The following is a 57671-nucleotide window of genomic DNA, read 5'->3' on the forward strand; positions in this document are numbered from 1 at the left end:
ACGGTCGTCGCATAATCTAGTTTATGGAACCTATGGTTGGCTTCAGGTGTGTTGCTTTTACTATCGGCGACTGCCACGTAGCGGAGATGACGGAGATCCATGTCTTGCCCCTGGGCACCCGGGTTTGGATGCCTTATCGTTTCGTATCGTGGTTACGCTGAGGCCAACCACGTGTGACTAGCATCGTCAGGCTCCAGTTGGATCCGGCTTGGTCAGGTGGCCGCCGTAAAACTCTTGCATGCGGCTGCGATCGCTTTGATGCCGATGGGCCGTAGTTTTGCAAGATTTCATTTGCTTTCTGGAATTTGGGTATCTGGTGGCACCGCGTCCCTCAATTGAATGATGCAAATAAGTTCTATTCATGGGTCGCGAGTGCACGCTTCACGCGAAGCACTGTGGCTGTCACAGTCACGAACACGAGCGGGAGCGACCCAAGCATCAGCAGCGGGCTTAATTCCCACCCGGCATGTTGACATGCCTCGAAAGCCGTTTTGATGAGACCGACGAGGTAGTAGCTGATGGCGATGATTGAGAACCCCTCGACCGCGCGCTGGATCTTCACCTGCGTCGCTGCCCGTTCAGCCACCGACCTGATCTGAATTGCATTGTGGAACTCGACCTCGACCTGGATGCGGGTTTGGAGCAGGTTCAGGAGATGCAAGGTGGCACCGGACAACTGCTCGAGCCTATGGGCTGCGGCCTCGCAGGTGCGAACCGCTGGCTTGAAACGCCTGGTGATGAACACACCAAAGCGCTGGAAGCCCGGCACATGTGTCTCGCGCAGCTCGCTGATGCGTTCCTCGACGATCTTAGCATAGGCCGCAGTCGCGCCGAAGCGGCTGCGAGTTTCCGCCGAAGCGGTGATGATGGCGGCTGAAAGCTCCGAGATCTCGTTGAGCAGGTTCTTGTGCTGATCTGCCGGCGTCGACTGATTGCGGTCTGCCAATTCTCCAAGCCGCGCATCGAACTCGGCAAGCCGCGGCGCGAGCCTTCGTGCGAGTGGCAACCCAAGCAGCGCCATCGAGCGGTAGGTCTCTACCTCGTAGATTCTACGGACCATTCGCCCAAGCCGATAGGCGTTCAAATCCTTGTTGAACAGCAGCGTATGGCTCCACCCGTTAGAACGAACCCGGAAGTCGGAGCAAACTTGGCCAGCCCCTCCTCCGATCATTGACGCGGCGCTGACATCAAACCCGAATTTCGGCAGGAAGTCGCCCAATTCATCCGGCGCAGGCCCCATTACCAGGATACTGACCTGACCGATAATCGATGCCGAAGGCAGACCGAGCATTGCGAGAATGTCGGACGTCACCAGCGTTGGCGCCGGCCATTGTTCCGGTTCGTGATCGAGCATTGTCACGCGTGTGACGGTTACGAACTCTGTGTGATACTCGACACGCGTCTTTATAAGGTCGGTGTCATGCTTGCCCAAAGATATGGAGCCGCCCGTTTGTCTAGCAGGCGACTGAGCCGGCATCAGAGCGAAATGCTCGACGAGTGCCGGCCCGGCGAAATATATGGACGGCCGCGCATGAAGTTCGGCCGTAAAGTCCGCTGCCGTCGGCTGATCCGTCTCTCCTGTTAGCATGCCGCGCCCCCGAACTAAATCCCGATTGCCTCATAGGTGTCGGCGACCTGCCGGATGGAAGCGACATAGGCTGCGGTCCGGTAATCGCCGAGTTCGGGCTGTGTCTCGAGAAGATCGCCGATGCGTGCCCAAGTGCTGCGCATGACGTCTTCGAGGCCGGAGCGGACAAGATCTATTTCGTCGCCGCGTTCGAGGAACTCGTCGCGGATGTCGGCGGGGAACTCCCTGCCGGTCATCCGCTCGAGCGCCGCCGCAATCGTCTGGTTGCGTCGCTCGCGCCGACGACGTTCCATCAGGCCGAAGGGGATATGCGTCAGGTTCTTGACCCACTCGAAGTAACTGACGACAACACCGCCGGCATTGACATAGAGATCGGGGAGAATGGTGACGCCGCGGGAGCGGAGGAGCTTGTCGGCCTCGAAGGTGACAGGACCATTGGCCGCTTCGACGACGAGGTGGGGCTTGATGCGTTCGACGTTCTCGGCGTGGATAGCATTTTCCGTCGCCGCCGGGATGAGAACGTCGCAGCGCTGTTCTATCTCAGTCATGTCGCCAGCAAAGGGCCTGGCGCCTTCAAAGCCGAGAATGTTGCCGGTGCCGATTTGGTGCTGCTTGAGCGCTTCGATGGAAAGGCCTTCGGGGTTGGCGACGTAGCCGTCGCGATCAGCAACAACGTTGACGCGTGCGCCGTCCTCTTCGGATAGGAACTTGGCGGCGTGATAGCCGACATTGCCGAAGCCTTGCACGATAACGGACGCGCCTTTGAGATGGCGCCGGCCATCAAGACCTTGCGTGCGAGTGTCGCGAAGATAGCTCTGGATGGCGAATTGCACGCCACGAGCAGTGGCCTCCGTTCGGCCGGCGATCCCGCCCTTCGACAGCGGCTTGCCGGTGACGCAAGCGCGAGCATTGACGACGTCGGTCGGATTGGCACGGCGGAATTCATCCATCATCTAAGCCATTTCCCGTTCGCCCGTGCCGCCAATATCGGGGGCTGGAACGTTGACACCGGGACCGATCAGGCAGCGTTTGTTCAGTTCCTGGGTAAAGCGGCGGGTGATGCGCTCAAGTTCCTGCGGCGACCACTCGCTCGGATCGATCTTCAGTGCGCCCTTGGAGCCACCGAATGGCACGTCGACGAGCGAGCACTTGAGCGTCACTAATGCGGCAAGAGCCTCGACCTCCTCGGCGTCGGGCATTCGAGGCATAGCGGATGCCGCCTTTGACCGGTTCGCAGTGCTCACTGTGGACCGATCGCCAGCCGATGAAACTGTACATTTGACCACGAAGGCGCACGCCGAAGCGAACCGTGTAGGTCGAGTTGCATTGGATGATCCGTTCAGCCAGTCCCTCCCCCAGATTGAGGAATGACATGGCATGACGGAAGTTCTGGTCGACACTTTCAAGGAAACTGGCGGAATTCATCGGGCAATGCTCGTTGGGGCCTTCTGTTGTTGTAAACGACTGGCGGGTTGCCAACCCCACCCTGCGAGGGGTGAGCCGCAGCCCGCGTTCAGAGCGACACGCCCGACACCATCAACGCCAGGCGCCTGAAGTCATGACAAGGGACTAGACCGCCTTCTTCAGACGCATGGCCTCAGGATCGTAAACCTGGCCAAAGCGATTGTTCAGGAAATCTGCGAGCGCGACTTCCTCCTGCCGAACGAAGCCCTTCTGAGGCAGTTTTCCATCGGCGAGGAGGTCGAGAACCGTCGTGATGCCGGCGGCCGTCGTGATTTGGATCGCGCTCATCGTTTTGCCCGCGACGACACCCGAATAAACCTTGTTGGCGTAGGTTTCCTGCATGTAGCGGCCCTCTTTCCAGCCACACACGGTGACGAAGATCACGACCACGTCCTGCATCGTGGCCGGCAGAGCATTTTCGAACAGGTCCTTGAGCACGTCCCGGCGGTTCTTGAGATTGAAGTCGTTCAGCAGCGCCTTGATTATTGCCTGATGGCCTGGGTAGCGGATCGTGCGGTAGTTCATCGTCCGAACGCGGCCCTCCAGCGTCTTGGCCAGGGTGCCGAGACCACCAGATGTGTTAAATGCCTCGTAGGTAACACCATCCAGCGAGAATTCTTCGCGCTCTTCCATGGCCGGCACTGTAATGAACTTGCCCTCAACAATCGCCTCACATGGCTCGATGTATTCGTTGATCAGACCATCCGTGCTCCAGGTCAGATTGTAGTTCAGAGCGTTCGACGGATATTGCGGCAAGGCTCCAACGCGCATGCGCACGCTATCCAGCGTGTCAAAGCGCTTGGCAAGGTCGTTGGCAACAATCGAGATAAAGCCGGGCGCGAGGCCACACTGGGGAATGAAAGCAACATCTGCACCTTCGGAGAGCTCCTCGACCTTCTTGGTCGTTGCGACATCTTCCGTCAGGTCAAGGTAATGCACCGAGGCTTCCAGTGCAGCCTCGGCGACTTTGCCGGTCAGGTTGAAGGGCGCCGCGGACAGAACGGCGAACTTCCCGCGAAGCATCACTACGAGTGCCCCGATGTCGGTGATATCAACGACTTTTCCGGAAATCGCAGGATGCTTGTCGAGCTTGTTGATCTGCGCCTGATCACGATCGGTTACGACGACATTGTAATTGCCTGTTTCGGCCAGCATCAATGCGATGGCGCCACCGATCTTACCTGCGCCAATGACCATTATATCCTTCATTTCAGTCCCCTTCGCTTCAGGATTTGAATGTTGTCAGTTTGACTAGATCACCCGCCATATCATAGGGTCACATTGCTATTTTTGTTGGCTTGTTTTAAGCACTTCGCCGTATTGGATAGTCTGAATGCAGAGGTTCTGATGAATGTAACGGAAAAAGACCGCGAACTGCTCGATTTGCTTGGCGAGGATGCGCGCGCGCCCGTGGCGAGCCTTGCCAAAAAGCTCGGTTTGTCGAGAACGACCGTTCAGTCCAGACTTGATCGCCTGGAGCGTGAAGGGGTCATTGCCGGATATAACGTGAGACTGTCCGATGAGTATCAATCAGGTCTTGCGAAAGCGCATGTCATGATCACGCTCGCGCCAAAAGTCTTATCACAGGTTTGCGTTTCGCTGCAGGCAATCCATGGTGTGAAATCACTGCATTCGGTGAGCGGCACATTCGATCTAATTGCGGTTCTCGAAGCTCCGTCGATTTCGGAACTTGATCAACTCGTCGACGGGATCGGAATGATCGATGGCGTTGAGCGAACGCTTTCCTCGATCATCATGTCCACCCGGCTAAGCCGCTAGAGCGTATCTGGATTTAGTTGAATCGGCAGGGATTCCGTTTTTGTGTGTTTTGTGATTCAAGATGCTGGCTGGAGTGGAGGCCAGCATCGAATGACGCGACCTCTTTCCAATGATCTTCGTGAGCGTGTTGTTGCTGCAATCGAAGCCGGTGAGAGCTGCCGGTCGGTTGCGGCGCGGTTCGGTATTGCCGTGTCTTCAGCGGTAAAGTGGTCGCAGCGTTATCGTTCGAGCGGATCTGTCGCGCCTGGGAAGATGGGCGGCCACCGCAAGCGGGTTCTGGAACCGCACCGGACGTTTATCGTGGAGCGGATCAACCAGACGCCGCATGTGTCACTGCACAGGTTGAAGGAAGAGCTGGCCGCGCGAGGGGTGAAGGTATCCCACGATACGGTATGGCAGTTCCTGCGGCGTGAGGGATTGCGGTTCAAAAAAACCACTGTTCGCCCTTGAGCAGGCGCGCGCTGACGTCGCGCGACGGCGACAGCGCTGGCGATCCTGGCAGGCTGGCCTCGATCCAAGACGGCTGGTCTTCATCGATAAAACCTGGATCAAGACCAACATGGCGCCGCTTCGAGGGTGGGGGCCGAAGGGCAAACGCCTGCGCAGCTTCGCCCCGCACGGACATTGGCGCACCCTGACTTTCCTCGGCGCGTTGCGCTGCGATCGGCTCACCGCACCCTGTGTCTTCGATGGACCGATCAACGGTGAGTGCTTTCGCGCCTATGTCGAGCAGCAACTCGTACTGGTGCTCAAACCCGGCGACATCGTCGTGATGGATAATCTCGGCTCCCACAAGTCGGTCGCCATCCGTCAGATGATCCGCAACGCTGGTGCTCGGCTCTGGTACTTGCCGCCGTACTCCCCCGACCTCAATCCAATCGAACGGGCTTTCGCCAAAATCAAGCACTGGATGCGCCTGGCTCAGAAGCGAACCATCGATGACACCTGGCGCCACATCGGACACCCCGTCAAAACCATCGAGCCCAGCGAATGCAGCAACTACTTCGCCAATGCCGGATACGCTTCCGTCAAAACCTGAAACGCTCTAAATACATCCAGCTAGATGCGCCTCGCCGCTGATTGCGACGCCAGCATCTATACTTTGAAATTGACAAGGCGTTCTATGACTTGAAGGGGATGCTCAAGACCAACAGCGTCAAGGGTCTTGACCTGCGACCGGCAGGAATATCCAGTGACCATGACAACGTCCCCTTTTTGTCGGCCTGCGATTGGAGACTTCCAACTCATTTCATAGAGCGCTTTCGATAATCTTCTGTTGCGCGTCTCGTGCCCAAACGTGCCCGCCATCCCGCAACACCCCGTCTCGGCAACTGCGAGTTCAATACCCAATTGCGCGAATACCGCCTTCCACTGCCCGATGGCGGCAGGCGCGTTGGTTCTTTCCGTGCAATGGGGCATGAGCGTGTAACGTATACCTTCGATGGATTTGGCTAGAGGTTGCTCTGCTAGAACATTTGCAAGCCACTCTTGCGGCAGGGCTACATCGGCCCCTAGGGGCTTGCCGGGCACCGCGCTATATTCGCTGCGGAAGGCAAGCGTCATTGAAGGATCAATGCCAACTAATGTTACGCCAAGGTCAGTAAGCCCTTTCAGGTAGACGGACGTTCCTCTTGCCGCCCTTTCAAAGCGGCCGAGATAGCCATGCACATGCAGCGCTTTCCCGTTGATGTGCGGGGCGGCAAGCAAAGGCTCATAGCCCAGCTTGCGGGCAAGGCTGATCGCCGCCAGTGCGACATCCGGATCGAAATAGGAGGTGAAGACATCCGGCACGAATACGACTGTCCGGGACAGTTTTGCATTGGAGAACCGTGTCAGGTCCTCGGCATGCGCAATGGCCACTCCCAGCCGCCTGGCTTCCTTGGGTAGCGATACTGCGGGCAAATGTGGAAGTGCCGTCAGCCCAGCCAGACGCGTCAGTGCCTTGCCAGGCACAGTGCCTGCGACGAGGTTATATAGCGGCCGCACACGCGCCATCATCGGCAGCATTGTTTCGATGGATGCAACGAGCGGGTCCTTGAGGGGCCGCAGATAGCGGCCATGGTAGATCTCCAAAAACTTGGCCCGGAAAGAGGGGACACTCACCTTAATAGGACATTGCCCGGCGCAGGCTTTGCAGGCGAGGCAACTGTCCATCGCCGCCTTGACCTCATGCGAGAAATCGCCCGCGTTTACCGGGGAAAATGAATTGACGATACGGCGTGGCAGTTGCCACAGCCTGCCGGCCTTGCGCAAACCCTCTGCTTCTCTCCGTGGATCAATATTTTTCTCGGCCAGCATTCGCAGCCATTCGCGCATGAGTGATGCTCGTCCTTTGGGCGATTGACGCCGATCCCGTGTCGCCTTGTAGGAAGGGCACATAGGACTGGTTTCATCAAAATCGAAACAGGCACCATTGCCATTGCAATAGGCGGCGTTGTCGAACGCGGCGCGGATTTCGTGCCCAATAATCCTGTCGAAACCGCCGCGGAGCGGCACCTCATCGATCTTCAGCAAAGGTCTTCCGTTGATGCTGGTGATCTTGCCTGGATTGAGCCGGTTTTGCGGATCGAAGCCGCGCTTGATGTCCTGCAGGCAAGGGTAAAGGTCTCCGAAGAATTCCGGCACATATTCCGAACGCACGCCCTTGCCATGCTCGCCCCATAACACGCCGCCATATTTGCGGGTGAGCGCCACCACCTCATCACTAATTTGGCGAACCAGGGCTGTGTGATCCGGTCGAACCAGATCAAGAGCCGGGCGGACATGCAGCACTCCAGCATCGACATGGCCGAACATGCCGTAGGACACGCCTGCCCTATCGAGAAGATCGCGAAACTCGCGGATATAGGCGGCCAAATGCTCAGGCGGCACGGCGGTGTCCTCGACGAACGGCACCGGCCGAATCGATCCTTCGACATTGCCGAGCAAGCCCACCGCGCGTTTGCGCATGGTCCAGATCGCCTCGGCATCGGCATGGCCGCGCGCCACCGTGAATCCCAACCGGTTTGCACCGGGCCGCGCCTCGAGCGTGGTAGCGACCTCCGCGATCTTTTGCTCAAGTTCGTCGGGGCCGCCAGCCAAGATTTCGACGATGTTGATGCCGTTTGCCGCCCGCTCCCCGTCGGAGGGAAAGAAACGGCCGATCGCGTTCCACACAATATCGCCCTTGGCAAGATCGAGAACTTTCTCGTCAACCGTTTCGATCGAGGCGACGCCGAGGGAAACCAGGTTGCGGGCATCTTCCAGCGCAGCATTGAAATCGCTATAACGGACGTTGATGAGGGCCACCTCGGCAGGAAGCGGCATGAGATTGAGTTCGGCCTCAGCAATCAGGGCGAGGGTTCCCTCCGACCCGCACAGCACGGCGTTGAGATCAAAAAACCCGTCCTGTCGTCGCACATGCGCCAGATCGTAGCCGGTCATGTACCGGTTGAGATTTGGGAAGACCTCGGCGACCCGCTCCTGCGTTTCCCACGTGATGCGCTCCACGATCCGATGCACTTCACCGATGCGGTCATCGCGCGCACATATCTCCGTAAGCTCCGCGTTTTCGAGCGGGCGTGACCAGAAATCCGAGCCGTCCGTCAGCACGACCCGCAGACCCAGAACATGGTTCGACGTCTTGCCATAGAGGCAGGAGCCCTGCCCGCAGGCATCGGTGGAAATCATACCGCCGATCGTCGCCCGGTTCGAGGTGGAAAGTTCCGGCGCGAAGAATAATCCATGCGGCTTCAGCTCCCTGTTGAGTTGGTCCTTGACGACGCCCGCCTCAACGCAAGCCGTACGTCGCATCGGGTCGATTTCGAGAATACGGTTCATGTGCCGTGAACAATCGACGACTACGCCATCGGTCAGAGCTTGGCCGTTGGTGCCTGTGCCACCACCACGCGGGGCGATGACGATGGTGAGGAAAGCTGGCTCCGAAAGGGTGCGGGCGATGATTTGCATGTCTTCCGCATCGCGGGGAAAGACAATCGCCTGCGGCTCCACCTGATAGATGGAGTTATCCGTAGCATAGACCGTGCGGGAGGCCGCCCGCGTTTCAATATCGCCGCGAAAGCCCGCCTCGATCAGACGCTCGGAGAAGCTGACAGGAGCGTCAGCGATGGAAGCTGGGCGATCGAGGCATGGAATCATGGCGGGAGAATTGATCCTTTCAGAGCCGCACAAGCCCGTTCGATGCGGTTCAGCGCTTCGACCAGTTCCTCCTCCGATGTCGCATAGGAAATGCGGAAGAAGGGGGAAAGACCGAAAGCAGAACCGGGCACCACAGCTACCTGTGCGTCTTCCAGGAGGTAATCAGTAAAGTCAGCATCAGTGGCGATGGTCTTTCCATTCGGGGTGACCTTGTTCAGTATACCGGCGCAGCTCGAAAAGGTATAGAATGCTCCCTCGGGTGTGCGGCATTCCAGACCCGGAATGGCATTGAGTCGACCGACCACCAGATCGCGACGTCGCTTGAAACTTGCCTGGCGGTCCTTCAGGAACTCTTGTGGACCGTTGAGCGCGGCAATAGCAGCTGCCTGACTGATCGAGCACGGGCAGGACGTCGCTTGGCTTTGGATGACCGCCATGGCCTTGATCAGCGCCTTAGGGCCACCGGCATAGCCGATACGCCAGCCGGTCATCGCGTAAGCTTTGGACACACCATTTACCGTGAGCGCTCGCTCTTTGAGCCGCGGTTCGAGTGCCACCGGTGTAACGAACTCAAATCCGTCATAGACGATATGCTCATACATATCGTCCACCATCAGCCAGATATGCGGATGACGTAGTAGTACATCGATCAGGGGCTGGTAATCCGCCGCACTGTAGGCCGCGCCGGACGGATTGGACGGCGAGTTCAACAGCACCCAGCGGGTCCTTGGCGTAATCGCGTTCTCAAGTTGTTCGGCCTGAAGACGAAACCCGGCCGCCGCATCGCACGGCACCAGAACAGATGTACCGCCGCAGACTTCCACAATGTCGGAATAGGAGGTCCAGCAGGGCGTGGGTATGATAACCTCGTCTCCCGGATCTATGGTCGCCATGAAGGCGTTGAATAGGATCTGCTTGGCGCCGGCGCCGGCGGTCACTTCGTCGATGGCGTAGTCGATGCCGTTTTCCCGCTTAAACTTCGCGCAGGCCGCCTGCTTGAGAGCCGGCGAACCATCAAGCGCGGTATATTTGGTCTCACCTGCGTCGATGGCCGCCTTCGCAGCCTGCTTGATATGGTCCGGTGTGTCGAAATTCGGCTCGCCCGCGCCGAGAATGATGACGGGGAAGCCCTCTCCCTTCATCGCTGCGGCTTTGGCGCCAATTTGCAGGATTTTCGAAACGCCGACAGAGGCGATCCGCGCGGCGGGTCGGAAGCCCGCCTCACCAATGTCTACTGAGATCATCATGGCGTAGAGCTCTATTCAATAATGAAGGAGACACCCTGCGCTAGCGGCAAGGCTTTCGAATAGTTGATCGTGTTGGTGGCGCGGCGCATATAGGCCTTCCACGCGTCGGAACCGGACTCACGGCCCCCGCCGGTTTCTTTTTCTCCGCCGAATGCCCCGCCAATTTCAGCGCCGGAGGTGCCGATATTCACATTTGCGATGCCGCAATCTGAACCATCCGCCGCCAGGAAACGCTCGGCTTCGCGCATGTCCAGCGTGAAGATCGACGAGGAGAGACCGGCACCTACTGCATTGTGGTCGGCCAGAACAGTATGGAAGTCGCTGTACTTTAGGACATAAAGAATTGGTGCAAAAGTCTCTTCCAGCACCGGACCTTCATGCGCGGGCATTTCCACCAGGGCCGGCTTCACATAATAGGCGTCCGCGCTACCGGCGTCGAACCGCTCGCCACCATGTACCGCACCACCATGGGTCTTGGCTTTGGCGATTGCTCTTTGCATCGCTTCAAAAGCCAGTTTGTCGATCAACGGACCGACCAAGGCGCTTCCGTCAAGCGGGTTGCCGACGGAAACGCTGGAATAGGCCGTCTTCAAGCGCGGTACGAGCTGGTCATAGACGCTTTCATGAACGAAGAGGCGGCGCAGCGTGGTGCAGCGCTGGCCGGCCGTGCCCATTGCGCCGAAGGCAATGGCACGCAGTGCCATGTCGAGATCCGCGGAGGGACAAACGATACCGCCATTGTTGCCGCCCAGTTCGAGAATGGCCCGGGCGAAACGCTTGGCAAGACGCGGACCGACCTCGCGGCCCATCCGGGTAGAACCAGTTGCCGAGACCAGCGGCACTTTCGGGTGATCGATCAAGACTTCGCCTGCGGTGCGATCGCCGATGAGCACTTGCGCAAGATTAGCTGGTGCATCGCCGAAGCGCTTCAGGGCGCGCTCGAGGATGCCCTGCGCGGCAAGCGCGGTCAGGGGTGTTTTTTCGGAAGGTTTCCAGACGACGCTGTTGCCGCAAACCAGCGCCAGAGCCGCGTTCCAGGCCCAGACGGCAATTGGGAAGTTGAAGGCGGAGATGATCCCTATGACACCGAGCGGATGCCAGGTTTCCATCATCCGGTGACCGGGGCGCTCCGTGGCGATGGTCAGACCATACAACTGACGAGACAGGCCTACCGCGAAATCGCAGATATCGATCATTTCCTGTACTTCGCCCAGGCCTTCGGAGGGGATCTTGCCTGCCTCGATGGACACGAGACGGCCCAGATCGGCCTTGGCAGCGCGCAGTTCCTCACCAAACAGTCGTACCAGTTCCCCACGCTTCGGCGCAGGCACCAGACGCCATGCGCGGAATGCAACATCTGCGCGATCGACAATCTGAACTGCTTCAGTTGCAGACACTGTTTTCAGACTGCCGGTCTGCTCGCCTGTGACGGGAGAGAAGGAGCTAAGGTTCCCGCCAGTGTAGGCGGCTTTATCCACGTCGAGGCGGTTCAGAATGGAAGCAGCTTCCGCCTTGAGGGAGAGATTTACAGGAACATTGTTCATCTATGGAAACTCCGGAAAACGGTTGGTTCGGCCGGTCACTCGGCGGCAGAACGCTTCTGAATCGCATTAAGGCAGGCTTCGATCGACGCCTTTTCGATGCCTTCGTAGTGATCGAATTCGTTCAAAACTTGTGCTCCGAGGCCAGCTGCGAATCGCACCTGGTTCGGGCTCGCTTCGAATTCCTGCTGAGCACCGTCGCCCAGATTTGACTGGAAGATTCCGGCCGCACTGACGGGCAGAAAGTCTTCATAGACGATGGGATCGAAGCGGATAAAGCCTTCGGCGATCAACGTATCGAGATCGACCGACGCCGTACGCCCAACCTTTTCGGTCACTGCATAAGTGAAGTAACCGAGACCCTTGGAGCGGATTGACGCCCAATCATCTGGAAAAGCCTTGAACGTATCGGCAAGTGCGGCCGCATAAGCTGCGGCATTGGAGCCATCGGCGGCCGGACGTACGATCTTGCGAGTGTCGTTCAGCAGCTTGTCGTAAAGGGCGCGGCCATTCGGAGTCAATGCGACGCCGCGCTGCTCGATCTCGCCGAAGCGGGCCGTATGGGTGGCAGCCTGCCAGCCCCCCTTGCCATCCTGGAAAGAAACTGGCTCTTCCAGAGCCTTGAACGACGTCTGGCGCAGAAGGATCGGGCATTTGCGTGTGGGCGGACCTTCGATCACAGCCTTGGGCGCAATGCCATATTCCGGCATAAGCGCTTGCACCTTGTCGATGTCCAGGGTGCGGGGCGTCAGGTGGTTGATGTGCGGCCCCTTGAACGAAACGACATCCGCTAACAATCGGTGGGCGTCGTGAAGGCGATGGTACATGGAAAGCTCTACATTGGCCTTTTCGTGCCAGCGGAAGGTCTCCAGTACTTCCGATACGAAACGGGCAGCATCTTCCTTTCCGAACCCGCTTTCCCTCTCCGCCTTTTCCGTCAGGGAAACAGCACCATGCGTGAAGATCTGGCGCTCGGCAAGAACGGCCTGCGCCTCTCGCCGCAGGTCTTCGTCCGCGATCAGGTCGAGGCGCAGGAGCGAGGTAAATACGCGGAAGGGATTGCGCTTCAGCGCCTCTTCCCCAACCGGCCGGAAAGCCGTCGAGTGAACAGGAACAGCCGCGGTCGACAGATCATAATAGCCGACCGGATACATTCCCATCACCGCGAAGATGCGACCCATCATTGCAAGCTCAGCTGCGGTGCCGAGCCGGATGGCCCCGTGCCGCTCCTCGGAAATGCGCTGCAAGTTGTCAGTCGCTTCGAGACGGGATTTCAGCTCCGGATCGCTGGCCAGCGCCTGTTGGTTCACGCGAGCGACCAACTCCATGAGTGTGCCATATGCCGGAACTTCTTCTCGATACATTGCGGACATCGCACTCGAAAAGGAAGCCCGGATGTCGCTTGCGGAAACCTTCTCCGGCATGGTGGAAATTCCTGTAGTTAGCGCTTATCATTCACTTTCATCACCGTAACCCGGATTTTCGTAGCCGTGTTGTGAGATATTCGGTTAAATTAATGAGCGATTGGAATGTATATGCGAAGAGCCATGATCCCGGACATCATAAATCTGCAGGCATTCGAATGCGCTGCGCGTCACGAGAACTTCTCCAGAGCAGCTGAAGAACTCAATCTCACCCAGGGTGCCATTAGCAGGCAGATAGCTGAACTTGAACAGCAAACTGGACTTCGGCTATTCGAGCGCATCAAACGTCGTGTCGTGCTTTCTGACGCAGGACAGAAACTGTTGCCTGAAGTCAGACAGCTTCTAGTGCAGTCTGAGCGGCTGATGATTGGAGCCGTAGCAGCCGGAACCATGAGTTCGTCCCTGCGAATTGCCACACTGCCGACTTTCGGGGCCAAGTGGCTTGTTCCCAAGCTCGGAAGGTTCATTGCCGATCATTCCGACGTTGCTATATGCGTTGAGTCCCGCTCGAGCCCGTTCAGTTTCGCCGAGGAGAATTTTGATATGGCGATTCATTTCGGGCAGCCCACATGGGCAGGTGCAACCGCCACGTTCTTGTGCAACGAATCCGTTTTGCCTGTTGCAAGCCCGGCTTTTCAAGAGAGGACTCGTGCGGCAACGAACGACCCTTTCTGCAGTGCGCAATTGTTGCACTTGACGACAAGACCAAAGCTGTGGTCTGACTGGTCCGCCCATCACGGCATACGGATTCCGCGCGCGTATCAGGGTCCGCGATTTGATCAATTCTCCATGATCATTTCGGCTGCGGTCGCGGGCCTTGGAGTCGCTCTCCTCCCTACATATTTGGTTGAAGATGAGCTTGCCTCCGGCACGCTGGCCCCGTTTGTCCCTCTATCAATGCAAACGGAGAATGCGTACTATATCGTTCGCCCCGAGCAGAAGCGAACGCTAGGGCTCGCAGTGGAGTTTCAGGAATGGCTTCTTCAAGAAATCAATAGATCAATCTCTATCACCGCTCTGGGGCCAAATATTTCATGAGTCCCGAACAACATGCTGCCGCGAGCAAAGCCGCTATCTCGTTAGGGACTTTCCCTGACTAACGAGAAGTTGCAGCCGAAAAATACAATGACGTAGAGGTTCGTTTGACTTGGCACCTGGCGTCGACACCTCCTACGAGAAGGTGTCGACGAATTTCCAAAACAACCTTGCCTCAATCCGCCAAAGGGGTGCCAGGTACTCTCATTGGGAAAGAATTGACACGCAACGCTCAAGCGCTAGCTCATAGTTAGTGCGTCCGTCAGCTTGTGTCTGACCCCACCATTCATAGTTCTGCGGGATTTCTTTGCCTTTCCGCTCGGGCGCGCCCGGAAGGGCTTCAACCAGATCCTTTGACAGTAGCGCGAATGCGTCGCTATTTATTGGACCGTACGGAATTTCTGTGGAGAATGCCGCCTGGGGCTTCGCTTGGGAAATATAGGCCAGGAATTTAAAAGCATTTTCCTTGTTGGGTGCATCTTTCAGCACCACCCAGTAATCATATTGCAGCAAGGCTTGTTCCCAAGATAGGGCGAGTGGCGCTCCCTGCTTTTTTGCACTTATGATCCTACCATTGTAGGAAGCAGCCATATCGACCTCACCGCTCACAAGGCTTTGAGGCGCGTCCGCGCCAGCGACCCACCAACGGCCAACATTCGGTTTCATTTTTGTGATCTTCGCAAACGCGCGCTCCACGTCGAGAGGATAAAGCGCTTGAGGCGAAACACCGTCACCCAAGAGTGCTGTTTCTAACAGCCCCCCGTTTAACAGACTTTCACATTTCGGAAGGCCTCGTTTACCTGGATATGCATCAACGTTGTAGAAATCTACCCAATTCCTTGGAGCATTCTCTTCAGAGAACATCCTAGTGTTATAGGCTACGTTCAACGAGAATATAACAGCGCCGACCCCATACTTGGACTTTAGATAATCGGGCATACCATTCAGTGTATCCTTCCCGAAGAGGCTGTAGTCAATTTCTTCAGCTGCGGATTTATTGACCCAGGTAGGTAACGAACCTCCATTTATCTCAGTTATGTCTGCGGCCGGTTGACCCAGTTTAATTGAAGCCAACATCTTGCCGTCGTCTTGCGGCACGACGACAACTTTGATCCCCGTGTCACGAGTGAACGGCTCAAAGAAGGCTTTGCGTTGAGCAGCCTCCCAAGCGCCACCTCCAGATGTAACAACGACCTCTCCAGTTCCGTTTAGGTTTTCAGGCACAGTTTGTGCCCAGGCGGATGTTGCCACTACTGACCAGCCCAGCGCGGTACTGATGGCGATGGCAAGTACTGATGTATTCATGCTTTCTTCCTCCTTGACTAAGGCTCCCACTCAAGCAGTGTAAGGGTACGCGCCTGTTTGGCAGAGCGGACGCCTTAAGCGTACGTAGCTTCAGCCTTGAACGGTCATTTCCCTGAGTTCTGGACTGCCCAATAGGAAATCACGTTTCAAGCATTTGGGAAGCAGCCCTGACCACTCTGGTTATTATTCTCACCATCTGTTTGGAGGTCCGAGACTAGTAGGTGGGCGGCGTGATCGCGCTGAGGATTTCGCTCTGTCGGTCATCGACGTTGCGAAAGCGGTGAGGCAGCCGGCTGTCGAAATAGTATCCGTCACCCGGTTGCAGCACTCGTTTCTGATCTCCAACCGTGACCTCCACCTTCCCCGATAGCACCATGCCAGCCTCCTGCGCGGCGTGTGAAAACTCCTCGCCTGTATCAGCGCCGGGCGCATAGCGCTCGTGCAACATCAACAACTGTCGGTTTGGATGATCCAGTCCGATAACCCTATATGAAATTGTATCGACCTTTCCAATCTCGGCCAGGTCAACAGACGCGTAGAACGGAGAGTATGGAAGGGTCGACTGCAAATCGGAGAAGAAGCCAGGCATTGTCGTGCCCAAGGCTTCGAGCACCGCGCTGAGCGTATCAATCGAGGGGCTCATCCGATCTCGTTCAATAAGGGAAATTGTTGAATGAGATATCCCTGAACGGGCGGCCAGTTCTCGAGCACTCAAATTGCGGCGACGGCGCAACTCATGCAGCTTGCTCCCGATCTTGGGCATGTGACAGCTCTCCCCGTATCATTCAACCAGACCCACAACGACACCATCCATGTCGAAGGGAAGACCAGATGCAACATACAGGCTAAATGCTGGTGAATATACTGAACAGGCGGTTGACTGGCGATTGCCGGGCCGCTGAGCTTCCACGATGCTGGCGTGGATTATCCCAATTTCAGGAGATTTTGATGACGCCGCGTCTTGAAGCGTTGAAAGGCAAATTCGTCCAGCTGAAGCAACCGACCAGGGACGCCGTCTCCGATACAGCGCAAGTCGAAACAACCGTAAAGGAGATCATCGCAAATGTCCGCAAGCGAGGTGACGCGGCGGTTCGCGAATACTCCCTCGCCTTCGACAAGGCTGACGTCGCAAACTTCGAGGTCACCGAGGAAGAAAAGCTGAAGGCTGTTGCTGATCTTGATCCGCAGACCCGCGAAGACACCGAGTTCGCGATTGCCAATGTCCGTCGCTTCGCCGAGGCGCAACTTGGCACTATTTTGCCTCTCGAAATCGAGAGCCTTCCCGGTCTTCACCTCGGTCATCGTGTAATCCCGATTGAAACGGTTGGCTGCTATGTACCGGGCGGTCGTTACCCGCTTCTTTCGGCTCCGGTGATGACCATCGTACCGGCAAAGGTCGCTGGCTGCGACCAAGTCATCGCTTGCCTTCCGCCAAATGCTCACCCGGCCATGATCGCTGGCTGCCATCTCGCGGGCGCCGATCGCATCTTCCGCGTCGGCGGCGCGCAAGCAATCGCCGCCATGGCATATGGCACCGAGACGATCCCGGCCGTCGACAAGATCGTCGGGCCCGGCAATGCCTTCGTTAACGAAGCAAAGCGCCAGGTGTTCGGCCAGGTCGGTATCGACCAGCTTGCCGGTCCCAGCGAAATATTCGTCGTTGCTGACGAAACGGCCAATGCAGTAACGATCGCAACGGACCTGCTCGCCCAGGCCGAGCATGATGTCCGCACCCGTGTTGGTGTGGTCACAACCGACCGCAAACTCGCTGAAGACATTCTAAGCGAAGTCCACAATCAGTTGGAAACCCTGCCGACGGCACCGGTGGCAGCGGTCGCGTGGAAGGACTACGGCGAGATCACCGTTGTCGAGGACGAAGAGGCGATGATTGCCTACTCCGATCACATCGCAACGGAGCACTTGCAGGTCCACACCCGTGATCCGCAGGCAACCGCGCAGAAGCTACGCAACTACGGCTCGATTTTCATTGGGGAACTTGCCAGTGTCGTCTATTCCGACAAGTGCTGTGGCACGAACCATACCCTGCCGACGATGGGTGCAGGGCGCTACACGGGCGGGCTCTGGGTCGGCTCCTACGTGAAGATCGCTACCCACCAATGGCTGGACGAACGCGGTGTTGCCGCCGTTGCTCCCGCAGCTGTTCGCCAGAGCGCGACCGAAAAACTCGAGGGCCATCGCCGCGCCGCCGCACTTCGTCTTAGACCGAAGCAACTCGCCGCAGAGTGATGTGGTCCCACCTTGAAGTTTGCATGACCGATGCGATCGATGGGATTGGCTCCTCATGGGAAAGGAGTTGGCTTTGCGGCTCTCATGGAGACACAGGGCGGCGGGAACCCAAAAGGAGCGCTTACTTCAACGCACCCATTGCGAGCAGTTGGGTCATTTCCGACCGATGGGATTTCTGAATTCATTCGCGGCTCTGAAACGCTGAAACTCGGTCTTAGCAGTAGACAAAAGGCCTCCGTTGATGAAGAGGTCTCTGGCGACGGCGGCCATTGCCTTGGCTGCAAGTGCTATGCCCTTGTGTGCGGCCGGTGCCTTGCCTTGCGCAACGAGTTGCCACGAGTGGGGCGGCGTTCCGACGGCATAACACGGCACATGGCATTGGACGGTTGGTACGATCCAACTCAGTGTTCCTACGTCCGTCGACGACGATGGGGTCAACCTTCCGTTCAGCGGCGAATAGATGTCGCTTGAAAGCACCTCATTCTTCTCCGGCAGCCCATACTCCGCGTAGGACGTCCTTATGTCCGTAGGCGACAGGGTCTTTTGAATCTCGGCGGTAAACCTCTTGTCCGCGTCGTCTAATTGTGGCCCACCAAGTACGGCCAGGTTCCGATGCGTAGCCATTTCGAGCGGAGCATTCCCAACAAGATTGGCTGCCCCCGAAAGCTGCTTGAACGCCATTGTATCTCGGTCATTAGCGCAGCGCCTTGCACGATCTTCCAAAGCAGTAAGCGACTATAATCGATGGTATACCTTGGAGCGCGCGCTCCAAGGTGGCAGCTACGCTAGATAATCGGTTAGTATCGTGTCTCCTTATCTAAGGGCCACAATGGTCGTCGGATCTGCTTATAGTCGTAGCGGGTCAGGTCTTGGCTCATCAGGCCAGGGCTATCCGCGAGATAATCACGCTTGATTATGCTGGCGAAGCCGTCCCTCCACTTGTTGGTCGATTTAATTCCCACGATCTTGAAGCGCGATACATCGATCCCATGCATCAAAAATATCTCAGGATCGTACACCTGGTGGCGCTCGGAAACGACGATGACCTCGGTGCCACCTACTTGTAGCCGCACGGTCGGCCCTACATTCATCGACCGTCCTTTTTCTTCAGCGGACATACGGATGAAGCGGCCATCAGTTAGGGCTTTTACATATGCGTTTGCCTCGATGGGCGCACCATGCATTTCATCGGTCTTACCGCCGAGGGTTATCTGGATCGTCTTACCGACACCTGCCTCGTGCGACTGTCTGACAACCGCTGGATCGCAAACGGCAGCGTAGCAAGCCTCTCGCAGATCCGCCTCAAGCATTGCGCGCAAGAGATAAGTCCCATCGCCAGGGCATCCTCCCCCCGGATTATCTGCCCCGTCGAGTACAGCCACAGGCCAGTCGCCCGATGATAAAGCGATTTCGACGGCTGCTTCTGGGGAAAACGATTGTGCTCCAATGGTCTCTCTAGAATCCCAGACCAAACGGGCAATCTGCTTCGCGGCACCACCGGCCTTTTCCGCATTGCCATTGGCCACCACAAGTACCGATGCCCCCAAGTCCGAGTTGTCGACGTACGGGAAGCCATGAAAGAACGTGCACGAGACAATGTCGTCGTCCTTTTCAAATTGTCGACAAAGATCGTTCACTGCGGCGGCAACACCATACATTGTTGTGACGGGCGCTAGTAGGAAGGGGATCTTCTCAATATACAGTTCTGGAATAACGCTGCCATCCAGCAGTCTAGGGATGATATTTACCGCGTCCTGACCCCTTTCGAACATATCCGTATGAGGATGGTAGCGAGTGCCAAATGCCGCGTCGACTAATTCAGATAATCTCGGGTTTAAGTTCCCATGCAGATCCAGCGTTATCACGATTTTCACTTCTGGACCGACGAGTTGCCGAACCTTTTCGCAAATGTCTACTTCAATATTGCTCACGCCATGGGCGACCCCTGCGCCATGTAGAGCCAGAGCTACCGCATCGAGAGGAAGAGCTCTCTTGATGTGTAAAAGCAGATCATCGACCATTTGTGCATAGGCGTCCGCGTCAATGATACCCGAAGGCTCGTCATCCGCATGTAAAGTTGGCACCACTGTTGCACCTAAACTAGCCGCAGCATCCAGCATTCCGCCTAGATAGGATCGCACCCCTTCGTGCTTAAGAATGAGCGCGTCTCCCCGCACCACATCAAAGTCGGAAGACTTCGCGTCTTGGAGCCGAAATGTATTCGTTTCATGCTCGATGCCGCCAACTGCAAGCTTAAAGGTCATTGTAACTGTAGTCCCCGTTGAAGAAGAGGCGCTGAGTAGAAGGATGTCCGTTCAACTAGCTCGGCCATACCTCAACCCCTTCCGATGAAGTGTCGTAGCTAATTGCCCGGACACGTCCGGATCAAAAGCCGACGTTTATCCTCGATTGCGACGCCGCCCGCCTCAGTTAGTTCAGCATGACGCAATGCTCGGGTTTCCAAGACACCGTTACCGAGGTGCCACCGGTATAGTGGGGTTGACCGCGGTTTTGCCGCTTAGCGATGATGGTTTCGTCACCGCACCGAATGTGGTATCTGGTCATCTCACCAAGGAAGAGCACGTTCTCGATGACGCCGGCGACGGAGTTCAGTGCCTCGGAAGACGTTGACACAGGGGTGATGTCGATATGCTCTGGGCGAACAAAGAGCCAACCATCGTCACCCTGGGACTGACCCGTCAGTTGTGCTGAGCAGGTAGAAATCCCTGCCATCGTCACCTTGCCCGCTCCGTTTTCCGCCTCATCGACGCGACAGGGAATCATGTTCGATTCTCCAACGAATGACGCGACGAAGCGGTTTTTGGGCTTACTATAAAGACTTTTGCTGTCATCTACCTGCACGAGCCGACCTTCGTTGATCACGGCTATGCGGTCGGACATTGTTAGCGCCTCGTCCTGGTCGTGAGTTACGAAGACAACCGTCATGTTGAGTTCTTTCTGAATCCGCATGATTTCGATCTTCATGTGCTCTCGCAGATTCCGATCCAATGCCCCGAGCGGCTCGTCCATAAGCAGGATGCTCGGATTGAACACGATCGCTCTGGCCAAGGCGATGCGTTGCTGCTGACCACCTGATAGTTGGTTGGGATAGCGGCTGCTGTACTGATCCATCTTGACGAGTTGCAAGGCCTTTGCGAGCTTTTCCTCGACGTCTTTGCGAGGCGTCTTCCGGACTGTGAGGGGGAAGGCGACGTTTTCTGCGACCGTCATATGCGGAAAGAGCGCATAGTTCTGGAAGACCATGCCAATTCCGCGCTCATAAGCGGGAAGATCGACGATCGACCGAGTGCCCAGGAAGATGTCACCTGATGTCGGTGTTTCGAAGCCGGCGATCATCTTGAGGGCGGTCGTTTTGCCAGAGCCCGATGGTCCCAGGAACGTAACGAACTCCCCGGGTTGGATGTGGAGATCGAAGTCTTTCACCACATGCAGAGGGCCATAGAACTTCTGAATGTTTTTCATTTCAAGGCTAGTGGACATATTTGTCTCCGATCATTCGGCCGTACTGGCCGCAGTGCGCTTTTCGTAACGCACGCGGATCAGTTGGACTGTAATTATCGATGCCGTAACGAGCACGACGATGAGAGTGGATGCTGCGCTAAGAAGCGGATCGATCTGATACTTGATATCGGCCCAGAACTTGATTGGAAGCGTCGGTGTCTGACGTCCCAGAAGGAAGAGGCCGACAAGAAGTTCGTCGAACGATGTGAGGAACGCGAGCAGGCTTGCCGTGAGAAGAGCCGGCTTCAAAATCGGAAGTGTCACAAGGCGAAGCACCTGATGCGGACGAGCGCCATGGACTGCGGCAGCTGGTTCAAGTGAGGCGTCGAAGTTCCTTAATGCGGCGGCCATCACTACTATGACGTAGGGCACGGACAGCAACACATGTCCGATCACCAAGCCCGTGAAGGTTCCAAGGATTTTGAGACGAGCCTCGAATACATAGAGAGACGTTGCGATGATTACAACCGGGACCATAAGAGGAGACAGTGAGACCAGGAAGAGCATCTTCTTAAACAAGAACTTCGTGCGCACGAGCCAGAAGGCGCCCATGGTCCCAATGATCGTAGCGACGAATGCCGCGGCGATCCCGAGTTGGATCGAGAAGAAGAAGGACTGGTGCCAGTCCGCAGCATTCGCCAACTTTTGCCACCATTGCAGCGAGAAACCCGGGGGAGGAAACACCACGAACGGCGAAGAGCTAAATGAGAGAATCACCACGACGATCAAGGGCGCTGTGAGGAACATTAGGATCGCGACCGTGTAAGCCCAAAGCCAACCGCCATTTTTGGTGAGCAGGGCTCTTGTGACCGCATGGGTGCCTCCCTCAATAGCGGCGACGAGTGGAGCAAGCATTCGCTTTGCGCGCTTAAGCAGGCGAGCCGCAGCACGAGGCTCGCTATCCGGCGAGCTCGTCGCCGACGACCAGATCATTTCGAGGGGAATGAACAAGCTCGCGACGAAGAGGATTGCGATCGTGACGAAAAGCAGGACCATAGACGAAGCGTATCCGAGTTCAAAGTTCAGAAGCGTCGTCATTTGATCTACAATGAGTTGCGAAATCATCGTGTCGCTCGGTCCACCGAGGAGAGCTGGCGTGATGTAGAAGCCGATGGCGGTGATGAAAATCAGGATTCCCGCCGAAAATACGCCTGGCAGCGTCATCGGCAGATACACACGAAGGAAGGCTTGAACGGGTTTCGCCCCAAGGATCTGGGCCGCATGCGCGTAATCGTGGTCGATACGTGCCATTGCTGAATACATCGTGAAGATGGCCATCGGCACGAAGACGTGTGTCATACCGACTACAACCGCGAAGGTGGTGTTTAGGAGTTGCAGAGGCGCGCTGATCAGGCCAAGCCAGATCAGCGCGTTATTTATGATCCCTTCACGCCCCAGAATGATCATCCAGGCATAAGTCCGGATCAAAAAGGCTGTGAAGAGAGGGATCAGAATGAAGACGCTCAGAATGGACAGAGAGAGCGAGCGAACCTTGGTCAGGAGATAGGCTACCGGGTAGCCCAGCAGAAGCGAGACCACGGTGACAATAAGACCTACGCGAAGTGTATGAAGGAGAATGTTGAAGTTCACGGCACTGGCAAACACGCGTCCGTAATGTGCGAAATTCAGCTTCGTACCTTCGAAACTTCCCCAGAAGATGTAGGACAGCGGAATGACAAGGAACCCGATCAACAAGACGAGAAGTGGAGTGGCTGCGACAACGCTGCCCATCTTTAATTTGCGGTTGGATCGGTTCATCGGTTTTTGTCTTTCGGCCAGCCCCTCAGACGCCGAAGCGACGGGATTGAAAGCTGCCACGTCCATGATGCCTTTCTCCTTCGCTGCTCGTCAAGGACGAGCGGCGTGTATCGAATTCTTCGTTAGGAGGTGGCGCGTCCCGCGCCACCTCACTGCGACAGGAGAGCTACGCAACGCTCGAGTGCTACGTCCCAGTTCGTGCGTCCATCGGCATTCTTGGTGTTCCACCATCTGTAGTCCTGGTAGACCTGCTTCTTTGCGATGGAGGGAGATCCTGGAAGGATATCGAGCAGTTCTTTCGATACGAGGCTGAAAGCTTTTTCGTTGACCGGGCCGTAGGAGATAGCTTCTGAGAACGCAGCCTGTGGTTCCGGGCGAGAAACGTATGCCAGGAATTTCTCGGCGTTTTCCTTATTCGGGGAACCCTTCATGACGACCCAGAAGTCATACTGAAGCAAGGATTGATCCCAGGAAAATTCCAACGGCGCACCTTCCTTCTTAGCGCCGAAGATACGGCCATTGTAGGCATCGGCCATATCAACCTCGCCACTGATCAAACTCTGAGGGGCATCTGCACCGGCGACCCACCAGCGACCGACATGGGGCTTCAGTACCGCCACTTTCGCGAATGCTCGGTCCATGTCGATGGGATAGACCTTGTCAGCGGGGACGCCGTCGCCCATAAGCGCACCTTCAAGCAAACCGCCGTCGACGAGCTTTTCGCATTTGGGAAGGCTTCGCGCGCCTGGGAATTTCTTTACGTCATAGAAATCGACCCAGTTTTTCGGTTCTTGGCCTTTCGGAAACTTCGTGGTGTTGTAGGCGACACCAACCGAATAGAGTAGCGCACCTACACCGTTCTCGTTCTTCATCTGCTCCGGCATTTCCGCAAGGGTGTCCTTTGCGAATAGGCTGTAGTCGATTTTCTCGACGGCGTCCTTTTCGACGAAGCCGGCGAGAGCACCGCCGGGAACAGATGTGAGGTCGGCTTCAGGCTGGCCAAGCTTCACCGAAGCTAGCAATTTGGCGTGATCTTCCGGTACCAACACCACCTTGATGCCGGTGTCACGTGTGAAAGGATCGAAGAAGGCTTTCTTCTGCGCCGCTTCCCAGGTGCCGCCGCCGGAAGTGATGACGAGTTCGCCTGTACCTTTAAGATTTGCGGGTACTTCGTCAGCCTTGGCGGGTGCCGACAGGGCAGCAAGCAACAAAACCGCGGTGAGTGATTGAGTAATCGTTGTGGTTTTCATCTGTATTCCCCTTTTTTTGAAGTAGCTCTGGTTTAAATCGAACGTTGGTCCCGTGCCATGGCCTGATCGTTGTCTGGCTTTGCTGTGTTCGAATGTCTCCCTTACGCTGGCTCGCTGCTCGTTCTTCCACAGCGATCGCTAGCACCGGCGACCCATTCGGAATGGAGGGGTGCGTTATGCGCCACAGCAAGAATCCTGTTTCGGGCGCGGCAATCTCCGCGACGGTTTCCCCAAACAGATCGCAGATAGTTCCGAGCCGCTGATCTTTATGAATTCGGTCGCCAGGCTCTACCTCCGAGTAAAACTCCCCGTCTGTCGGACAGGCCACCCAGATATAGTCGTCACAAGGAACCCGTGCTCGTTGGAATTCGGTTGACGGCGTGTCGAGTATTCCTAGAGCCCGTGCGACATTAAGGACGCCGTCGACATGAAATTGCACTGAGGCTTCGTCAACTAATCCATTCGCGCCGGCCTCCGACATGATTGCGAGCCTGTTCTTCGAGGCAAATCCTGTCGGCGGGCGGCCTGGCTTCGGTATATGAGCAACGGGGAGGCCGACGACGAGTTCGGCGTCGAAGCACATCGCCATCCGTCTTGCACGTTCGTCCAGGACTGGGTCGTCCGTGTGCTGGAAGATGGTGAACTTGGAAACGTTTTCTCGAAGATCACCTCCGTGCATATCTACGTAGCAATCCGCACCCACGCACCACTCGTTCATTATTGCGTCACAGAGGATCTCAGAAAACGAGCCGTTGGGGTCGCCTGGGAACGAGAAATTGATGTTTTTTCCATCGAGGGGACAGACGTATTCGCTGTATTTGTACAGTGCGGGCTGGTTCACAAGCGGGATAATCGAAACCGATCCCTGAATTTTTCGGGGATCGAACAGTTTCTGAAGGCGAACAGCAGCCTCGATAGCGGCGACCTCATTCACATGAACGCCTGCCGAGATACAAAGCCTCGGCCCATCACGATCGCCACGGATCTCGCACAGAGGCCACATGTATCCTGAAAGACGAGGGTCGGCGAAGGAGAAGTGGCCTCGGAAGATGCCAGGCTCTCCATACGCAACGCTGTTCGATGAGGCAGTTATCTTCATTGTCGTAGCACTCGTGGTTTCCGATGCTTGGTCCTATTGCGATAGCATCTCTACACAACGACTCATTGCGTCGTCGTAGTTCGTCCGGCCATCGGGACGCATCTCAGCCCACCATTTGTAGTTTTCGAAGATTTGCTTGTCGGCGATTTCCGGCGCTCCGGGGAGATCCGCAGCGATTTCCTTCGGAAGAAGACCGAAAGCTTCCTTGTTGACAGGCCCGTAGCGCATGGCCAGTGCGAACTGCGACTGAGGGACAGGCCGCGAGATATAGGCCAAAAACTTGCTTGCATTTTCTTTGTTCGGCGAGCCTTTCATTATGACCCAGTAATCATACTGAAGAAGCGACTGGTTCCATGTGAAGGCGATGGGCGCACCTTCCTGCTTGGCCATGGCAATGCGGCCGTTGAAGGAAACTGCCATATCGGCGTCTCCGGAGATGAGGCTCTGCGGAGCTTCCGCTCCACCGGACCACCAACGTCCCACGTTGGGCCTAAACTGCTTGATTTTCGCGAAGCCGCGATCGACGTCGAGTGGATACAGATTCGCCGGCGAAACTCCGTCTCCGAGCAGAGCGCCTGCCAGAAGACCGCCCGCGAGTATACGTTCACACTTCGGGAGCGCTCGCTTCCCCGGGAAGTCCTTCACATCGTAGAAATCGACCCAGTTGTCCGGATGCCTCCCATCGGCAGTGAATTTGTTGGTATTGAAGGCGATAACGGCGGAATAGAGCAGGGCTCCGACGCCGTTCTTGTCCACGAGTTGCTCGGGCATTGCTGAGAGAGTTTCTTTCGCGAAGAAGCTGTAGTCCATCGGCTCAACGGCGTCCTTCGAGATCCAGCCGGGAAACTCGCCGCCGGAAACGGACGTCAGATCCGCATCCGGCTGACCGACTTTTACTGATGCAAGCAGCTTTCCGGGATTGGAGGGAACGACCACGATCTTGATTCCCGTATCCTTGGTGAACGGGTCGAAGAACGCCTTTCGAAGCGCCGCCTCGTAGCTTCCGCCGTCGACTGCCACAACGACCTCTCCGGAACCCTTCAAGTTTTCCGGAATGTCTTCGGCGCGGACTGCAGAGACTTGTGTTACGGCCATCGCCGCGAAGCTAAGTGCCAGGCTGATAGTTCTAGTTGTCATCGCATTCCCCTTTTGGTTGTCTAAAGAAACGGCCCATCAGCTCATGCCAATGCCAGCACAGGAGTGCTGGGATTTCCTCCTTCAATGAAACCGTGGCAGCAGAAAGCGACAGGACCGGTCATGATCACCATGTTGTTTTCGACAAGCTCGATCTGAAGTTCGCCCGCGGGAAGGTGTACCGTGACCTTGGGAGAATTCACGAGACCTCGCATCTTCGCAGCATAGACGGCAACGCAAGCCCCGGTCCCGCATGCTTTGGTGAGAATGCCGGGACGCTCCCACACGGCGAGGCGTATGGTTTGCGAGTCGACGATCTGGGCCACGCCAACGTTGACGCCTTCCGGGAAAAGCGGATCGTTCTGCACGACCGGGGCATAGGTCGGGATGTCGTCGACGACGAGTTGATCGACGAAGAACACAGCATGCGGATTGCCAATGTTCAGCGCGACCCCATTGGAAAGAGGTCCGCTTGTCAAAAGGACATGACGGGTATCGATTTCGCGGCTCAACGGGATTTGCTGCCAGTCCAGGCTAATCGGCCCCAATTTAACGCTGATCTGCCGAAGACCTGCTCCGCAGCATTGCAGCACCCCGGACTTGGTCTCGATCAGGACTTCCTCAGTCTCCGTCTCTTCAAGCAACAAGTAAGCCACGCAGCGCGTAGCATTCCCACACGCACCGACTTCCTTGCCGTCGATGTTGAAGATTCTCATCTGCGCGTAAGCGCCTGCCTTTCGTCCCTCGTCGGAGGGTCGTTCGATCGTGAGCAGTTGTTCGCCGCCAGCTCCGACGTTTGTACTGCAAATCCTGACGATGTCCTCGACGTCAAACGGCTTTGCGACCTCACGCCGATCGACAATCACGAAATAGTTTTCCAACCCGTGCATCTTCACGAATGACCAAAGCGTCGGCGCATCTACGGACGGGGTCTGCGCGAGGAATTCCATGTGGTTCATATCGCGACCGCTTTCAAAGTGCTGTTGCTGCGTCAGCGTAGGTATTGGAGGCCTGCCAAGGCCTCTCCACCTCGAGGGTGAGAAGGTCCTCGATCGTCTGGCGACGCCGAATGACCCGGAACCGGGCGCCATCGACAAGGACTTCGGCGATCAGATCTCTGGAATTATAGGTAGAAGCCATCGATGCCCCGTAGGCGCCTGCGCACCCGAATGCGAGTCGAGCCCCCGCCCGAAGCTTGGGTAGGCCTTCATAGTTTCCGAACACATCGGAAGTTTCGCAGACAGGACCGACCAACTGATACGTTGAAGAGTCGCCACCGTTGATATCTTGTAGCGGAAGTACCGGATGGATGGCGCTATAGAGCGAGGGTCGCATGAGATCGTTCATGGCGGCATCAACGATGACGGTCGCCATATTGCCAGTATTCTTCACATATAGCACTTCGGTGACCAGCAAGCCCGCCGGTCCGACAAGCCACCGACCGGGTTCGACGGTGAGTTCGCAATCAATGTCATTGAACGCTTCCTCGATAATCTTCGCGTACGCACCGACATCAGGCCCGGCTCCGAAATCGTAGGAGATTCCCAAGCCACCTCCCAAGTCGAGGCGCCGTACTAGGTGACCGCAAGACCGTAGTGCCTTGACCAGGTCCGCGAGCCGTTCGTACGCTACCCGGTAAGGCGACAGGTCTAGGAGTTGTGATCCAATGTGCACAGCAAGACCAACCACATCGAGTTCGGCCGAAGCTTCGGCCCTCGCGTACAATTCCGGGATTTCCTCCAGCGGAATTCCGAACTTGTCTCCTTTTTTCCCTGTGCTAATTTTCGCGTGGGTTTTTGCATCGACGTCGGGATTTACCCGGAAGGCGATAGGCGCCCTACGACCGAGCGATCGAGCGATGTCGCGGATTACATCGAGCTCGGCGGGCGATTCGACATTGATCTGATGGATGCCGACCTCCAAGGCGCGAGAAATCTCCGCTCGGGTTTTGCCGACGCCGGAAAAAACAATCTTGGACGGCGGCGCGCCGGCGGCGAACGCCCTCTCCAACTCGCCCCCTGATACAATGTCCATACCGCAACCTAGACCCGAGAGCAGTCGCAGCACTGAAACGTTGCTATTCGCTTTGACGGCAAAACAGATCAGAGTTCGTGACGCGCCGAGCTTGTCGGCCAATAGTCGGTAGGCGTTGGTGATCGTAAAGGCGCTGTAGCAGTAGAACGGTGTTGGAATTGCATCGGCTATTTTGCCAACCGACATCTCTTCGATAAACAGTTGACCATTCTCATAAGAAACGCTGTCGTGGTGGAGCGCTGACGATCGTGCTGCGCGTTCATTTTCGTTCAGAAGTGTCATCTGCGTCTCGCATTATTAGCAATTCCTTGATCTGATCTTTGCAGATGACAAAAACGTGACAAAATACTAATTTGATCACCTCTAATTCATTCGTGATATATAGGAGGTGGGCTTCATGCGACTGAGTCAGCGTCAGATTGAAATTTTCAATGCTGTAATGATCTACAAGAGCACTACTGCTGCCGCGGAGACGCTCGGCACCTCGCAGCCGACGGTTAGCAGAGAGCTTCGGGAGCTTGAAGCCTATCTCGGCTTCGAACTTTTCAATCGCTTCGGCAAGCGCCTTTCTCCGACCAATCAAGCTCTACTTCTTCACTCCGCCGTAAGCCGGTCTTTCGTGGGGATGCAGGAAATCAGCCGCGTTGCATTAGCTATTAAGCAACATAACGCGGCTCACTTGAGGATCGCGAGCCTTCCCGCCTATGCCGAGGCGTTCCTACCATTGGTCGCAGAACGTTTCCTGAAAAGTCGATCGCAAGTCCATCTATCGATACATTCTCTCGAGGAAGTTCAACTGCGGCACGATCTGACCACCCAGATGTTCGACATAGGTTTGACGGAAGGGAGCTTCGAAGCCGATAATGCGACCACGGAAACCATCGATGTTGGTGAAGTCGTATGCGTGCTTCCTCGCAACCATGCCCTTACGTCCAAGAGCGCGTTGGAGCCGAAGGATTTCCAAGGCACTGATTTCGTCTACTTCGCTCAAGAGGATCCGTACCGCCGTAAGATCGATCTGATCTTCGAGGCCGAGGGCATCTCTCGAAGATATTGCGTGGAAGCAACGACGGCCACAGGCGTCTGCTCGATGGTCGCTTCCGGAGTTGGCGTCTCCATCGTCAATCCTTTGACAGCTTCCCACTATGCCGCGAAAGGCGTTGCCCTGCGTCGCTTTAGTGTGCCTGTGCCGTACCAACTGAATCTGTGGAGACCGGCCAAGGCACTGAGATCCACTCACGCCGATCTTTTTGTGGGTGTGATGCGTCAGGTTGCAAACGAAGTAGTTGAAAAATTGCGGTCCCTTTGATCTTCAATGTGGTTGAAACCGTCCCGCAAAATCCGGCGAACATCTGGAAGGCTCGAAATATCGTTGAATTTGTGATTGGCGGCGCAGTCTGATGGCTTTTGTCGGTATCGGCGGCGATTTCATGCTAGAATTTTTGGCTGATATCGCCCTCTCGGGCATGACGATAGTCATGCGATAGCGCGTCTGCCTTCATGGAAGACGTATGGAAGCATGCCCGACCTGCCAGTGGGCGTAGCGCCTTGGCCTCATCGACAAAACGGTCTGCCGGTTTGATGCCGGAGGTGCCATGTTCGCGTTGATCGGCAACCTCTCGCGTCCACCGATCCAGATGCGCCTCGAATGCGGCCCAGCTCTCGAAGTGGCGACCAGCGATCGCGTTCTTCTTGACGTAGCCGACACCGCGCTCGTCCTTGCCTTCGTACGTGCTCTAGAGGGCGCGCAAGCCCGTGGTGTGAAGCCCCAATATCGAGCAAAGGTATGTAGACGCTCGTTGGACCTCACTTCTCGTGTCGCCGCATCATGATGCTCGACGAGCGCCTTCGCATTGTCGATTAGGAAAGCGCCTTCCATCCGCGTATGCAAACGCCGCGAGTAAGCTAGCGTTGCGACGAAGACATGGATGCGAACGCGCTCGCCGCCGATCCATACCTTCGTGTCCCCAAAGTCGATCTGCATTTGATGGCCGGGAGCCGTCTCAAAGCGGACTGTCGCACGTTTTTGAGCTTTCAATTCTCGCCGCCAATGTCGAACCTTCAATTCCACTGAGCGCAGGCCGATGATGATGCCGTGCTCGGCCGCCAGCTCCTTGCGGATCACGTCTGCGTTGCCATCGTGCCGGAAGAAACGCTCGCGCAGCCAATCATCAAGTCCATCGAAAGCCGTCCGGCGAACCGGTTTTTTTTGAAAGGCGCTACGCCGCCCTCTCGCAGATATCGCCGAACCGTATTCCGGGCGCAGCCGAATTCCTTCGATAATCGCTTGGCGCCCCAACCAAGCTCATGCAGCCGCAACATTGCCACCACATCATCAGCCTGAAGCAAATCTCCGTCCTGCATTCTTGATTTCGTTAGGGGGTCAGTTTCTCATTTTGCCCAGCAAGGCGGCGGCTATTATTTCGATAGCCGTCTGCCTCACCGCTTCCGCGACGTCGATGACCGACAGAGCGGAATTCTCAGCGCGACCACGCCGCCTACATATTGAGCTGGGAGTGGTGAGAATAGTAACCAGACCGGTCAGACCTACTTCCGGCGACGCTCCGCGCTCACCATCGATGAAGCGCGGATATTCGATGCTGGGGTTTCCATCCTCCACTGCCTCGACCGTGATAGTGTGCCGCCAGTTATCACCAAAGTCATAGGTGTTGCTAAAGGTCACGATCCCACGCTCGATGAGTGCCGCGATGCGGACGTTGCGAACGCGAAGGTTTTGCGTTCATAGAGGTCTTCTGGATCCGGCACATCGTAACACCGCCCACCAGCCTCGAACTCGAACAGATGATAATCCTCGAACAGCATCACGGCCTGAATGACATCGTGGAGCCCCTTCAAGCTCATCGTGAATGGAACCTCGACCCTGCGCCAGATCAAAGGGTCGATATCCTCGAGTTGGATATGTAGCCTGGCGATGCGATCGACGGTCATGATGCCAACGCCATCATAGGACGCGGACCTGTCCAATTCCACGGCAGCAACTCTGCAAGCTTTGTTGTCGGCATGCCAGCAATTCGTGCCAGGACATCGGCAAGCCATGCGTGCGGATCGATATCGTTGAGCTTGGCGGTCATGATCATCGTCGCCATGAAGGCCGCGCGATCGGCACCACGATCGGAACCCGCAAACAGCCACGACTTCCTGCCAAGAGCGAAGCCGCGCAGAGCGCGTTCGGCGGAATTGTTGGTCAGGCAGATCCGACCGTCGTCCAGGAAGGACGTGAAGCCCTCCCAGCGCTTTAGCATGTAGTCGATTGGCTCGGCGACCGGTGAACTGCGCGACAGCTTTGTCCGCTCGGCCCGCATCCAAGCCTCAAGCTCTTCGACAAGACGACGGCTGTCCCGCTGACATCGCGCCAGTCTTTCGCTTGCAGCGAGACCATTGATGTCACGCTCGATATCGAACAGGGCATCGATCCGTTTCAGGGCCTCGAGCGCCATCGGCGAGATCGGCGTCGCGTTCTTCCCCGTTTGGCGTTGGTAGCGATGTCGGCAAGCACGAAGAACTTGCGACGCGAATGCGACCAGCACAATGCCTGGGTCAGCGGACCGCAATGGCGCTCCGCCTTGAACAGCGGATTGTAGCCACCATAGGCATCAGCCTGCAGAATGCCGGTGAAGGTCTTCGGATGCCGTTCCGGGTGTTCTTGCCGCCGATCGCGCGAGACATAATAGAGAGCTGCTGGCGGTGATGTTCCGCCGAACGGCCGATCATCCCGGACATCGGTCCATATGCGCCCGGTATCGGTCTTGCCCTTCGCCAGGATCGGCGCGGTCGTGTCATCGCCATGCAGACGCTCGGCGGCCAGCACATGCGTTTCGATCAAGCCATGCAGCGACTTCAAGACCGCGGTGCAAGCGCCAACCTGGTCGGCAAGCGTCGAGAGGCTGAGGTCGATGCCTTCACGGGCATAGCGCTCACTTTTCCGGTCCGAGTGGCTGCCGTGGATGTCGCGCCTGAGCTTCTCGATCTCCAGCCTCAGCCGGGCAATCAGCGCATCCGAATGTGAGTTCACCGCCTGGGCACGGGCAGCAACGGCCTCGGCTTCACGGCGTGCCGCGCGCTCGGCGAGGATCATCGCATGCGCGCTGGCAAGGTCGTCGGGAAGCCGATCGGCCGTATCCATCAGCGACCGGCCAGGAAATCCCCGCCGCATGTCCGTATAGCCCGTCGCCAGCCACACCTTCACACCGTTCGGAACCGGGATCATCGCCGCTCCACAACATCCAAGATCCGCCCGAGCGCCTCAGTATCAACATCGCTGTCCACTCGGATGCGCCGGCCGCGGCCAAGCTCGATCGTCACGATACTTGTCTTCTTGCGCGCCCGTGGTGCCGGTTCCACGGGATCGGGTGGTGGCAATGCCGTCACGACCTCAATCGGGACAAATGGCGGCAGGGACGGCGCTGACATTTGGCAGAGCTCTTTGCGCCACCGGAATAGCTGACTGACATGAATCCCGGCCGAGCGCGCCACATCCGAGACAACGCGTCGACGCTCGACCGACGTGATCACCTCAATATGCTGCTTCGTCATAGGACTACTCCCAGTGCTACCACCAGGACTTCCAATGTTCGGCTTCACATCACAAGACGGCCGTCACCGTGGGGATACGATGCAGTTACCTTCATTGCCTTATCATTCCTTGGTTCTGATGGCGGTCCCTATTGCACTGCTACAACGATCTTCCGCATCGCTTCACGTTTTTGGGATGTCATCGGGGCGGACCGCGATACAAAGAATCGCGCTGATTATTATGATAGTCATCGCATTCCCCTTTTATGGTTGGAGAACGGCCCATCAGCTCATGCCAATGCCAGCACAGGAGTGCTGGGATTTCCTCCTTCAATGAAACCGTGGCAGCAGAAAGCGACAGGACCGGTCATGATCACCATGTTGTTTTCGACAAGCTCGATCTGAAGTTCGCCCGCGGGAAGGTGTACCGTGACCTTGGGAGAATTCACGAGACCTCGCATCTTCGCAGCATAGACGGCAACGCAAGCCCCGGTCCCGCATGCTTTGGTGAGAATGCCGGGACGCTCCCACACGGCGAGGCGTATGGTTTGCGAGTCGACGATCTGGGCCACGCCAACGTTGACGCCTTCCGGGAAAAGCGGATCGTTCTGCACGACCGGGGCATAGGTCGGGATGTCGTCGACGACGAGTTGATCGACGAAGAACACAGCATGCGGATTGCCAATGTTCAGCGCGACCCCATTGGAAAGAGGTCCGCTTGTCAAAAGGACATGACGGGTATCGATTTCGCGGCTCAACGGGATTTGCTGCCAGTCCAGGCTAATCGGCCCCAATTTAACGCTGATCTGCCGAAGACCTGCTCCGCAGCATTGCAGCACCCCGGACTTGGTCTCGATCAGGACTTCCTCAGTCTCCGTCTCTTCAAGCAACAAGTAAGCCACGCAGCGCGTAGCATTCCCACACGCACCGACTTCCTTGCCGTCGATGTTGAAGATTCTCATCTGCGCGTAAGCGCCTGCCTTTCGTCCCTCGTCGGAGGGTCGTTCGATCGTGAGCAGTTGTTCGCCGCCAGCTCCGACGTTTGTACTGCAAATCCTGACGATGTCCTCGACGTCAAACGGCTTTGCGACCTCACGCCGATCGACAATCACGAAATAGTTTTCCAACCCGTGCATCTTCACGAATGACCAAAGCGTCGGCGCATCTACGGACGGGGTCTGCGCGAGGAATTCCATGTGGTTCATATCGCGACCGCTTTCAAAGTGCTGTTGCTGCGTCAGCGTAGGTATTGGAGGCCTGCCAAGGCCTCTCCACCTCGAGGGTGAGAAGGTCCTCGATCGTCTGGCGACGCCGAGCCTCCCCTGTTCAAGACTCATTAACACGCTCGTATTCGATATAATGGCCAGGCTTTCGATAAGGATTTGAGTCTGCCATGACGCGCGCTATTAGGTCTATGACTGTCATGCCATGACGGTGAAGCATTTTTTCGAATGAGCTACCTTCAGCTAGCCCGGGAATGTAATTGCATTCCAAGAACCAAATATTCGATTCCTTGCAAACTCTGAAATCGAATCGCACCATATTGTAAAAATCGAGTGAAGAAGCGATCTTTTGTGCTATTGACTGTAGCCTGAAGAAAATATCACTATTGTCGCTTATTACTTTTTTCTTGGCGATTCTGCTAGAGTATTTTTGGTCGCGCCCACAAAATTGCATATCCGCTTCGAGTTTTACGATCGGAAGTGTTGTGATCATACGCGATCCTATTATACAGCCACATGTATACTCGTCACCGGGAATGAACTCTTGAATAAGCGCTGCCTTATCGTGGGCAAATATCGTGTGAAGAAGGGCCTCAATCTCCGTCTTCGAATTGGAAGGCTCATGGAATAACTTGGCAAATAGTGATGAACCAAGTGAATTCGGCTTCACTACGATCGAGTGCCTCAATGACTTCACGATTTCTAATGAATCGGCAACGTTTGCCGGTGTTACGAGTGTTGTCTCTGGCACTCTTACGAGTTCAGCGGGCAATACCGAGGATACGAAGGCCGACATTGCGTATTTATTCATCGTCAACGACGCGACGTGTGGGTCGCCGAAAGTGCCTCTTAGACCTGCAAGCGCCGCGAGCGTCTGGACGCCTCCGTCCTCTCCGAACTGTCCGTGCAACAAATTCACGACGTATTCATCGCGAGATTTGATCGAATCAAAGGTGGTAAGCAGTGTATCTCCAGGGAGAGTGCTAGTGTCGGAAAGATAGGCCTGAAGCTTCTCGATTGTAAGCACACTGCAGAATGGGATTGTGCGGACAAGACCATCGTTTCGGCTAATGTGATACAGATGTTTCACAGCGAATGGTCGCTTTTCATCGCTGAGAGCTAAATAGGAGGAGATGACATTTATTAAGGAAGTAATGGATCCGTCATACTCTGTTGAGATACCACCAAATAGGAATGAAACTTCAAGGGCCATATTTTTGTGTCCTTCGTCGCTGTTTGAGTTTGGGATGCGGTAATTTGGGACCGGTCAACCTCTGGTTTCGTATTGCATTGCGAACACAGGTTCTCTGAACCCGACACGGCTGGACAGCTTCTGTAAGGGTCAATATCTTGCTCCTTTTTGGTTCGTCGCTAGCGGCATCACCCTAGCACCCTCAATCAACGATCTGGAGTGGGTTCGTGGCGGTCTCTCCTACCTTTAAGTCGGGCATGCCTGGTACTCCTTAACGTGTTCAAACCAATGCGGTTATCCCGCAACGCGGATGCGGAGGCCGTTCCGCTGCCTCGCAATAGCTCTCAAGATTCGTGCCAAGCGGGCCGATTGAGCTGACGAACAATAATTCGCCGCGATTCCAGCTATGTGGGCGCAAAATACGGGATTGAGAACAAAAATGCCTGTCACGTAACCGACAAAGGAGCGACAATGCCGTAACTCATGACGTACCCCACTAAATAGGCCATTTGGAATTTGCCAACTTAGATCCCTGACGCGAGAAATGGTACTCGGCGAAGGCCTCGAAAATTACGAGCAGATCATTTGTTCTGAAGTTGGCGAAGGATGGGACGCTACTGAAAAGCGGAGCTTTCTGAACGATCTACGCCGGGCGGGTGCCCTTGAAGAAGCAGCTATTAGGTAACTTGGACCATGCCGTACGACGTGTTGTCACAAGTGGCGCCTTCTTCGTCGTCTAAGGGTCATGATTGCTGACCGTGTGTGCGGGGGCGAGAGCTTCGTTGACATCACTGCCACTATCATAATGGACAGCAGAGTAGGACGTTAACCCTATGCAGGCACCAGACGCGGCATGGCGCTTTTCATCGCCGGAGACAGCGCTTTGCGGCAAGTGATCAGAATTTGTTACGGCCGGTCTGGTGATGGCTGCTCTACAAAGTCCTAGAAGCTACGCATGGATAAATGAGACATCCTGCCGGTTGGTCAGATATTGCACAAACGGCCACCATTCATTGGCCCTCAGAGGGTGACAATCTATTTCGACATTGTCATCACCTTTGTCGGTTACGTGACAAGCGTTCTTGTTCTCAATCCCGTATTTTGCGCCCACATAGCTGGAATCGCGGCGAATTATTGTTCGTCAGCTCAATCGGACCGCTTGGCACGAATCTTGAGAGCTATTGCGAGGCAGCGGGACCACCTCCGCATCCGCGTTGCGGGATAACCGCATCGCCTCGAACACACGAAGGAACGCCACACATGGCAGCTCTGCGTCAAATTGCATTCTATGGAAAGGGCGGAATTGGCAAGTCCACTACGTCCCAAAACACGCTAGCCGCCCTCGTGGACCATGGACAGAAGATCCTCATCGTTGGCTGTGACCCTAAGGCGGACTCTACGCGCCTGATCTTGAACTCGAAGGCCCAGGATACGGTTCTTGATCTCGCAGCAACGAGGGGTTCGGTTGAAGATCTTGAACTCGAAGACGTGCTCAAGGTAGGCTATAAAGGTATCAAATGCGTGGAGTCTGGCGGCCCGGAGCCAGGCGTCGGCTGCGCGGGACGCGGCGTTATCACGTCGATCAACTTTCTCGAAGAGAACGGCGCCTACAACGATGTCGACTACGTGTCTTATGACGTGCTCGGTGACGTTGTGTGCGGCGGCTTCGCGATGCCGATCCGTGAAAACAAAGCTCAGGAAATCTACATCGTCATGTCCGGCGAAATGATGGCGCTTTATGCCGCCAACAATATCGCCAGGGGCATCCTGAAATATGCTGCAGGCGGCAGCGTGCGCCTGGGTGGCCTCATTTGTAACGAGCGTCAGACCGACCGCGAACTCGACCTCGCCGAAGCGCTGGCTGCCAAACTCAATTCCAAGCTCATCCACTTCGTACCACGCGACAACATTGTCCAACATGCCGAACTTAGAAAGATGACGGTGATCCAATATGCGCCGGACTCTCAGCAAGCGGCCGAGTACCGCACACTTGCCCAAAGAATACATGACAATTCTGGCAAAGGCACCGTCCCGACCCCCATCACTATGGAAGAACTTGAGGACATGCTTCTCGATTTCGGGATCATGAAAACCGATGAGCAGATGCTTGCCGAACTTCAAGCCAGGGATGCCAGGTTGATAGCTGCCCCGTGATCACACTGACACGAGCGCGCAGCGACAGGCAAAGCGCCCGCCATCCCGCGAGGGAGGTTTTCATCCGGAATTTGTAAGGGGTAGGTTCAATGAGCCTCAAATACGACAATGACAGTGACTTCCATGCGAAGCTTATATCAGACGTGCTGTCGCAATATCCGGGCAAAGCAGCGAAGCGCCGTAGTAAACATCTTAGCGTGGCAATGAGCGAAAAGGGCGCCGGCGAGGACCCAAACGCAATTAGCGAGTGCGAGGTAAAGTCGAACATCAAGTCTGTTCCTGGCGTGATGACGATCCGAGGATGCGCCTATGCCGGTTCAAAGGGCGTTGTCTGGGGACCGATCAAGGATATGGTTCACATTTCACACGGGCCTGTGGGCTGTGGTCAATATTCCTGGTCGCAACGTCGCAACTATTACGTCGGTCTGACAGGCATCGACACTTTCGTGACCATGCAATTTACCTCCGATTTCCAGGAGAAGGACATCGTTTTTGGCGGTGACAAGAAACTGGAAAAGGTCATCGACGAGATTGCTGAACTTTTCCCGTTAAGCAATGGCATCAGCCTGCAGTCCGAATGTCCGATCGGTCTGATTGGCGATGACATTGAGGCGGTGGCGCGAAAAAAGGCCAAAGAACACACGACGACCGTCGTGCCGGTGCGCTGCGAAGGCTTCCGTGGTGTGTCGCAATCGCTTGGCCACCACATCGCGAACGATGCAATTCGAGATTGGGTCTTCGACAAGAAAGACTTTAAATTCGAGGCGGGTCCCTACGACGTAAATGTCATAGGCGACTATAACATTGGCGGCGATGCATGGGCATCGCGCATCCTGCTCGAAGAGATCGGACTGCGCGTGGTCGGCAATTGGTCGGGAGATGCAACTCTCGCCGAAGTGGAGCGCGCGCCTCGAGCTACGCTCAACCTCATTCACTGCTATCGGTCGATGAATTACATCTCCAGGCACATGGAGGAAAAATATGGCATTCCATGGATGGAGTATAATTTCTTTGGCCCATTCCAGATCGAAGCCTCGCTGCGCAACATAGCCAAGCATTTCGGTCCGGAGATCGAAGATAGAACCGAAAAAGTCATCGCCAAATACCGACCCTTCGTCTCGGCTGTGGTCGACAAGTATTGGCCGCGCCTCTTTGGCAAACGGGTGATGCTCTACATCGGCGGACTGCGTCCTCGTCACGTCATTACCGCCTATGAGGACCTCGGAATGGAAATCGTAGGAACCGGCTACGAATTTGGTCACGGCGACGACTATCAGCGCACCAGCCACTACGTAAAGGAAGGTACGCTGATCTACGACGACGTGACTAGCTATGAACTAGAGAAATTCATTGAGGGAATTCGGCCGGATCTCGTCGGGTCGGGCATTAAGGAAAAATACCCGGTGCAGAAAATGGGCATTCCGTTCCGTCAGATGCACTCGTGGGACTATTCTGGTCCGTATCACGGTTATGACGGTTTCTCGATTTTCGCCCGGGACATGGACATGGCCATCAACAATCCCGTTTGGGGTCTTTACCATGCGCCCTGGAAGAATGACCGCGCTTTGGCGGGAGTGGCCCTAGCATGAGAACCTAGAATTTCTCGAAGAAACCGCGGAGGCCTTACCCGGATCGAAGGTCTCTGTACCTCCTCCATGTCGCAGCCAGATCGAAAGAGGTGACCCTATGCCGCAATCAGCCGAGAAAGCTCTCGACCATGCGCCTTTGTTCTGCGAGCCGGAATATAGGCAAATGTTAGCCGAGAAAAAGCTGAAATTCGAACGCCCACACCCGGATCAGGTCGTGTCAGAGCAGCGCGAATTCACGAAGACCTGGGAATACCGAGAGAAAAACTTGGCCCGCCAAGCCCTTGTCGTCAATCCAGCCAAAGCCTGTCAGCCACTCGGCGCGGTTTTCGCAGCGGCGGGATTCGAGCGAACGATGTCATTCGTCCATGGCAGCCAAGGTTGCGTTGCCTACTACAGATCGCACCTATCACGCCATTTCAAGGAACCGTCATCGGTGGTCTCGTCATCGATGACAGAAGACGCGGCTGTATTTGGCGGCCTGAAAAATATGGTCGACGGTCTCGCCAACACATACAAGCTTTATAACCCGAAGATGATCGCGGTGTCGACCACATGCATGGCAGAGGTCATCGGAGATGACCTGCATGGTTTCATCGAAAATGCCAAAAGCGAAGGTTCGGTCCCGCGCGATTTCGATGTCCCCTTCGCCCACACACCAGCCTTTGTCGGCAGCCATGTCGATGGCTACGACAGCATGGTAAAAGGTGTGCTGGAGAATTTCTGGAGGGGCACCGCGCGAAGTGAAGCGACCGCTTCTATCAACATCATTCCTGGATTTGATGGCTTCTGCGTTGGGAACAATCGCGAATTAAAACGCCTGCTCAATTTGATGCAAGTGAATTACATCTTCATCCAGGACGCATCAGATCAGTTCGATACCCCCTCCGATGGCAACTTTAGGATGTATGACGGGGGGACCAAAATCAATGACGTGAAGGCGGCGTTGAACGCGGAGGGGACGTTGTCCCTGCAATATTACAACACTCGCAAGACGTTAGATTACTGCAGAGACGTTGGACAAGCGACGACCTCCTTCCGCTACCCTCTCGGCGTCGAAGCTACCGACGAACTCCTGATGGCGATATCTGTGATTTCCAGGAGAGAAATTCCCGAGACGATCCGCCTGGAGCGCGGGCGACTCATTGACGCGATGGCGGACAGCCAAGCTTGGCTGTATGGAAAAAAATACGCGATTTACGGTGATCCAGATTTCGTTTTTGGGATGGCGCGCTTCATCATGGAGACCGGCGGCGAACCAATCCACTGCCTCGCCACAAACGGCACCTCAGCTTGGGAGAACGAGATGAAGGAACTCCTCGCATCCTCGCCCTTCGGGAAGAATGCACAGGTTTGGCCAGGCAAGGACCTCTGGGCACTGCGCTCGCTGCTTTTCACCGAGCCGGTGGATCTTCTGATTGGCAATTCTTACGGGAAGTATCTCGAGCGGGACACCGGCACCCCATTGGTTCGGCTGATGTTTCCAATTTTCGATCGGCACCATCATCATCGATTCCCCCTCATGGGTTACCAGGGCGGACTGCGTCTTTTAACGACGATCCTGGACAAGATCTTCGACACCCTCGATCGCGAAACAATGCACGCGGGTGTGACAGACTATTCGTATGACCTCACTCGCTAAGAACGGGGTCAGGCGGCCTTTCTCTCCACCAGATTTGAAGGCAGACGAATGTCCTCGCTCAACGCCAAAATCAAAGACGCCTTCCACGAGCTCGCGAGTGAAAGGGGCGGCAGCAAGGGTCCGAAGGGGCGCCGAAGGAATTGCGCGAGGCCAATGGCCCCGGGAACGGCCGTCGGCGGTTGCGCTTTCGACGGCGCCAAGGTCGCACTGCAGCCGATCACCGATGTCGCACATCTGATTCACGCACCGCTCGCCTGCGAGGGAAATTCCTGGGACAACCGTGGCGCTGCCTCGTCAGGTCCAACACTTTGGCGCACGAGCTTCACGACTGATCTTACGGAAATCGACATCGTAATGGGCCACAGTGAACGGAAGCTCTTTAAAGCGATCCGGGAAATCAAGGATGGGTATGCGCCCGCGGCAATCTTTGTCTATTCAACCTGCGTTACAGCGATGATCGGTGACGACATCGACGTTATTTGCAAGCGAGCGACAGACGAATTTGCCTTGCCGGTGGTGCCGGTCAATGCGCCAGGTTTTGTCGGATCTAAAAACCTCGGCAACAAGCTAGCGGGCGAGGCGCTGCTCAAGCATGTCATAGGTACTGTGGAGCCCAATGAGCCAGGCCTTTGCGACATCAACATACTCGGCGAATTTAACCTCTCTGGTGAGTTCTGGCAGGTGAAGCCGCTCTTGGATAAGCTCGGCATCCGCGTCCGCGCCTGTATTCCCGGAGACGCGCGATATCTGCAAGTCGCCTCCGCCCACCGCTCACGCGCAGCGATGACGGTGTGTTCGACAGCGTTCGTTTCGTTAGCACGTAAGATGCAGGAGCGGTGGGACATTCCATTTTTCGAGGGCTCCTTCTATGGCATTTCCGGCACCTCGGAGGCGCTCCGGCGGATCGCCGATCTGCTTGTAATGAAGGGTGCTGACCCCTCGCTTTTGCAGCGCACGGAAATCCTTGTAGCGAAGGAAGAGGAAAAGGTGTGGAAGAGGCTAGAAGCGTACCGACCTCGCCTTGAGGGCAAGCGCGTACTTCTAAATACAGGCGGCGTGAAATCCTGGTCGGTCGTCCATGCCCTGATGGAGATCGGCATGGAGATCGTCGGCACATCAGTCAAGAAATCGACGCTCGAAGATAGGGAGCGAGTGAAACAGACCCTGAAGGAGGAGAACCTCCTGTTCGAGACGATGTCGCCGCGCGAGCTTTTCTCGCTTCTACTCGAGAGAAAGGCCGACATCATGCTGTCGGGCGGACGCACCCAGTATATAGCGCTAAAGGCAAAACTGCCCTGGCTCGACATCAACCAGGAGCGTCATCACGCTTACGCTGGCTATGAGGGAATGGTGCAACTTGCCCGACAAATTGACCTGGCAATTCACAATCCGATTTGGCCGCAGGTGCGCGAGCCGGCGCCATGGGAGCCGGGCTTGGTCGTTGAAAAGCGAGCGAAAAGAGAAGCGTAAGCGCGTCGAACCAAAACCGCGAGATGACTCGCAAAGAATGTTGAGGTCGTACTATGGCACGCGTCGTATCTCAAACCAAGTCGGCGGCGGTCAACCCCCTGAAGTCGTCGCAGCCGCTTGGTGCTGCCTTCGCCTTTCTGGGCGTTGACGGCGCAATACCTCTGCTCCATGGCAGCCAGGGATGTACGAGCTTCGCGCTCGCACTACTCGTGAGGCATTTCAATGAAGCGATCCCGCTGCAAACGACGGCTATGAACGAAGCCGCGACAATCGTCGGCGGCGCAGATCGTCTCGAAGAGGCAATTCTCAGCCTCAAAGCCCGCACGAGGCCACGACTAATCGGAATATGCACGACCGCATCGGTAGAGGCCCGCGACGAGGATGCCGCCGGTGATGTCGAAAACATCAAGCGCAGGCGGGCGATAGAACTTATGGGGACCGAAGTGGTCGTCGCCAAAACGCCGGACTTTGACGGCGCCATAGAGGAGGGTTGGTCCAAAGCTGTTACCGCCATGATCGAGGCAATAACGCGACCTGACAAGCAGTATCGTGATCCGGGGAAGGTCGCGATCTTGCCTGGCTGCAACTTAACAGTAGCTGATATTGAACATTTGCGCGAGACGGCCGTAAGCTTCGGGCTCGACCCGGTTATTCTGCCCGACGTATCCGGAGCACTCGACGGCTCCGTCCCCGAACAATGGATGCCGGCAACGTATGGCGGCACGAAAGTGGAGGAGATCCGCGATCTCGGTACGACCATGCAGTGCATTGCAATCGGTGAGCATATGCGGCGATCGGCTGAAGCGCTGCAGAGATTAACCGGCGTGCCGTACGTGCTGTTTAGATCGCTGACGGGTCTAGAGAACGTCGATCGCTTTATTCGCGTGCTTGCCGCTGTGTCGCGAAAACAGACACCGCTCAATGTCCGCCGCAACCGAATGCAGCTGCAGGATGCCATGCTCGACGGACATTCCCATATGGCAGGCAAGAAGATCGCAATCGCCTCCGAGCCGGATCAACTCTTCCAGTTCTCCGATTTTTTTACCGCCATGGGTGCGGAAATTGCGGCCGCGGTCACCACGACCGGCACTTCGAAAGCACTCGAGATGGTACCGGCGAAGACCGTCAAAGTCGGCGATCTCGGTGATCTGGAAAGTCTCGGCGCAACGGCCGATCTTATCGTCACACACTCGCACGGCCGAGAAGCTGCCAAGCGTCTCGGCGTTCCGCTGATGCGGGTTGGTTTGCCCATGTTCGACCGCGTCGGCAGCCAGCACAAGCTTACAATATTATACCGGGGAACCCGCGACATGATCTTTGACCTCGCGAACATCATTCAGGCTAACCGCCCTCCGAACACTTGGCCGACTTGACCCAACCGACGCGCGGGAATCGCAAAATGAGATCAATTCGTCGCCTCTCGCTCTTCAATGGCAGATTCTATCAACAGCGGCCGAAACGGCAGGTGGGCGCTTTGAGAAGAGCCCACGCAAGATGTGAAGGGACTGAATGCGGAGTTAGAATCGGCCGGATTCTTTGTCATCTACGACGCGACACGCAACGCGTGTCGGCGGGCAATCGGCGGGCCTTCGGCGGAAACATTTATCATCGACAGAACTCGTTAAATCGGAGGAATCTATGACAAGCGCATTCGTGGCTCGCGACGGATCCCGATGGATGCCGGAATATTTAGATTCGATCAACCCTGCGATGTGCATCGGCTGCGGTCGCTGCTTCAAGGTCTGCTCTCGCGAGGTCATGCATCCCTACGGCATCGACGAGGCAGGCGAAATGCTCGGTGTCTGTGATGGCGAGGACGACTTTAATGGTGAGCTCAGTCGCGTGATCATGGTCATTGATTATCCCGGCCGCTGTATCGGCTGCGGAGCGTGTGCGCGCGTCTGTCCCAAGAACTGCCAGACTCATGTCGCCGTTGATCATCGTGCGGTGCACGGATCTTGATTCCATTCGGAGCGATAGAAGCCGCCGGCGCTATTCACAGTGCGGGACAATTGCATCGGTTCAAGACGTGGAGAAGGCGGCATGGCAACTTAGCATGCAAGCAAATCCAGCCATGCGATGCGAAGCTCTTTCTGGGCATCCAGTCTTCCATTCGGAGGCAATGATCACAGGAAACACCAGGTCGAAAGTCGAACGATCTGAAGAGAGGAGGCATTGAACTGTGCATTTAGCCGCGACGACAGCCTTCCCGTTACATCCTTGGGCGGCCGAAGCGGGCTTCGGATTTGAAAACAAGATCCAACCACGAGCTTCTAAATGAGGATCCTCATGAGAGCATTAGATATCTCTGTCGTTGGAGCAACCGGGGTGGTTGGAACGGCCCTGATCAAGTTATTGGAAAAAAGCGAGATTGCGGTCGATCGACTGAGGCTGTTCGCCTCCAGTTCGGGTGCGCGTCAACTCAAGTTTCGAGACCAAACATACTTAGTTGAGGCACTACGCGACATTCGCAATATCGATGATACCAAAACCGACATTGCATTCTTCTCTGCAGGCGGCGACGTAAGCGCCGTATGGGGACCTCGGTTCGCATCCCAAGGAGCCTTGGTGATTGATAACTCGAATGCTTTTCGAATGAGGCCTGACGTACCCCTCATCGTACCACAAGTTAACGCCTGTTCACTTACGGTTCGTCCACCGTCTGGAATAGTAGCAAATCCAAATTGCTCCACGATACAGCTGGTTCGGGCACTACGACCGTTGATAGCGACGTTCGGCGTTAACCAGGTTCTTTTGACTACTTATCAAGCCGCCTCAGGAGTTGGCCGGCGCGGGATTAACGAGCTAGAAGACGGTGCCGAAGCCTGGCTCAAGGGGAGCACGCGGCCCGCTGCGGAGAGCTTCCCTGTCTCTCTTGCATTCAATGTCATACCGCAGATCGGAGAGATTTCCAGCGAAGGCGTGGCTCTCGAGGAACGCAAGCTGGTTCAAGAGTCACGGAAGATCTTCGGTATGCCTCGTCTGCAGTTAACCGCCACCTGCGTTAGAGTGCCGGTAAAGACGTGTCATTCCGAGGCGGTATACGTCGAGTTCGACGATCATGTTCGACTAGAACAGGTCCATGAGCTCCTGGCAAATGAACCAGGTGTTCGACTTTATGCTGACGAAATTCGCGACGGATATCCAACGCCGCGCTTTCTGGGAGACCCTGCATATGTTCACGTCGGTCGGGTCCGAGTTAATCCAGAGAATCCGCGCGGGCTGTGGATGTGGGTTGTAGCCGACAACGTTCAGGTCGGAGCCGCACTCAACGCACTCCTCATCGCACAGCTTGTGATCGCCAATAACTTGATGGATGAAACATGAAGACGACTATTGTCAAATTCGGCGGTTCGAGTTTTCGAGATCCTTGTGACTACGCTCGAGTTGCTCAGCATTTAGCTAAGCTGCGGGCTGCAGGCGGAACCAAGATTATCGCCGTGGTCAGCGCAATGTATGGTATAACCGACAAGCTGAAAGCAACCATGCTTGGCGTCAACAGGGAAGCATCACCATCGAATCTCGATGCGGCACTTGCCACGGGCGAGATGCTAAGTGCCTGCATGTTGGAAGCTGCGGTCAGTCGCCTTGGGATTCCCGTGACGTCGTTGAACGGCTATGTCCTAGGGATACGCACAAATTCAGACTTCGGTCGGGCTTCAGTAGAAAGCGTCGATCCTCAGCCAATCAGGGCTGCACTTCAGGAGCATGACATTGTCATTGCCACGGGTGGTCAGGCAATTGATCAATTGGGCAGACTAACGTTTCTCGGCAGAAACAGCTCCGACCTGACAGCCGTCGTGATCGCAGCTATGTTAGGAGAGCAAGCTTGCGAAATATATTCAGATGTTAAGGGCGTCTACACCGCAGATCCTCATCTTGTACCAGGGGCACGATTAATCCCGAAGATTGGGTATTGGACGATTGCGCAGATGTCGCGGCAAGGCGCAAAGGTGCTGCACCATAGGGCAGTGGATTATGCTAAAAAGCACGCAGTCGCCATAGTTTGCAAAGCACTGACTAGTGACGGAGCGGAGACGGGCACGATCATCACAGGCCACGGATACTCCGGTTCCGTGACAGTAGCACGCGACGCAGCAGTATTAGCTGTCGCGAGTGACGCAGAATGCGACACTCTCCTTGTGCTTCTTGATCAACACGACATTAGCTCAATATTCTTTGAAGTGGACGGCAGGCCTTGCCTTTGCATCATAACCGACATCGATTTTGCGATGCGCCTTGTCGCATCGGCAGGCACGCGCGCGGTCGCCATCGGATCAAGGGTCGTGGTGACCGAGCTTAATGGCGCGATGTCGCGCGTCCACCTTCACGTTGACTACGAGAGCGCCTTGGCACATGCACAAAACATCCACGAACAGATGTATCCTGCAGCCATTCGCGATCTTGTGATAGAGAACGACTAAACAGCGCCACAGGCGACGCCCGAATGGAGGCGGCGGCGAAGTCGCTTGATCTGGCCATCGGCCCGGGGATGCTTCGACTTGGTAGCCGGGTGATCGCTAGCGACGATCGCCTGTTCCACCGCCCTGATAACCTCGGCACATCGTCGACTTCAACATGCAGCCTTCATCGCAGGGACAGGGCGCGGACAGACGCGATCGTTAACTTCGAAAACGTCATTGTCGAATGCAGGTTCTGAATCGCCGCTTTCCAGTTGGTAGACGAGGACAGTGCAAAGCGGCTGAAATCAACCCTTCGCCTTGCAGTGCGCCAGCACCTCGTCCTCGTGCTCCAACGCGCGCTTGATGCCCTTGCGCCGGCCGCTGGTTGCCAGACTCATCGCGCAGGTACCTCGCATGCTCGGGCCATTGATGCGGCCAGCGGCAGTCCGCGCCGCGGTGCCATATGACTAACGGCCCTTGATGACATCGCGGTCGGTCTTCAGCGCGCCTCCTAGTCTCCGACTTGTTTGATGTCCAGATGTCGTGGAAGTCTCGTCGCCAATGAGCCCAGCAGGCGGCCTCCTTAAAGCGAGATGTTCCCTTTTCTCCAGGCGCGTATAGCTTGCCATATCCTTTGTAGCCGTCAGCCTGAAGGATGCCGCTTGATTGCTTGAGGTGGCGGTGGACGTGCTCTTCTTTCCAGTCAGGAGCAAAATAGTAGACTGCACCGGGCGGGGAACTGCCTGCCCATGGACGCTGATCGCGGACATACGTCCAGATCCTGCCCTTCTTCACACCCTTGCCCAACCCCATATCCCGCAGCGAGCGATCCAGCACTCGGATCGGGGTGTCGTCGGCATGAAGGAGGTCACTTGCCATAATCGCCGTTTCGATCCGCTCGATGAGAGGCTGAAGCACCTGCATGGCGCGACCACACCAATCAACCATCGGCTGTCGGGAATGTCGGCGCCCATGCCGGCGAAGATCTCGTTCAGCCGGTACAGTGGCAAATGGTCGTCGAACTTCGAGACCAGAATATACGCCAAGAGGCCAGCGCCGGCCATGCTGCCCGGTATCGGGCGGCTGGGCGCTGCCACCTGCACCATTTTCTCGCAGCAGCGGCAGGACTTCTTCAGTCGAGCAACCTTGATGACTTTCATCTGCGCGGCGATCATGTCGAGGATTTCGCTGACGTCCTCACCGACAAGACGCAATTCACCTCCGCATTCCGGGCAGCAGGAGCCAGGATCGAGCTCTCGGCGCTCGCGAACCGCCTTGTCCGAGACGCGTGGGCGCCGGCGCATGATCTTTTCAGCCGTATCCGCCAAGGGAACAACAGACGCCGCCTCATCAGGTTCATCGATTGGCGCCGTACTGCCTTCAGCGGCGGCGATCAACAGATCCTCAAGCGCCAGTTCCAACTGCTCGATTTCACGCTCAATCTTTTCAGACGACTTGCCGAAGACCTGTTTCTTCAGCTTGGCAATGCGCAGCCGCAGCGTTTGGATTAACTGATCATGCGCTTGCAATGTGGCCGACATCTTCGCATTTTCCGCCTGCAAAGCGGCAATCATTGCCTTGAGAAAGGCTGGATCGTCCGGAAGATTTGTCGTCGCGCTAGACATGATCCTGACTACCACGAGCCAGGAGAAATTTCCATAAAAACCAGTGGTTTCAGTGAGATAAAATCACCCGACACGGGCCGGTGGCGCACCCCAATCAGGACGACGCCAATCGATCCCTTCCCACAACATCGCCAGCTGGGCCGACGTCAGCCGGGCAGTCCCGTCGGATGCCGAAGGCCAAGGAAACCGCCCCTTCTGCAAGATCTTGTAATACAGGCAGAAGCCCTGGCCATCAAAATACAGCAGCTTCAAACGATCGCCACGCTTGCCGCGAAAGGCGAAGACCGCGCCGCCAGTCGGCTTCTGACGCAAAACATCCTGCGCAAGCGCGGCAAGGCCTTCTACTCCCTTGCGCATGTCCGTGATCCCGCACGCAAGATACACCCGAACGCCGGTCCCAGGCCCAATCATGCTGCTTCCACTGCCCGGATAATCTGCGTCAGGACATCGGGAGCCATAGAACTCTCGAAACGAAGCGTGCGGCCGCAGCTCAATCGTAGCACGATTATTCCGCAGCAGATCTCTCTTCCTTCAGAGACATCGGCCTGAGCCGCACTCAGCCCGACCGGAATGAACACCGCATTCCCTGACGTCGAGAGCAGCCCCTTCTTCTTCAACTCGCTGCGCCAGGTGTAGATCTGCTGCCGTGTGACATCGTGACGACGAGCTACCTCGGTGATCGTGGCTCCAGCTTCCCCAACCGCCGTAACAATCGCGAGCTTGTCCTCGTTGCTCCACCGACGTCGGCGTTCTTGCCCAAGAATTTCTACGCGCATCGCAACCTCGCCTAAGACACGTCGCTAACGACGTCGTTAAACACGTGTCTTAGGCCATCAAGATCTCAGGCGGCAGGCGGTGCCAATCGGGCGGTTACGCCCAAAATAGACATGGCGGACTTGGCCAGCGCAAGCACCGCGGGCGTGATCCAAACTCACCCACCGGCTAGCTTCATAGAGTCGCGCCGCTTAGGGCCGGATGCTTCGATCCAGGTCGAAGCATGACAGCGTTAGAAGCCGGCGACCTTGGCGAGCGCCCGTTTCTCGCGGCGGCGCTGGACCGAAGAGGCAATGTTCATTGCCTCCCGGTATTTCGCTACGGTGCGGCGGGCGAGATCGACGCCGCCCTTCTTCAGCATGTCGACGATATCGTCGTCGGAAAGCACCGCCTCCGGGCTCTCCTGCAGGATCAGCGCACGGATCTTGTGACGCACGGCCTCGGCCGAATGGCTGTCTCCGCCGGCGACGGCGCTGATCGAGACGGTGAAGAAATATTTGAGTTCGAAGAGGCCGCGCGGCGTCAGCATATATTTATTCGACGTGACGCGGCTGACGGTGGATTCATGCATCTTGATCGCCTCGGCGACCGTTTTCAGGTTCAGCGGGCGCAGGTAATCGACGCCGTGCAGCAGGAAGGCGTCCTGCTGGCGGACGATTTCGCTTGCCACCTTCATGATGGTTTTTGCCCGCTGGTCGAGGCTGCGCGTCAGCCAGTTGGCGCTCTGCAGGCAATCGGAGAGGAAGGCGTGGTCCTCGCCGTTCTTCGTCACACGGGAAAAATAGGACTGGTTGACCAGCACGCGCGGCAGCGTATCCGGATTGAGCTCGACCAGCCAGCCGCCGTCCGAGGCGGGCCTGACGACTACATCCGGCGTGATTGCTTCGGAAACACCCGCTTCGAAGCCGCTGCCGGGCTTGGGATTGAGCTGACGGATCTCGCCGAGCATGTCGAGAAGATCTTCCTCGTCGACGCCGCAGAGCCGCTTCAGCGTGGCAAAATCGCGCCGGGCCAGCAGTTCGAGGTTTTCGACCAGAGCCTGCATGGCCGGGTCGTACCGGTCCTTCTGCCTGAGCTGGATCGCCAGGCATTCGGCGAGGCTACGGGCGAAAACACCTGGCGGATCAAGGCTCTGCAGGGTGGCAAGCACGCGCTCGGCCTGTGCGAGGCTCGTGCCCAGCCTCTCGCCCGCCTCGACGATATCGGCCTGCAGATAACCGCAGTCGTCGAGCTGGTCGACGAAATTCTGCGCGATCAACCGGTCGGCCATGTCAGGCAGGACGAAGGGGATCTGCTGGGCGAGATGATCGCGCAGCGACACCTGACCGGCGACGAAATCGTCGAGATCGTAGTCGGCGCCCTCACCGCTGCCCGGCATCGACTTCCACTGGCTGACGAGTTCCGGCGCATCGAGGCGCTGCGGGGCTCCGTCATCAGGAAAGACATTGGTGTAATTGGCGTCGAGTTCGTCGTTCAGCCGACTGGTGCTGGCGCTGCCGCCATTGTCATACCAGTCGCTGGAGAGCGCCTCGGCGCGGTTGTCATAGCCATCGTCGGAGCCGGCATCCTCAGGCTGATGAGCATACTCTCCATCTTCGGCATCGCCGCGTTCGCCGCCCGCCTCGCCGTCATTCGACGGAAATTCGAGCAGCGGGTTCTTCTCCACTTCCAGGGCGATGAACTGGTTGAGTTCGAAATGAGTCATCTGCAGCAACTGGATGGATTGCATCAGTTGCGGTGTCATCACCAGGGACTGGGTCTGGCGCAGGAAAAGATTGGCGGACAGTTTCATGACGAAGTTCCACTTAATTCTCGGGTCCATGCCTGATCATGACCTCAGGCACGGAGATCGATGCCTTCACGTGAAATTGGCACGTGCTTGGCATCATGAACCACTTGGGGCAACTTGGGCGCCCCGGCGCCAATAGCTTTCAAGAAAGCCTGCCAAATCATCGATTGAATTGCGAAAAAGAATATTCTTAATTTTAGTTATTTCGGCGAGCAGTGAACTTGGTTAGGAAAGTGCATTTGTCGCGGAGCCGACGACAGTGCAGATTGTCGCAATTGTCCATATTCCTTTCGTGTTTGGTCTCAGTTGTGAGGTTTAGGGTTCTCGTTGATCGGTTTCGTCCTCGGCGAGGATCCGCCAGGCGGCGCCTTGAAGGTCGTCATACTGGCCGCTCGTCAGCGACCAAAGGAATGCCAGGAGTCCCATTCCTCCCATCAGTAGCGCGATCGGTATGAGATAGATCAACATGTTCATGCGGCTTCGACCTCCGCACTCCTGCCGATCCGCCCTCGAATTTGCATATCCCGACGCTTGCCGAAGGCGTTCAGGCGCAGGGCGTTCGTCACGACGATGATCGAAGAAGTCGACATTGCCACCGCCGCTATCAGCGGCGTCGCCAATCCGGCAATGGCGATCGGCACCGCCAGAACGTTGTAACCGATGGCGAGAGCGAAGTTCTGCCGGATGAGGCTGGCGGATCGTCGCGCAACGGCGATCGCTTCCGGAACAGCGTCAAGGCGATCATTGAAGAAAACCAGATCAGCCGCCTGTCTGCCGATATCGGAGGCCGTGGCCGGCGCCATCGAGACATGCGCGGCAGCAAGTGCCGGGGCGTCGTTGATCCCGTCGCCAACCATGAGCACGCGACGACCTTCGCCATTCAGCCTCTGGCATTCCTCGACCTTCTGTTTAGGCGTCAGAGAGCCCAAAGCCCTGTCGATACCCAGGACATGCGCCGTATTGTCGACGACGGTCTGCCTGTCTCCGGACACGATCAGCGTTTCAAGGCCGGCTGCATCGAGCCGGTCGATGGCCTCGCAGGCACCTGGACGAAGCGTGTCATCGAAGAAGAAGCGGGCAAGATCGACGCCATTCTTCGACAGGACCACTTCCGAGAACGGACTGTCGGCGGTGCGGGGCACGACGCTGGTTCCGCAGGCAAACACCGCGTTGCCCAATCGATAGACATCTGCTCCATTCCTGGCTTCCAGTCCCCCGCCTCGGATTTCCGTGACGAGGTCGAAGACCATGAGGTCGGTTTCGGTATCCCGTACCAGGGCCCGAGAAAGAGGATGCCGTGAATGCGCTGCCAATCCACGAGCGATCACGGTGGCGCTCTCGTCCATGGCGTCCACTCTGACAAGGCGCGAACTGCCGATCGTCAAGGTGCCTGTCTTGTCAAAGGCCACGGTGTCGGTCTCGGCCAGTCTTTCGAGTGCTGAGCCGTCCTTCACCATGATGCCCTTCCGGAAAAGTTCGCCCGCGGCGACGATCTGGACCACGGGTACGGCAAGACCCAATGCGCATGGGCAGGTAATGATCAGCACCGCAACGGCGACCAGCATGGCCTGTTTCCAGTCTCCGCCCTGGAGGCCCCAGGCAAGGAAGGAGACCAGCGCCAGCAGATGCACGACCGGAGAATAGAGCGTCGCAGCGCGATCGGCGATCCTGCGATAGCGAGCTCTTCCGCCCTCGGCGGCTTCCATGAGGCCGATGATCTCCGAGAGAAGCGAATCCTTGGCAATTCTTGTCGCCCGCAGCACGAGGGAGCCGGTCAGATTCATCGCCCCGGAACTCACTTCGCTGTTGCTGGCGACGGCGACCGGGCTGCTCTCGCCGGTGACGATGGAGAGGTCCACGTCGCTCTCTCCGCTGACGACGATGCCATCGACGGGAACCCGTTCGCCTGCGGCTATCGAGATTTCATCCCCCGCCGCGATTTCTTCTACCGCAATGTAGCGTCGCGACCCGTCCGGATTGATCAGTAATGCTCCGCGCGGCGCCAGTCTTGCGAGTCCGTTGATCGCCGCCCGAGCCTTTTCCCGCATGACATGATCGAGGGTTCTGCCGATCAGCAGGAAGAAGAGCAGCGAGACCGAAGCGTCGAACCAGGCATGCTCGCCGTGATGGACGGTCTCCCACAATGAAACGCCATAGGAGAGCGTCACGGCGAGCGAAATCGGAACGTCAATGTTGGTGCGCCAGTGCCGCAGCGCATTCCAGGCCGATCTGAAGAAGAAGCGCCCCGCATAAACCAGCGCGGGCGCTGCTATCATCGCCGAGATCCAATGAAACATGTCGCGCGTCGCAGCATCTGCGCCCGACCAGACCGATACCGAGAGCAACATGATGTTGGCGGCCGCAAAACCGGACACGCCGATCGCGAGGAGAAGTTGATTTCTGGTCTTGTCGTTCTCGGGAGCTGAGGGCGTGAAGAGATGCGCGCGATATCCGGCCGAGTTGATCGCTGCCAGGATCTTGGACGGATCGGTTGCGCCCGTCTCGATCTCCTCCTGGTAGACGCAGCTCACCCTTCGGGCCGTGAGATTGACTCGTGCTGTCTTGACGAAGGGAAGCGCCAACAACGCCCTTTCGATGGTCGAAATGCAGCCACCGCAGTGGGCGTCGGGAACGCTCAGGTCCAGCTGGCGCAATCCTTCGCCGAGCGGCTGGCTGGCAAGGCGGACCTCTTCGGCATTGAGTGATGTCGTGCTGAGGGCAAGCACGCTTTCCGCGTCCATGGTACAGCAGTTCATTGGCCTGACTCCGCGGTATCGATGCGTTTTGCCTCATGCATGACGACAACGCCGCCGTTTCGCGAGGTGGCCTCGACGATCCAGTCACCGTCGGCGAGATCATGCTCCGCTTCGAACCGCCCCGCGGCTGTCTTCCTGAGCGTAAGGAGGAAGTCCTCGTGGTCTCCGACCGGACGTTTGAAATTCAGAATGACGTCGTCGACGATCGCAGGCGATCCGCTCTTGTCGTGAATATCGTAGCGGATCTCGTGCCCCGTTATGGAGAGGCTGCCCTCGATGCCGGAAGCGGCCATTGCCTTCATCGCCGCCGCTTTGCGGTTGAACTCCTGACTGGCGACATAGGTGTTTTCCACGACCAGACCGCTCCAGCTGGAAGAGGCATAGAAGGCCATGGTGACGTTTACCGCGATCACCACGCCAAAGAATGTCGAGGTCGAAAGCAGCATGTGCAGGCCTGTAAAACCTTGAGCGGAGGTCTTCATTTGATGTCTCCCGGTGCATTGAACGCCGCGCGGTAGGTTGCCCGATCGGCATGTTCGGTATCTTCGATAACGAACAGAAATTCATTGGTCGCGGCTCCGGTAGGCTTGCGCGTAACGAAGATCTTCAGCGTCGTGGCCGCGTCGGGCTCGGCATGTACTGTAAAGCTGCGGGCGTCTTCCTTGCCTACCTCGGGAATACGCATCGTCGCCCCCTCCAGCCCGACCAGGCTTATGTTCACATCCCTGGGCTTCGGCACCATGTTCAGGATACGAAGCGTGTAACCATTCCGCAGCGAGCCGTCGCTTTCCAGAACATACTGGGGGTTTCGGTCGTGAACGACGTTGAGTTCAAGGCGCTCCCGAAAGGTGAGATGGACGAGCATGGCCACGCCGACCGCCGCCCAGGCGATTGCGTAAAACACGGTTCTCGGACGAAAGATGATGCGCCAGTTGAAGTGCCGGATCGCCGGAACGAAAGTCCCATCATCGTTTCTAACCCTTGACGGCTGAACGGCTGTTCGCCCTACCCTGGTGGCAAGCGACATGTTGCTCGAGTATTCGCTCAGCGTGGCGTAGGCGATCAGGCCGCGAGGCTTCCCGCGCTTCTCCATACGACCGTCGCAGGCGTCGATGCAAAGCGCGCATGTGATGCACTCCATCTGCTGCCCGTTGCGAATGTCAATTCCCATCGGACACACGGCCACGCAGGCATTGCAATCGACGCAATCCCCGACCGGGATGCCCTTGGCTCGAGCGCTCTTGGGGTACCGCGACCGCTGCTCGCCCCTCCAGGCATTGTAGGTGACGACGAGAGAATTTTCGTCGAGCATCGCACCCTGGATGCGTGGCCAAGGGCACATATAGGTGCACACCTGCTCTCGCATGAGACCGCCGAGCACATAGGTGGTTGCAGCAAGGATGGCGACGGTCGTGTAGGCGGTTGCAGGAGCGTGGCCGGTGAACAGCGAAACAAGCAGGCACGGCGCGTCGGCAAAATAAAAGATCCACGCTACCCCCGTGACTACGCTTATCAGCAGCCAGATCGAATGCTTGACGACACGCTTCCTCAGCTTGGCAAAGCTCATTGGCCTAGCGTCGAGCTTCATTCGCGCGTTTCGATCGCCTTCGAGTGCACGTTCGACGACGAGAAAAAGATCAACCCAGACCGTCTGCGGACAAGCGTAGCCGCACCATGCGCGGCCAACCGCGGAAGTGACGAGAAACAGGCCGAGGCCTGCCATGACGAGGAGACCCGCTACATAGTAAAATTCCTGAGGCCAGATTTCGATGAAGAAAAAGAAGAAGCGCCGTGAGGAAAGGTCGATGAGGATTGCCTGGTCAGGCGCGTAAGGACCGCGATCCCAGCGAATCCATGGCGCGAGATAGTAGATGCCGAGCGTAACCAGCATGACGATCCACTTGAACCGACGGAATCGTCCCTCTGCACGCTTGGGAAAGACCTTCTTCCGAGGAGCGTAGAGAAGCTGCCGGTTGCGACGGGCGTTGACTGGCTCGCCACTGAGCCTTTTGATGTATCGGGATCTGGTGCGGTGCGGAGGTTCATGGGGCCTATCGGACTTCATCTGCCGTTGTCCCATCTGCTGCGCATCTGCCCTTGATGCAGATCAAGAGACAAGGCCTTCCCGCGAAAGGAAAACGCCATGGAGAGAGGGCGTGGCTTTGGGGGCTGCGGGGGAACAAGCAACCACGCTGGAACGTCCTCGACAAGGCTATTGCAACCGGCTTGTCTGCTCGTGGTCTTTGAGGCAGGTCCAACTGATGATCGACCTGCCGCTCTTTGCTAGGTCGTCCTGATTGGAAGGTGGCGGCGTGGCCTTGCCGCGTCGTGCCATAGAGATCGAAGATTTGGTTGTCGCCGTGAGCTGTCATGGTTTTTTTCCTCACGTCCCGCCGCCAAGCGAATGCACGAAAATGGTAAGTTCCTTGACGGTCGTATCGCCGAGACGCCCTGCCCAGGCAGGCATGACGCCATGCTTGGGAGCGGCCACCTGACGGATGATCGCATCCTCGCCACGTGCCTTCAGCCAAATCGCATCGGCGAGATCTGGCGCGCCCATTTCGGCTTTTCCTTTGGCGTCGTCGCCGTGACATGCGGCACAGTTATCGACGAAGACCTGTTTTCCGGCCTCTGCGAGGCCGGGGTCCGACGGTGTATTGGTCAGTCCCCAGACGTAAGCCGCGACCTGCCTTGTCTGGAGGGGATCCAGAACATCGGCAAAGGGCGGCATCTCGGAAGCATGAGTGTCCGTATCCTCGTCGAAGCGAATTCCATGCGCGATCGTCGCCTGGATGGCATCCAGGTCTCCACCCCACAGCCAATCGTTGTCGTTGAGGTTCGGAAATCCCGGGCCGCCGCTTGCTCCCGAGCCATGGCACGGCGCGCAGTTCACCTTGAATGCAGATGCGCCGCCGGCGACCGCGAATTCGCGAAGGGCAGAATCGGAATCGATCTCGTGCACCGTCTTGGCGGCGATCAGATCATGAAGCGTCGTCTGCGATGCCTTGGCCTGATCGAGGTTCTGCTGCAGCTCGGCGCGGCTGGAATAGCCCAGCATGCCCTTCGTAGCGTCGGTAATCATCGGGATCGCGGGATATGCGATCGTATAGCCCAAGGCCCAGACGATAGTGGCGTAGAAGGTCCACACCCACCAGCGCGGCATCGGATTGTTGAGTTCGCGGATGCCGTCCCATTCATGTCCGGTCGTTTCGACGCCGCTAAATTCATCGATATGTTTTTCCGACATCTCAATCATCCTTCAAGGGAATATCGGCGGCCTCTTTCGCCGTTTGGTTGCTGCCTGGGCGAAGAGTGAACACAATCGCACCGATGAAGAATGCCGCCATTGCCAGGAGCCCCCAGCTGTCGGCAAATTGTCTCATTGCAGTGTAGGTTTCCATGGATCACCTCATCGGTAACCGGTCGCGTCGTCGTAGGTCGAGAAATCGACCAACGTTCCGAGCATCTGCAGGTAGGACACCAGGGCATCCATTTCGGTCAGCGCGGCAGGATCGCCGTCGAAATCGCCGGTCTTCGCCTTCGGATAGCGGGCAAGCAGGGCCGTCGTATCTGCGTTCGGATCGGCTTGGGCCATCATGTCGGCCTCCGCGTTCGCCAGCATCTCGTCGTTATAAGGCACGCCCACGTCCTCGTTGGCCTTCAGGTCCATTCCGACGTCCTTGACCGTCACCCTCTGCTCTTTGAGGAAGGCGTAACTCGGCATGATCGACTCCGGCACCACTGCCCGAGGATAGGCGAGATGCTGGACATGCCATTCGTTGGAGTAGCGCGCGCCGACACGGGCCAGATCCGGCCCGGTTCGTTTGGATCCCCACTGGAAAGGATGGTCGTACATCGACTCGGCCGCGAGCGAGTAATGGCCGTAGCGTTCGACCTCGTCGCGGAAGGGCCTGATCATCTGGCTGTGGCAGAGGTAGCAGCCTTCGCGGATGTAGATGT

The 57671-nt window shown here is 56.7% G+C and carries 44 protein-coding genes and 5 pseudogenes (1 of these 49 running past the window's edge); 13 read left to right on the forward strand and 36 right to left on the reverse strand.

Going from position 1 to position 57671, the window contains the following annotated elements; translation table 11 throughout:
- Positions 1-355: 355 nt before the first annotated feature.
- The 3 genes and pseudogenes from RWK44_RS30745 to RWK44_RS30755 form a co-directional block, all read right to left on the reverse strand.
- Complete coding sequence (locus RWK44_RS30745; RefSeq protein ID WP_127431659.1) at positions 356-1588, reverse strand: DUF3422 domain-containing protein; 1233 nt, start codon at positions 1586-1588, stop codon at positions 356-358.
- Positions 1589-1602: 14 nt separating this feature from the next.
- A pseudogene (locus RWK44_RS30750) lies at positions 1603-2962 on the reverse strand (Glu/Leu/Phe/Val family dehydrogenase).
- Positions 2963-3157: 195 nt separating this feature from the next.
- On the reverse strand, positions 3158-4261 hold the full coding sequence (locus RWK44_RS30755) for a saccharopine dehydrogenase family protein (RefSeq protein WP_127431660.1): 1104 nt from the start codon (positions 4259-4261) through the stop codon (positions 3158-3160).
- Positions 4262-4399: 138 nt separating this feature from the next.
- Here RWK44_RS30755 and RWK44_RS30760 point away from each other — a divergent pair, with 138 nt between their 5' ends.
- Positions 4400-4831 carry an Lrp/AsnC family transcriptional regulator gene (locus RWK44_RS30760; protein ID WP_127431661.1) on the forward strand — a complete coding sequence of 144 codons (432 nt, stop codon included), beginning with the start codon at positions 4400-4402 and terminating at the stop codon, positions 4829-4831.
- Between the two features lie 90 nt (positions 4832-4921).
- Positions 4922-5870, forward strand: a protein-coding gene (locus tag RWK44_RS30765; protein ID WP_127431662.1) for an IS630 family transposase whose coding sequence is annotated in 2 segments (ribosomal slippage) — positions 4922-5266 and positions 5268-5870 — 948 coding nt in all. Because the reading frame shifts where the segments join, the coding sequence is not laid out codon by codon here.
- 56 nt (positions 5871-5926) lie between these two features.
- Here the strand turns inward: RWK44_RS30765 and ydiJ are convergent.
- Genes ydiJ through hglS form a run of 4 tightly spaced genes read right to left on the reverse strand, consistent with a single transcriptional unit; the run spans position 5927 to position 13180 of the window.
- On the reverse strand, positions 5927-8968 hold the full coding sequence (gene ydiJ, locus RWK44_RS30770) for a D-2-hydroxyglutarate dehydrogenase YdiJ (protein ID WP_127431663.1): 3042 nt from the start codon (positions 8966-8968) through the stop codon (positions 5927-5929).
- Positions 8965-10215 carry a pyridoxal phosphate-dependent aminotransferase gene (locus RWK44_RS30775; RefSeq protein WP_316029890.1) on the reverse strand — a complete coding sequence of 417 codons (1251 nt, stop codon included), beginning with the start codon at positions 10213-10215 and terminating at the stop codon, positions 8965-8967. The genes ydiJ and RWK44_RS30775 overlap by 4 nt, the downstream gene beginning before the upstream one ends.
- A gap of 11 nt (positions 10216-10226) precedes the next feature.
- A complete protein-coding gene (amaB, locus tag RWK44_RS30780) occupies positions 10227-11759 on the reverse strand; it encodes an L-piperidine-6-carboxylate dehydrogenase (protein WP_127431665.1) in 1533 nt (510 codons plus the stop codon).
- A 35-nt stretch (positions 11760-11794) separates the two neighbouring features.
- Positions 11795-13180, reverse strand: coding sequence for a 2-oxoadipate dioxygenase/decarboxylase HglS (gene hglS, locus RWK44_RS30785; protein WP_127431666.1), 1386 nt, complete (start codon positions 13178-13180; stop codon positions 11795-11797).
- A gap of 105 nt (positions 13181-13285) precedes the next feature.
- Here hglS and RWK44_RS30790 point away from each other — a divergent pair, with 105 nt between their 5' ends.
- Positions 13286-14218: a LysR family transcriptional regulator gene (locus RWK44_RS30790; RefSeq protein ID WP_127431667.1), complete on the forward strand. Its 933-nt coding sequence runs from the start codon at positions 13286-13288 to the stop codon at positions 14216-14218.
- A gap of 201 nt (positions 14219-14419) precedes the next feature.
- Here RWK44_RS30790 and RWK44_RS30795 read toward each other — a convergent pair whose 3' ends face one another.
- Both RWK44_RS30795 and RWK44_RS30800 read right to left on the reverse strand, forming a co-directional pair.
- Positions 14420-15520, reverse strand: a complete 1101-nt coding sequence (locus tag RWK44_RS30795) for an ABC transporter substrate-binding protein (RefSeq protein ID WP_127431668.1) — start codon at positions 15518-15520, stop codon at positions 14420-14422.
- A gap of 214 nt (positions 15521-15734) precedes the next feature.
- Entirely contained in the window at positions 15735-16283 is a 549-nt protein-coding gene (locus RWK44_RS30800; RefSeq protein ID WP_127431669.1) for a cupin domain-containing protein, read from the reverse strand.
- Between the two features lie 185 nt (positions 16284-16468).
- Between RWK44_RS30800 and hisD the strand changes: the two genes are divergently transcribed.
- Positions 16469-17767: a histidinol dehydrogenase gene (gene hisD, locus RWK44_RS30805; protein WP_127431670.1), complete on the forward strand. Its 1299-nt coding sequence runs from the start codon at positions 16469-16471 to the stop codon at positions 17765-17767.
- 153 nt (positions 17768-17920) lie between these two features.
- Here the strand turns inward: hisD and RWK44_RS30810 are convergent, their stop codons facing one another.
- The 9 genes from RWK44_RS30810 to lysA all read right to left on the reverse strand — a co-directional run bounded on the left by RWK44_RS30810 (position 17921) and on the right by lysA (position 28846).
- A complete protein-coding gene (locus RWK44_RS30810) occupies positions 17921-18448 on the reverse strand; it encodes a hypothetical protein (RefSeq protein ID WP_127431671.1) in 528 nt (175 codons plus the stop codon).
- Positions 18449-18564: 116 nt separating this feature from the next.
- On the reverse strand, positions 18565-20031 hold the full coding sequence (locus RWK44_RS30815; protein WP_127431672.1) for a M81 family metallopeptidase: 1467 nt from the start codon (positions 20029-20031) through the stop codon (positions 18565-18567).
- A 166-nt stretch (positions 20032-20197) separates the two neighbouring features.
- Positions 20198-21268 (reverse strand): ABC transporter ATP-binding protein, encoded by a 1071-nt coding sequence (locus RWK44_RS30820; RefSeq protein ID WP_310856191.1) that lies wholly within the window; start codon positions 21266-21268, stop codon positions 20198-20200.
- A 12-nt stretch (positions 21269-21280) separates the two neighbouring features.
- Positions 21281-23113 (reverse strand): ABC transporter permease subunit, encoded by a 1833-nt coding sequence (locus RWK44_RS30825; RefSeq protein ID WP_244604873.1) that lies wholly within the window; start codon positions 23111-23113, stop codon positions 21281-21283.
- Between the two features lie 83 nt (positions 23114-23196).
- The gene (locus tag RWK44_RS30830; RefSeq protein ID WP_127431674.1) at positions 23197-24297 is read right to left on the reverse strand and encodes an ABC transporter substrate-binding protein; all 1101 of its coding nucleotides are present in this window, start codon (positions 24295-24297) and stop codon (positions 23197-23199) included.
- Positions 24221-25396 carry a M14 family metallopeptidase gene (locus tag RWK44_RS30835; RefSeq protein WP_127431675.1) on the reverse strand — a complete coding sequence of 392 codons (1176 nt, stop codon included), beginning with the start codon at positions 25394-25396 and terminating at the stop codon, positions 24221-24223. The genes RWK44_RS30830 and RWK44_RS30835 overlap by 77 nt, the downstream gene beginning before the upstream one ends.
- A gap of 33 nt (positions 25397-25429) precedes the next feature.
- On the reverse strand, positions 25430-26533 hold the full coding sequence (locus RWK44_RS30840; protein ID WP_168279301.1) for an ABC transporter substrate-binding protein: 1104 nt from the start codon (positions 26531-26533) through the stop codon (positions 25430-25432).
- A gap of 41 nt (positions 26534-26574) precedes the next feature.
- Positions 26575-27489, reverse strand: coding sequence for a diaminopimelate epimerase (gene dapF / locus RWK44_RS30845; protein WP_127431677.1), 915 nt, complete (start codon positions 27487-27489; stop codon positions 26575-26577).
- Between the two features lie 13 nt (positions 27490-27502).
- Complete coding sequence (gene lysA, locus RWK44_RS30850) at positions 27503-28846, reverse strand: diaminopimelate decarboxylase (RefSeq protein ID WP_127431678.1); 1344 nt, start codon at positions 28844-28846, stop codon at positions 27503-27505.
- A gap of 115 nt (positions 28847-28961) precedes the next feature.
- Here lysA and RWK44_RS30855 point away from each other — a divergent pair, with 115 nt between their 5' ends.
- The gene (locus tag RWK44_RS30855; RefSeq protein ID WP_127431679.1) at positions 28962-29873 is read left to right on the forward strand and encodes a LysR family transcriptional regulator; all 912 of its coding nucleotides are present in this window, start codon (positions 28962-28964) and stop codon (positions 29871-29873) included.
- Positions 29874-30078: 205 nt separating this feature from the next.
- On the opposite strand, the pseudogene RWK44_RS30860 reads toward RWK44_RS30855, so the two are convergent.
- From RWK44_RS30860 to RWK44_RS30895, 7 genes and pseudogenes are all read right to left on the reverse strand, one after another.
- Positions 30079-30928 (reverse strand): annotated as a pseudogene (locus RWK44_RS30860) (IS21/IS408/IS1162 family transposase); the annotation flags it as partial.
- A 19-nt stretch (positions 30929-30947) separates the two neighbouring features.
- Positions 30948-31247 carry an IS1096 element passenger TnpR family protein gene (locus RWK44_RS35085; RefSeq protein ID WP_280178103.1) on the reverse strand — a complete coding sequence of 100 codons (300 nt, stop codon included), beginning with the start codon at positions 31245-31247 and terminating at the stop codon, positions 30948-30950.
- Positions 31244-31513, reverse strand: coding sequence for a plasmid pRiA4b ORF-3 family protein (locus RWK44_RS30875; protein ID WP_280178104.1), 270 nt, complete (start codon positions 31511-31513; stop codon positions 31244-31246). The genes RWK44_RS35085 and RWK44_RS30875 overlap by 4 nt, the downstream gene beginning before the upstream one ends.
- Positions 31510-32525 (reverse strand): annotated as a pseudogene (tnpC, locus tag RWK44_RS30880) (IS66 family transposase); the annotation flags it as partial. The gene RWK44_RS30875 and the pseudogene tnpC (RWK44_RS30880), both read right to left, overlap by 4 nt.
- A gap of 263 nt (positions 32526-32788) precedes the next feature.
- The gene (locus RWK44_RS30885) at positions 32789-33118 is read right to left on the reverse strand and encodes a transposase (RefSeq protein WP_127431680.1); all 330 of its coding nucleotides are present in this window, start codon (positions 33116-33118) and stop codon (positions 32789-32791) included.
- A gap of 269 nt (positions 33119-33387) precedes the next feature.
- On the reverse strand, positions 33388-34302 hold the full coding sequence (gene dapF, locus RWK44_RS30890; protein ID WP_127431677.1) for a diaminopimelate epimerase: 915 nt from the start codon (positions 34300-34302) through the stop codon (positions 33388-33390).
- 121 nt (positions 34303-34423) lie between these two features.
- On the reverse strand, positions 34424-35533 hold the full coding sequence (locus tag RWK44_RS30895) for a D-alanine--D-alanine ligase family protein (protein ID WP_127431681.1): 1110 nt from the start codon (positions 35531-35533) through the stop codon (positions 34424-34426).
- A gap of 1239 nt (positions 35534-36772) precedes the next feature.
- Between RWK44_RS30895 and nifH the strand changes: the two genes are divergently transcribed.
- The 8 genes from nifH to RWK44_RS30935 all read left to right on the forward strand — a co-directional run bounded on the left by nifH (position 36773) and on the right by RWK44_RS30935 (position 46788).
- Positions 36773-37666, forward strand: a complete 894-nt coding sequence (gene nifH, locus RWK44_RS30900; protein WP_127431682.1) for a nitrogenase iron protein — start codon at positions 36773-36775, stop codon at positions 37664-37666.
- An 89-nt stretch (positions 37667-37755) separates the two neighbouring features.
- On the forward strand, positions 37756-39255 hold the full coding sequence (nifD, locus tag RWK44_RS30905) for a nitrogenase molybdenum-iron protein alpha chain (protein WP_127431683.1): 1500 nt from the start codon (positions 37756-37758) through the stop codon (positions 39253-39255).
- 97 nt (positions 39256-39352) lie between these two features.
- The gene (gene nifK / locus RWK44_RS30910) at positions 39353-40894 is read left to right on the forward strand and encodes a nitrogenase molybdenum-iron protein subunit beta (protein ID WP_127431684.1); all 1542 of its coding nucleotides are present in this window, start codon (positions 39353-39355) and stop codon (positions 40892-40894) included.
- A 48-nt stretch (positions 40895-40942) separates the two neighbouring features.
- Positions 40943-42364 (forward strand): nitrogenase iron-molybdenum cofactor biosynthesis protein NifE, encoded by a 1422-nt coding sequence (gene nifE / locus RWK44_RS30915; protein ID WP_127431685.1) that lies wholly within the window; start codon positions 40943-40945, stop codon positions 42362-42364.
- A 53-nt stretch (positions 42365-42417) separates the two neighbouring features.
- Positions 42418-43737, forward strand: coding sequence for a nitrogenase iron-molybdenum cofactor biosynthesis protein NifN (gene nifN, locus RWK44_RS30920; protein WP_127431686.1), 1320 nt, complete (start codon positions 42418-42420; stop codon positions 43735-43737).
- 265 nt (positions 43738-44002) lie between these two features.
- Complete coding sequence (gene fdxB, locus RWK44_RS30925; RefSeq protein ID WP_131702669.1) at positions 44003-44326, forward strand: ferredoxin III, nif-specific; 324 nt, start codon at positions 44003-44005, stop codon at positions 44324-44326.
- Between the two features lie 327 nt (positions 44327-44653).
- Positions 44654-45691, forward strand: coding sequence for an aspartate-semialdehyde dehydrogenase (locus RWK44_RS30930; protein WP_127431688.1), 1038 nt, complete (start codon positions 44654-44656; stop codon positions 45689-45691).
- Positions 45688-46788, forward strand: a complete 1101-nt coding sequence (locus RWK44_RS30935; RefSeq protein ID WP_127431689.1) for an aspartate kinase — start codon at positions 45688-45690, stop codon at positions 46786-46788. Before RWK44_RS30930 ends, RWK44_RS30935 begins: the two co-directional genes overlap by 4 nt.
- Positions 46789-47259: 471 nt before the next feature.
- On the opposite strand, the pseudogene tnpC (RWK44_RS30940) reads toward RWK44_RS30935, so the two are convergent.
- The 11 genes and pseudogenes from tnpC (RWK44_RS30940) to ccoO form a co-directional block, all read right to left on the reverse strand.
- Positions 47260-48392: pseudogene (gene tnpC, locus RWK44_RS30940) on the reverse strand (IS66 family transposase); the annotation flags it as partial.
- A 63-nt stretch (positions 48393-48455) separates the two neighbouring features.
- Positions 48456-48803 carry an IS66 family insertion sequence element accessory protein TnpB gene (tnpB, locus tag RWK44_RS30945; protein ID WP_003554417.1) on the reverse strand — a complete coding sequence of 116 codons (348 nt, stop codon included), beginning with the start codon at positions 48801-48803 and terminating at the stop codon, positions 48456-48458.
- Positions 48800-49168 (reverse strand): IS66-like element accessory protein TnpA, encoded by a 369-nt coding sequence (gene tnpA / locus RWK44_RS30950; protein ID WP_127431690.1) that lies wholly within the window; start codon positions 49166-49168, stop codon positions 48800-48802. The genes tnpB and tnpA overlap by 4 nt, the downstream gene beginning before the upstream one ends.
- A gap of 230 nt (positions 49169-49398) precedes the next feature.
- Complete coding sequence (gene rpoN / locus RWK44_RS30955; protein ID WP_127431725.1) at positions 49399-50958, reverse strand: RNA polymerase factor sigma-54; 1560 nt, start codon at positions 50956-50958, stop codon at positions 49399-49401.
- A gap of 312 nt (positions 50959-51270) precedes the next feature.
- Positions 51271-51429: a cbb3-type cytochrome oxidase assembly protein CcoS gene (gene ccoS / locus RWK44_RS30960; RefSeq protein WP_127431691.1), complete on the reverse strand. Its 159-nt coding sequence runs from the start codon at positions 51427-51429 to the stop codon at positions 51271-51273.
- Positions 51426-53711, reverse strand: coding sequence for a cation-translocating P-type ATPase (locus RWK44_RS30965; RefSeq protein ID WP_127431692.1), 2286 nt, complete (start codon positions 53709-53711; stop codon positions 51426-51428). Before RWK44_RS30965 ends, ccoS begins: the two co-directional genes overlap by 4 nt.
- Complete coding sequence (locus RWK44_RS30970; protein WP_127431693.1) at positions 53708-54193, reverse strand: FixH family protein; 486 nt, start codon at positions 54191-54193, stop codon at positions 53708-53710. The genes RWK44_RS30965 and RWK44_RS30970 overlap by 4 nt, the downstream gene beginning before the upstream one ends.
- Positions 54190-55757: pseudogene (gene ccoG / locus RWK44_RS30975) on the reverse strand (cytochrome c oxidase accessory protein CcoG). Before ccoG ends, RWK44_RS30970 begins: the two are co-directional and overlap by 4 nt.
- Positions 55758-56094: 337 nt before the next feature.
- Entirely contained in the window at positions 56095-56958 is an 864-nt protein-coding gene (gene ccoP, locus RWK44_RS30980) for a cytochrome-c oxidase, cbb3-type subunit III (protein WP_127431694.1), read from the reverse strand.
- Between the two features lies 1 nt (position 56959).
- Positions 56960-57112, reverse strand: a complete 153-nt coding sequence (locus RWK44_RS30985) for a cbb3-type cytochrome c oxidase subunit 3 (RefSeq protein ID WP_127431695.1) — start codon at positions 57110-57112, stop codon at positions 56960-56962.
- An 8-nt stretch (positions 57113-57120) separates the two neighbouring features.
- A protein-coding gene (gene ccoO, locus RWK44_RS30990; RefSeq protein ID WP_127431696.1) for a cytochrome-c oxidase, cbb3-type subunit II crosses the window boundary here: on the reverse strand, positions 57121-57671 show its 3' portion. 184 nt of this gene lie beyond the right edge of the window; 551 of the gene's 735 nt are visible here — the last part of the coding sequence; its start codon lies off the right edge, out of view; the stop codon is at positions 57121-57123.

It is taken from the genome of Rhizobium sp. 25PS6, assembly GCF_032464655.1.
GTDB classification, from domain to species: Bacteria; Pseudomonadota; Alphaproteobacteria; order Rhizobiales; family Rhizobiaceae; genus Rhizobium; species Rhizobium laguerreae.

Coding starts and splice junctions, on each gene's coding strand:
- RWK44_RS30745 (WP_127431659.1), bottom strand. CDS start 1,588: ATGCTAACAGGAGAGACGGATCAGCCGACGGCAGCGGACTTTACGGCC.
- RWK44_RS30755 (WP_127431660.1), bottom strand. CDS start 4,261: ATGAAGGATATAATGGTCATTGGCGCAGGTAAGATCGGTGGCGCCATC.
- RWK44_RS30760 (WP_127431661.1), top strand. CDS start 4,400: ATGAATGTAACGGAAAAAGACCGCGAACTGCTCGATTTGCTTGGCGAG.
- ydiJ (WP_127431663.1), bottom strand. CDS start 8,968: ATGATTCCATGCCTCGATCGCCCAGCTTCCATCGCTGACGCTCCTGTC.
- RWK44_RS30775 (WP_316029890.1), bottom strand. CDS start 10,215: ATGATGATCTCAGTAGACATTGGTGAGGCGGGCTTCCGACCCGCCGCG.
- amaB (WP_127431665.1), bottom strand. CDS start 11,759: ATGAACAATGTTCCTGTAAATCTCTCCCTCAAGGCGGAAGCTGCTTCC.
- hglS (WP_127431666.1), bottom strand. CDS start 13,180: ATGCCGGAGAAGGTTTCCGCAAGCGACATCCGGGCTTCCTTTTCGAGT.
- RWK44_RS30790 (WP_127431667.1), top strand. CDS start 13,286: ATGTATATGCGAAGAGCCATGATCCCGGACATCATAAATCTGCAGGCA.
- RWK44_RS30795 (WP_127431668.1), bottom strand. CDS start 15,520: ATGAATACATCAGTACTTGCCATCGCCATCAGTACCGCGCTGGGCTGG.
- RWK44_RS30800 (WP_127431669.1), bottom strand. CDS start 16,283: ATGCCCAAGATCGGGAGCAAGCTGCATGAGTTGCGCCGTCGCCGCAAT.
- hisD (WP_127431670.1), top strand. CDS start 16,469: ATGACGCCGCGTCTTGAAGCGTTGAAAGGCAAATTCGTCCAGCTGAAG.
- RWK44_RS30810 (WP_127431671.1), bottom strand. CDS start 18,448: ATGGCGTTCAAGCAGCTTTCGGGGGCAGCCAATCTTGTTGGGAATGCT.
- RWK44_RS30815 (WP_127431672.1), bottom strand. CDS start 20,031: ATGACCTTTAAGCTTGCAGTTGGCGGCATCGAGCATGAAACGAATACA.
- RWK44_RS30820 (WP_310856191.1), bottom strand. CDS start 21,268: ATGTCCACTAGCCTTGAAATGAAAAACATTCAGAAGTTCTATGGCCCT.
- RWK44_RS30825 (WP_244604873.1), bottom strand. CDS start 23,113: ATGGACGTGGCAGCTTTCAATCCCGTCGCTTCGGCGTCTGAGGGGCTG.
- RWK44_RS30830 (WP_127431674.1), bottom strand. CDS start 24,297: ATGAAAACCACAACGATTACTCAATCACTCACCGCGGTTTTGTTGCTT.
- RWK44_RS30835 (WP_127431675.1), bottom strand. CDS start 25,396: ATGAAGATAACTGCCTCATCGAACAGCGTTGCGTATGGAGAGCCTGGC.
- RWK44_RS30840 (WP_168279301.1), bottom strand. CDS start 26,533: ATGACAACTAGAACTATCAGCCTGGCACTTAGCTTCGCGGCGATGGCC.
- dapF (WP_127431677.1), bottom strand. CDS start 27,489: ATGAACCACATGGAATTCCTCGCGCAGACCCCGTCCGTAGATGCGCCG.
- lysA (WP_127431678.1), bottom strand. CDS start 28,846: ATGACACTTCTGAACGAAAATGAACGCGCAGCACGATCGTCAGCGCTC.
- RWK44_RS30855 (WP_127431679.1), top strand. CDS start 28,962: ATGCGACTGAGTCAGCGTCAGATTGAAATTTTCAATGCTGTAATGATC.
- RWK44_RS30875 (WP_280178104.1), bottom strand. CDS start 31,513: ATGACCGTCGATCGCATCGCCAGGCTACATATCCAACTCGAGGATATC.
- RWK44_RS30885 (WP_127431680.1), bottom strand. CDS start 33,118: ATGACGAAGCAGCATATTGAGGTGATCACGTCGGTCGAGCGTCGACGC.
- dapF (WP_127431677.1), bottom strand. CDS start 34,302: ATGAACCACATGGAATTCCTCGCGCAGACCCCGTCCGTAGATGCGCCG.
- RWK44_RS30895 (WP_127431681.1), bottom strand. CDS start 35,533: ATGGCCCTTGAAGTTTCATTCCTATTTGGTGGTATCTCAACAGAGTAT.
- nifH (WP_127431682.1), top strand. CDS start 36,773: ATGGCAGCTCTGCGTCAAATTGCATTCTATGGAAAGGGCGGAATTGGC.
- nifD (WP_127431683.1), top strand. CDS start 37,756: ATGAGCCTCAAATACGACAATGACAGTGACTTCCATGCGAAGCTTATA.
- nifK (WP_127431684.1), top strand. CDS start 39,353: ATGCCGCAATCAGCCGAGAAAGCTCTCGACCATGCGCCTTTGTTCTGC.
- nifE (WP_127431685.1), top strand. CDS start 40,943: ATGTCCTCGCTCAACGCCAAAATCAAAGACGCCTTCCACGAGCTCGCG.
- nifN (WP_127431686.1), top strand. CDS start 42,418: ATGGCACGCGTCGTATCTCAAACCAAGTCGGCGGCGGTCAACCCCCTG.
- fdxB (WP_131702669.1), top strand. CDS start 44,003: ATGACAAGCGCATTCGTGGCTCGCGACGGATCCCGATGGATGCCGGAA.
- RWK44_RS30930 (WP_127431688.1), top strand. CDS start 44,654: ATGAGAGCATTAGATATCTCTGTCGTTGGAGCAACCGGGGTGGTTGGA.
- RWK44_RS30935 (WP_127431689.1), top strand. CDS start 45,688: ATGAAGACGACTATTGTCAAATTCGGCGGTTCGAGTTTTCGAGATCCT.
- tnpB (WP_003554417.1), bottom strand. CDS start 48,803: ATGATTGGGCCTGGGACCGGCGTTCGGGTGTATCTTGCGTGCGGGATC.
- tnpA (WP_127431690.1), bottom strand. CDS start 49,168: ATGCGCGTAGAAATTCTTGGGCAAGAACGCCGACGTCGGTGGAGCAAC.
- rpoN (WP_127431725.1), bottom strand. CDS start 50,958: ATGAAACTGTCCGCCAATCTTTTCCTGCGCCAGACCCAGTCCCTGGTG.
- ccoS (WP_127431691.1), bottom strand. CDS start 51,429: ATGAACATGTTGATCTATCTCATACCGATCGCGCTACTGATGGGAGGA.
- RWK44_RS30965 (WP_127431692.1), bottom strand. CDS start 53,711: ATGAACTGCTGTACCATGGACGCGGAAAGCGTGCTTGCCCTCAGCACG.
- RWK44_RS30970 (WP_127431693.1), bottom strand. CDS start 54,193: ATGAAGACCTCCGCTCAAGGTTTTACAGGCCTGCACATGCTGCTTTCG.
- ccoP (WP_127431694.1), bottom strand. CDS start 56,958: ATGTCGGAAAAACATATCGATGAATTTAGCGGCGTCGAAACGACCGGA.
- RWK44_RS30985 (WP_127431695.1), bottom strand. CDS start 57,112: ATGGAAACCTACACTGCAATGAGACAATTTGCCGACAGCTGGGGGCTC.